Origin of the sequence: Marinobacter sp. bablab_jr008, from assembly GCF_016464145.1 — a bacterium.
Taxonomy (GTDB): Bacteria; Pseudomonadota; Gammaproteobacteria; order Pseudomonadales; family Oleiphilaceae; genus Marinobacter; species Marinobacter nauticus.
Genome location: NZ_JACDWW010000037.1, coordinates 172415 through 228639, shown reverse-complemented (window position 1 = coordinate 228639; position 56225 = coordinate 172415). Strand labels below are relative to the sequence as shown.

At 56.1% G+C, this 56225-nt stretch carries 56 protein-coding genes, 1 tRNA gene and 1 pseudogene (2 of these 58 running past the window's edge); 24 read left to right on the top strand and 34 right to left on the bottom strand.

What is annotated here, in order from left to right; translation table 11 throughout:
* On the top strand, positions 1-317 hold the 3' portion of the coding sequence (locus JIF53_RS03165) for an inositol monophosphatase family protein (RefSeq protein ID WP_041654773.1). The gene continues 484 nt to the left of window position 1, outside the view; 317 of the gene's 801 nt are visible here — the last part of the coding sequence; its start codon lies off the left edge, out of view; it ends in the stop codon at positions 315-317.
* A gap of 76 nt (positions 318-393) precedes the next feature.
* On the opposite strand, the gene secF is transcribed toward JIF53_RS03165, so the two are convergent.
* From secF to JIF53_RS03075, 18 genes are all read right to left on the bottom strand, one after another.
* Positions 394-1344, bottom strand: a complete 951-nt coding sequence (gene secF / locus JIF53_RS03160) for a protein translocase subunit SecF (RefSeq protein ID WP_011784626.1) — start codon at positions 1342-1344, stop codon at positions 394-396.
* Positions 1337-3211, bottom strand: a complete 1875-nt coding sequence (gene secD / locus JIF53_RS03155) for a protein translocase subunit SecD (RefSeq protein WP_014421744.1) — start codon at positions 3209-3211, stop codon at positions 1337-1339. The genes secF and secD overlap by 8 nt, the downstream gene beginning before the upstream one ends.
* A gap of 92 nt (positions 3212-3303) precedes the next feature.
* Positions 3304-3666, bottom strand: a complete 363-nt coding sequence (gene yajC, locus JIF53_RS03150; protein WP_011784624.1) for a preprotein translocase subunit YajC — start codon at positions 3664-3666, stop codon at positions 3304-3306.
* Positions 3667-3707: 41 nt separating this feature from the next.
* The gene (gene tgt / locus JIF53_RS03145) at positions 3708-4829 is read right to left on the bottom strand and encodes a tRNA guanosine(34) transglycosylase Tgt (protein WP_014421745.1); all 1122 of its coding nucleotides are present in this window, start codon (positions 4827-4829) and stop codon (positions 3708-3710) included.
* 14 nt (positions 4830-4843) lie between these two features.
* Entirely contained in the window at positions 4844-5944 is a 1101-nt protein-coding gene (queA, locus tag JIF53_RS03140) for a tRNA preQ1(34) S-adenosylmethionine ribosyltransferase-isomerase QueA (RefSeq protein WP_199451813.1), read from the bottom strand.
* A 41-nt stretch (positions 5945-5985) separates the two neighbouring features.
* Positions 5986-6072, bottom strand: a tRNA-Leu gene (locus JIF53_RS03135).
* Positions 6073-6155: 83 nt separating this feature from the next.
* The gene (gene flgL, locus JIF53_RS03130) at positions 6156-7388 is read right to left on the bottom strand and encodes a flagellar hook-associated protein FlgL (protein WP_183577910.1); all 1233 of its coding nucleotides are present in this window, start codon (positions 7386-7388) and stop codon (positions 6156-6158) included.
* Between the two features lie 16 nt (positions 7389-7404).
* Positions 7405-9471: a flagellar hook-associated protein FlgK gene (flgK, locus tag JIF53_RS03125; protein WP_183577907.1), complete on the bottom strand. Its 2067-nt coding sequence runs from the start codon at positions 9469-9471 to the stop codon at positions 7405-7407.
* 6 nt (positions 9472-9477) lie between these two features.
* Complete coding sequence (flgJ, locus tag JIF53_RS03120; protein WP_114434909.1) at positions 9478-10464, bottom strand: flagellar assembly peptidoglycan hydrolase FlgJ; 987 nt, start codon at positions 10462-10464, stop codon at positions 9478-9480.
* An 8-nt stretch (positions 10465-10472) separates the two neighbouring features.
* Positions 10473-11567: a flagellar basal body P-ring protein FlgI gene (locus JIF53_RS03115; RefSeq protein WP_153741115.1), complete on the bottom strand. Its 1095-nt coding sequence runs from the start codon at positions 11565-11567 to the stop codon at positions 10473-10475.
* On the bottom strand, positions 11564-12265 hold the full coding sequence (flgH, locus tag JIF53_RS03110; protein ID WP_113879653.1) for a flagellar basal body L-ring protein FlgH: 702 nt from the start codon (positions 12263-12265) through the stop codon (positions 11564-11566). The genes JIF53_RS03115 and flgH overlap by 4 nt, the downstream gene beginning before the upstream one ends.
* A 3-nt stretch (positions 12266-12268) precedes the next feature.
* Positions 12269-13057 (bottom strand): flagellar basal-body rod protein FlgG, encoded by a 789-nt coding sequence (flgG, locus tag JIF53_RS03105; RefSeq protein ID WP_023008194.1) that lies wholly within the window; start codon positions 13055-13057, stop codon positions 12269-12271.
* Between the two features lie 81 nt (positions 13058-13138).
* Entirely contained in the window at positions 13139-13891 is a 753-nt protein-coding gene (locus JIF53_RS03100; protein ID WP_022992505.1) for a flagellar basal body rod protein FlgF, read from the bottom strand.
* A 76-nt stretch (positions 13892-13967) separates the two neighbouring features.
* Positions 13968-15893, bottom strand: coding sequence for a flagellar hook protein FlgE (locus JIF53_RS03095; protein WP_023008192.1), 1926 nt, complete (start codon positions 15891-15893; stop codon positions 13968-13970).
* Between the two features lie 28 nt (positions 15894-15921).
* Positions 15922-16599 (bottom strand): flagellar hook assembly protein FlgD, encoded by a 678-nt coding sequence (locus JIF53_RS03090; RefSeq protein ID WP_011784613.1) that lies wholly within the window; start codon positions 16597-16599, stop codon positions 15922-15924.
* A 17-nt stretch (positions 16600-16616) separates the two neighbouring features.
* Positions 16617-17066, bottom strand: a complete 450-nt coding sequence (gene flgC / locus JIF53_RS03085) for a flagellar basal body rod protein FlgC (RefSeq protein WP_022992507.1) — start codon at positions 17064-17066, stop codon at positions 16617-16619.
* A gap of 33 nt (positions 17067-17099) precedes the next feature.
* Positions 17100-17498, bottom strand: coding sequence for a flagellar basal body rod protein FlgB (flgB, locus tag JIF53_RS03080; RefSeq protein WP_011784611.1), 399 nt, complete (start codon positions 17496-17498; stop codon positions 17100-17102).
* Between the two features lie 216 nt (positions 17499-17714).
* The gene (locus JIF53_RS03075) at positions 17715-18296 is read right to left on the bottom strand and encodes a nitroreductase (RefSeq protein WP_023008191.1); all 582 of its coding nucleotides are present in this window, start codon (positions 18294-18296) and stop codon (positions 17715-17717) included.
* Positions 18297-18469: 173 nt separating this feature from the next.
* Here JIF53_RS03075 and JIF53_RS03070 point away from each other — a divergent pair, with 173 nt between their 5' ends.
* Positions 18470-19909, top strand: a complete 1440-nt coding sequence (locus JIF53_RS03070) for an adenylate/guanylate cyclase domain-containing protein (protein ID WP_023011069.1) — start codon at positions 18470-18472, stop codon at positions 19907-19909.
* A 9-nt stretch (positions 19910-19918) separates the two neighbouring features.
* On the opposite strand, the gene queF is transcribed toward JIF53_RS03070, so the two are convergent.
* The 3 genes from queF to JIF53_RS03055 are packed head-to-tail and all read right to left on the bottom strand — an operon-like array spanning position 19919 to position 22476.
* Positions 19919-20737, bottom strand: coding sequence for an NADPH-dependent 7-cyano-7-deazaguanine reductase QueF (queF, locus tag JIF53_RS03065; protein WP_014421759.1), 819 nt, complete (start codon positions 20735-20737; stop codon positions 19919-19921).
* An 18-nt stretch (positions 20738-20755) separates the two neighbouring features.
* Entirely contained in the window at positions 20756-21529 is a 774-nt protein-coding gene (locus JIF53_RS03060; RefSeq protein WP_022992510.1) for an ABC transporter permease, read from the bottom strand.
* Positions 21526-22476, bottom strand: a complete 951-nt coding sequence (locus JIF53_RS03055; protein ID WP_023011070.1) for an ABC transporter ATP-binding protein — start codon at positions 22474-22476, stop codon at positions 21526-21528. Before JIF53_RS03055 ends, JIF53_RS03060 begins: the two co-directional genes overlap by 4 nt.
* 248 nt (positions 22477-22724) lie before the next feature.
* Between JIF53_RS03055 and JIF53_RS03050 the strand changes: the two genes are divergently transcribed.
* Complete coding sequence (locus tag JIF53_RS03050; protein WP_199451812.1) at positions 22725-23840, top strand: organic solvent ABC transporter permease; 1116 nt, start codon at positions 22725-22727, stop codon at positions 23838-23840.
* On the opposite strand, the gene JIF53_RS03045 is transcribed toward JIF53_RS03050, so the two are convergent.
* The 3 genes from JIF53_RS03045 to JIF53_RS03035 form a co-directional block, all read right to left on the bottom strand.
* Positions 23830-25137: an HD-GYP domain-containing protein gene (locus tag JIF53_RS03045; protein ID WP_199451811.1), complete on the bottom strand. Its 1308-nt coding sequence runs from the start codon at positions 25135-25137 to the stop codon at positions 23830-23832. The genes JIF53_RS03050 and JIF53_RS03045 overlap by 11 nt on opposite strands.
* A 177-nt stretch (positions 25138-25314) precedes the next feature.
* Positions 25315-25911: a hypothetical protein gene (locus JIF53_RS03040; protein ID WP_199451810.1), complete on the bottom strand. Its 597-nt coding sequence runs from the start codon at positions 25909-25911 to the stop codon at positions 25315-25317.
* Positions 25912-25973: 62 nt separating this feature from the next.
* The gene (locus JIF53_RS03035) at positions 25974-26252 is read right to left on the bottom strand and encodes a PilZ domain-containing protein (RefSeq protein WP_011784602.1); all 279 of its coding nucleotides are present in this window, start codon (positions 26250-26252) and stop codon (positions 25974-25976) included.
* Between the two features lie 194 nt (positions 26253-26446).
* Here JIF53_RS03035 and JIF53_RS03030 point away from each other — a divergent pair, with 194 nt between their 5' ends.
* Together JIF53_RS03030 and JIF53_RS03025 are read left to right on the top strand one after the other, a co-directional pair.
* A complete protein-coding gene (locus JIF53_RS03030) occupies positions 26447-27460 on the top strand; it encodes a Fe(3+) ABC transporter substrate-binding protein (protein ID WP_014421765.1) in 1014 nt (337 codons plus the stop codon).
* Between the two features lie 150 nt (positions 27461-27610).
* Positions 27611-29299, top strand: a complete 1689-nt coding sequence (locus tag JIF53_RS03025; protein ID WP_113879650.1) for an ABC transporter permease — start codon at positions 27611-27613, stop codon at positions 29297-29299.
* Between the two features lie 84 nt (positions 29300-29383).
* Here JIF53_RS03025 and JIF53_RS03020 read toward each other — a convergent pair whose 3' ends face one another.
* The gene (locus JIF53_RS03020; protein ID WP_199451809.1) at positions 29384-31051 is read right to left on the bottom strand and encodes an AMP-binding protein; all 1668 of its coding nucleotides are present in this window, start codon (positions 31049-31051) and stop codon (positions 29384-29386) included.
* Between the two features lie 268 nt (positions 31052-31319).
* On the opposite strand from JIF53_RS03020, the gene JIF53_RS03015 reads away from it, so the two are divergent.
* From JIF53_RS03015 to JIF53_RS03005, 3 genes are all read left to right on the top strand, one after another.
* Positions 31320-32294, top strand: a complete 975-nt coding sequence (locus JIF53_RS03015) for an ABC transporter substrate-binding protein (RefSeq protein ID WP_014421768.1) — start codon at positions 31320-31322, stop codon at positions 32292-32294.
* A 66-nt stretch (positions 32295-32360) separates the two neighbouring features.
* Positions 32361-33263, top strand: coding sequence for an ABC transporter permease (locus JIF53_RS03010; protein WP_014421769.1), 903 nt, complete (start codon positions 32361-32363; stop codon positions 33261-33263).
* A 9-nt stretch (positions 33264-33272) separates the two neighbouring features.
* Complete coding sequence (locus JIF53_RS03005; protein ID WP_011784596.1) at positions 33273-34067, top strand: ABC transporter ATP-binding protein; 795 nt, start codon at positions 33273-33275, stop codon at positions 34065-34067.
* Positions 34068-34127: 60 nt separating this feature from the next.
* Here JIF53_RS03005 and JIF53_RS03000 read toward each other — a convergent pair whose 3' ends face one another.
* Positions 34128-34946 (bottom strand): DUF6160 family protein, encoded by an 819-nt coding sequence (locus JIF53_RS03000; protein ID WP_199451808.1) that lies wholly within the window; start codon positions 34944-34946, stop codon positions 34128-34130.
* A gap of 64 nt (positions 34947-35010) precedes the next feature.
* Positions 35011-35217: a hypothetical protein gene (locus tag JIF53_RS02995; RefSeq protein ID WP_147232538.1), complete on the bottom strand. Its 207-nt coding sequence runs from the start codon at positions 35215-35217 to the stop codon at positions 35011-35013.
* Positions 35218-35504: 287 nt separating this feature from the next.
* On the opposite strand from JIF53_RS02995, the gene JIF53_RS02990 reads away from it, so the two are divergent.
* From JIF53_RS02990 to JIF53_RS02950, 9 genes are all read left to right on the top strand, one after another.
* Positions 35505-37643: an adenosylcobalamin-dependent ribonucleoside-diphosphate reductase gene (locus JIF53_RS02990; protein ID WP_199451807.1), complete on the top strand. Its 2139-nt coding sequence runs from the start codon at positions 35505-35507 to the stop codon at positions 37641-37643.
* A gap of 30 nt (positions 37644-37673) precedes the next feature.
* Positions 37674-38372: an NrdJb gene (locus JIF53_RS02985; protein ID WP_023008181.1), complete on the top strand. Its 699-nt coding sequence runs from the start codon at positions 37674-37676 to the stop codon at positions 38370-38372.
* 389 nt (positions 38373-38761) lie between these two features.
* Positions 38762-39313: a hypothetical protein gene (locus tag JIF53_RS02980; RefSeq protein ID WP_014421775.1), complete on the top strand. Its 552-nt coding sequence runs from the start codon at positions 38762-38764 to the stop codon at positions 39311-39313.
* Between the two features lie 38 nt (positions 39314-39351).
* Complete coding sequence (locus tag JIF53_RS02975; protein WP_014421776.1) at positions 39352-40260, top strand: glycosyltransferase family 2 protein; 909 nt, start codon at positions 39352-39354, stop codon at positions 40258-40260.
* 4 nt (positions 40261-40264) lie between these two features.
* Positions 40265-40873: a hypothetical protein gene (locus tag JIF53_RS02970; protein ID WP_014421777.1), complete on the top strand. Its 609-nt coding sequence runs from the start codon at positions 40265-40267 to the stop codon at positions 40871-40873.
* Positions 40874-40910: 37 nt separating this feature from the next.
* Positions 40911-41213 carry a hypothetical protein gene (locus JIF53_RS02965; protein ID WP_014421778.1) on the top strand — a complete coding sequence of 101 codons (303 nt, stop codon included), beginning with the start codon at positions 40911-40913 and terminating at the stop codon, positions 41211-41213.
* 83 nt (positions 41214-41296) lie between these two features.
* Positions 41297-41758: a carboxymuconolactone decarboxylase family protein gene (locus JIF53_RS02960; RefSeq protein ID WP_014421779.1), complete on the top strand. Its 462-nt coding sequence runs from the start codon at positions 41297-41299 to the stop codon at positions 41756-41758.
* 202 nt (positions 41759-41960) lie between these two features.
* Positions 41961-42521: a helix-turn-helix domain-containing protein gene (locus JIF53_RS02955; protein ID WP_407635399.1), complete on the top strand. Its 561-nt coding sequence runs from the start codon at positions 41961-41963 to the stop codon at positions 42519-42521.
* Positions 42522-42637: 116 nt separating this feature from the next.
* Complete coding sequence (locus tag JIF53_RS02950; RefSeq protein WP_199451806.1) at positions 42638-43444, top strand: tetratricopeptide repeat protein; 807 nt, start codon at positions 42638-42640, stop codon at positions 43442-43444.
* A 6-nt stretch (positions 43445-43450) separates the two neighbouring features.
* Here the strand turns inward: JIF53_RS02950 and JIF53_RS02945 are convergent, their stop codons facing one another.
* Both JIF53_RS02945 and JIF53_RS02940 read right to left on the bottom strand, forming a co-directional pair.
* On the bottom strand, positions 43451-44077 hold the full coding sequence (locus JIF53_RS02945) for an NAD(P)H-dependent oxidoreductase (RefSeq protein WP_199451805.1): 627 nt from the start codon (positions 44075-44077) through the stop codon (positions 43451-43453).
* A 140-nt stretch (positions 44078-44217) separates the two neighbouring features.
* The gene (locus JIF53_RS02940; RefSeq protein WP_199451804.1) at positions 44218-45114 is read right to left on the bottom strand and encodes a LysR family transcriptional regulator; all 897 of its coding nucleotides are present in this window, start codon (positions 45112-45114) and stop codon (positions 44218-44220) included.
* Positions 45115-45179: 65 nt separating this feature from the next.
* Here JIF53_RS02940 and JIF53_RS02935 point away from each other — a divergent pair, with 65 nt between their 5' ends.
* From JIF53_RS02935 to JIF53_RS02925, 3 genes are all read left to right on the top strand, one after another.
* Positions 45180-46151, top strand: coding sequence for a DMT family transporter (locus tag JIF53_RS02935; protein WP_228285444.1), 972 nt, complete (start codon positions 45180-45182; stop codon positions 46149-46151).
* A gap of 112 nt (positions 46152-46263) precedes the next feature.
* The gene (locus JIF53_RS02930; RefSeq protein WP_199451803.1) at positions 46264-46749 is read left to right on the top strand and encodes a hypothetical protein; all 486 of its coding nucleotides are present in this window, start codon (positions 46264-46266) and stop codon (positions 46747-46749) included.
* 69 nt (positions 46750-46818) lie between these two features.
* Positions 46819-47226, top strand: a complete 408-nt coding sequence (locus JIF53_RS02925) for a hypothetical protein (protein WP_011784573.1) — start codon at positions 46819-46821, stop codon at positions 47224-47226.
* Positions 47227-47264: 38 nt separating this feature from the next.
* Here the strand turns inward: JIF53_RS02925 and JIF53_RS19750 are convergent, their stop codons facing one another.
* A complete protein-coding gene (locus JIF53_RS19750; RefSeq protein ID WP_014421786.1) occupies positions 47265-47426 on the bottom strand; it encodes a CCGSCS motif protein in 162 nt (53 codons plus the stop codon).
* Between the two features lie 252 nt (positions 47427-47678).
* Between JIF53_RS19750 and JIF53_RS02915 the strand changes: the two genes are divergently transcribed.
* The 3 genes from JIF53_RS02915 to JIF53_RS02905 all read left to right on the top strand — a co-directional run bounded on the left by JIF53_RS02915 (position 47679) and on the right by JIF53_RS02905 (position 49265).
* Positions 47679-48368, top strand: coding sequence for an aspartate/glutamate racemase family protein (locus JIF53_RS02915; RefSeq protein WP_014421787.1), 690 nt, complete (start codon positions 47679-47681; stop codon positions 48366-48368).
* Positions 48369-48440: 72 nt separating this feature from the next.
* Complete coding sequence (locus JIF53_RS02910; protein WP_014421788.1) at positions 48441-48773, top strand: SMR family transporter; 333 nt, start codon at positions 48441-48443, stop codon at positions 48771-48773.
* 6 nt (positions 48774-48779) lie between these two features.
* The gene (locus JIF53_RS02905; RefSeq protein WP_014421789.1) at positions 48780-49265 is read left to right on the top strand and encodes a GNAT family N-acetyltransferase; all 486 of its coding nucleotides are present in this window, start codon (positions 48780-48782) and stop codon (positions 49263-49265) included.
* 7 nt (positions 49266-49272) lie between these two features.
* On the opposite strand, the gene JIF53_RS02900 is transcribed toward JIF53_RS02905, so the two are convergent.
* On the bottom strand, positions 49273-51327 hold the full coding sequence (locus tag JIF53_RS02900; protein ID WP_199451802.1) for a dehydrogenase: 2055 nt from the start codon (positions 51325-51327) through the stop codon (positions 49273-49275).
* 152 nt (positions 51328-51479) lie between these two features.
* Between JIF53_RS02900 and JIF53_RS02895 the strand changes: the two are divergent.
* Positions 51480-52442: pseudogene (locus JIF53_RS02895) on the top strand (class I fructose-bisphosphate aldolase).
* 3 nt (positions 52443-52445) lie between these two features.
* On the opposite strand, the gene JIF53_RS02890 reads toward JIF53_RS02895, so the two are convergent.
* The 3 genes from JIF53_RS02890 to JIF53_RS02880 form a co-directional block, all read right to left on the bottom strand.
* Positions 52446-53423 carry a tRNA dihydrouridine synthase gene (locus tag JIF53_RS02890; protein WP_199451801.1) on the bottom strand — a complete coding sequence of 326 codons (978 nt, stop codon included), beginning with the start codon at positions 53421-53423 and terminating at the stop codon, positions 52446-52448.
* Positions 53424-53558: 135 nt separating this feature from the next.
* On the bottom strand, positions 53559-55730 hold the full coding sequence (gene katG / locus JIF53_RS02885; RefSeq protein WP_199451800.1) for a catalase/peroxidase HPI: 2172 nt from the start codon (positions 55728-55730) through the stop codon (positions 53559-53561).
* Positions 55731-56080: 350 nt separating this feature from the next.
* Positions 56081-56225: the 3' portion of a DUF2835 domain-containing protein gene (locus JIF53_RS02880; protein WP_011784565.1), read on the bottom strand. 74 nt of this gene lie beyond the right edge of the window; only the last 145 of its 219 coding nucleotides appear in the window; the start codon falls outside the window, past its right edge; it ends in the stop codon at positions 56081-56083.

The window sequence follows — 56225 nt, the reverse complement described above, 5'->3', positions numbered from 1 at the left end:
GCGATGACCCCATGATCTGGGGCGAGATGGCAGCCGTCCTGGCTCGCGACACCGCCATGTTCCGCACCTCGGGCTGCGTGACACTGGATATCGCGCGAGTGTCTGCTGGCCTGCTGGATGCGGCCGTGATCTTCCGACCACAGGCAGCAGATTTTGATCTGGGCGTAACACTGGCCATGGAGTCTGGCGCCCTGACCGGCGACTTCTCCGGCAACCCCGCGGTTGGAGCCGCCAGACAACTGGTCGTCGCCAATCCAAAGTTGTTCCGGGAACTGCTCAAAACGCTGCACCCCTTCCGGGGTCGACTGCCGCGTTAAGAAAGACAGGGCCACAAAAAAACCGCCACTCCTTACGGATGGCGGTTTTTTTTGTGGCCTGGAAAAGACCCGGAGCTTACATCCGGTTCAACCACTCCGGCGGCTGCTCCTCTTCTTCCTCACCGGTACCCTCTTTCGCGGGAACCATCAGATCTTCGCGGGTCACGCCCATCACCATCAACATATTCGCGGACACGTAGATGGACGAATAGGTACCGACAACAACACCGATAATCAGGGCAAGCGCAAAGTTATTGATCGCTTCGCCACCCAGGAAATACAGCGCCAGCAATACAACCAGCGTGGTACCAGAAGTATTAATGGTTCGGGTAATGGTCTCGTGGATCGACTGGTTGATAATGTCCCAGGCCTCACCTACGCGCATTTTTCTGAAATTCTCCCGAATCCGGTCAGCAACAACGATGGTATCGTTCAGGGAATACCCGATAACCGCCAGCAACGCCGCCAGCACCGTCAGGTCGAAGGTCCACTGAAACAGCGCGAACACCCCCAGCACAATGATGACGTCGTGCGCCAGAGGAATCACCGAGGCGATACCAAACTTGAACTGGAAGCGCATACCCACGTAGATCAGTACCACCGCGAGGGCGATCAGCAGCCCCAGCCCACTGTCTTCTTTGAGCTCTTCGCCCACCTGAGAACCGACAAATTCAGAGCTGACCAACTCAAGGTCAGCTCCGTCCGCCGCCAGCACGCCGGCCACTTCCAGCGCCAGTTCGTCATTCCCGGCCTCTGCCATCCGGATCAGTACCGTAGTATCGGCTCCGAAATTCTGAACCGCAAACTGCTCGTACCCCGCCTCGGTAAGGGTGTTTCTGATTCCGTCCAGGCTAGGAGCTTCAGCGTATTCGAGCTCCACCGAGGTTCCCCCGGTAAAGTCCATACCCAGATTCAGGCCACGCACCCCCAACAGCGCAATGGAGACCACCACCAAAACAATAGAAAGTACGGAAGCTATCTTCCGCAAGCCCATGAAATCAAACGGCTGCTTTTCCATATCAGGCATTTTCAAGCTTCCCCCCGATGGACAATTTCTCGACCCTGCGACCGCCATAAACCAGATTCACTATGCCGCGGCTCACCATCAGGCCCGAGAACATGGAAGTGAGAATACCGATACACAGGGTAACTGCGAAGCCCTTCACCGGTCCGGAGCCCATGGCAAACAGAATGACGGCAACCAGAAGGGTTGTGATATTGGCATCGAAAATCGACACAAAGGCGCGACCATAACCGGCATTAATGGCGCTTTGTGGCGGCACACCCGCCTTCAGCTCTTCCTTGATACGTTCAAAGATCAGAACGTTCGCATCAACGGCCATACCCACCGTAAGAACGATACCCGCGATACCCGGCAACGTCAGCGTGGCAGATAGGATTGACATGCATGCAACCAGCAACATCAGGTTAAGCGTCAGCGCAACATTGGCCACCAATCCGAAGCCGCGGTAGAACACCAGCATGTAAAGCAACACCAGCCCGAAGCCGAGCATCACCGACATCATCCCGGCATCGATATTCTTCTGCCCCAGGCTTGGCCCGATGGTGCGCTCCTGCACAAAGTACATGGGCGCAGCCAGAGCACCGGCCCTCAGCAGCAGTGCGAGCTCAGCCGCTTCGGGGATGGAATCCAGACCAGTAATCCGGAAGCTGCTCCCCAGCGCTGACTGCACTGTCGCCAGGCTGATAATGCCTTTTTCCACGACCCGGTTTTCAGTTTCAACGATTTCTCCGTTAACTTCCCGGGTCTCGGTTTCGGTGCGGTATTCAATGAACAACACTGCCATACGGCGGCCGATGCTATTGCGAGTCGCCCGATTCATCAGGTCACCACCAACGGAGTCCATGGTGATATTGACCTGCGGCTGGCCATTCTCATCGAACGCCTGCTGGGCATTGGCAACGTTGTTACCAGTGGCAATCACATCCCGCTCAAGACGAGCGGTACGCTGTGGATTATCCCGGAAAGGAAACTGTTCGGTCTCGGCGGACGGCGCATCCTGCCGAGCTTCCATCCGGAATTCCAGGTTAGCCGTCGCGCCAAGTACACGCTTGGCCTGAGCGGTATCCTGTACACCTGGCAGCTCTACAATAATGCGGTCTGCCCCCTGACGCTGAACCAGCGGCTCGGCCACGCCCAGTTCATTCACCCGGTTGCGGATGGTGGTCAGGTTCTGTTCAAGAGCGTATTCCTGGATGTTCCGAACTTCTGCTTCGGACAGTGTCAGCGTCAGCAGAAACTCTTCACCTTCTGTTGTCTCATCCAACAGGAACTCGTTGTACTGATCGCGAACCAGCTCAAACGCCTCGCTACGTGCAGCTTCGTCACGGAAGCTCAGTACAATGCGGGCCTGATCCTCAATGTCGCCACCGCGGTAGCGGATGCGCTCTTCCCTCAGCTCTCGCTTGATCTGACCAGACAACGCTTCCAGACGCTGATTCAAAGCCGTTTCCATATCCACCTCCAACAGGAAGTGAACACCACCACGTAAATCTAGCCCCAGTTTCATTGGGCCTGCTCCAAGGCTACGCAGCCAGCCCGGCGTTGACGGCGCCATATTCAGGGCCACCAGGTATTCGTTGCCAAGAGCCGCCTGAACAGCGGGGCGTGCCCGCAGCTGGTCATCGGAGCTGGTGAGGCGGATCAGCGCGTCACGCTCTTCCAGCAGGCTTGATTTTACTTCGATACCTTCCTGCTCAAGCTTGGCAAGGGCGCGATCAAGCACTCGCTGCTCAACTTCAGTGCTGCCACGGGCGCCGGTGATCTGGATAGCGTAATCGTCAGGGAAAAAGTTCGGTAAGGCGTAGATAAAACCAATCACCAGTGCAAACACGATGACCAGGTTTTTCCAGAGAGGATACTTGTTCAGCATGAGAATCCTTCGAGCCGGCAGACGTGCCGGTCTTGGTGTTTCAGCCAGTCAGAAAATGAACAGGCGCATCTTGGATGCGCCTGGAAACCAGCTCAGATGTCCTTGAGAGTGCCTTTCGGCAGAGCCGCAGCAACGGCAACTTTCTGAACCTTCATTTCAACGTTATCTGCAACTTCCAGAACAATGAAGTCGTCGGTCACTTTGGTAATCTTGCCAGCAACGCCGCCAGAGGTAACCACTTCATCACCCTTGTTAAGGCCGGACATCAGCGCCTTGTGCTCTTTTGCACGCTTGGACTGCGGACGCCAGATCAGGAAATAGAAAATCAGGATGAAGCCGGCGAAGAAGATGATCTGACCCATAACGCTCATTCCCTGGGCACCCGCTTCCTGAGCCGAGGCCAGAGCAGGCATCAGAGACAGCAGGCCAGCGATGAGCAATTTGACTGATTTCATTCAGGTTCTCCGTTTATTGACAGATTTAAAGCAAAATTTGTTCAGGAATCGCCCAGAGGCGGAACGGTTTCGCCCCGTAAGGCATAGAATTCGCTTACAAAGTCCGACAATGTACCTGCTTCAATGGCCCCACGCAATCCACTCATCAGGTTCTGATAGAACCTCAGGTTATGAATGGTATTGAGCTGCGAACCGAGCATTTCTCCGCACTTATCAAGATGATGCAGGTAGCTCTTGGAAAAATGCTTACAGGTATAGCAGTCACAACGCTCGTCCAGCGGTCCGGTGTCGTGACGGTTTTTGGCATTGCGGATTTTGACAATACCGGTGGAGGTAAACAGATAGCCATTGCGTGCATTACGGGTTGGCATCACACAGTCGAACATATCGACACCGCGGCGCACCGCCTCAACGATATCCTCAGGGCGACCAACGCCCATCAGGTAGCGTGGCTTGTCTTCCGGCATCTTTGGCGGCAGATGATCCAGGATCCGGATCATGTCTTCTTTCGGCTCGCCCACCGACAGGCCGCCAATGGCATAGCCATCGAAACCAATCTTTTCCAGGCCCTCCAGGGACTGATCCCGGAGCGACTCATACATGCCGCCCTGCACGATGCCAAACAGCGCCGCCGGATTGCCCTCATGGGCCCTCTTACTGCGCTCGGCCCAGCGCAGCGAGAGCTCCATGGACTCTTTCGCCTGCTTTTCCGTTGCCGGGTACGGCGTGCATTCGTCGAAAATCATCACGATGTCAGAGCCCAGATCACGCTGAACCTGAATCGCGATTTCCGGTGACAGCTCGACTTTGGAGCCATCAACCGGAGACCGGAAAGTCACACCCTGCTCGGTAATCTTGCGCATCTCGCCCAGGCTGAAAACCTGGAAACCGCCGGAATCCGTCAGAATTGGCCCCTGCCACTGGGTGAAGTCGTGCAGATCGCCGTGGGCTTTCACCACCTCTGTGCCGGGGCGCAACATCAGGTGAAATGTATTGCCCAGAATAATATGTGCACCGATTTCCTCGATGTCCCGGGGCAGCATTCCCTTAACAGTGCCATAGGTGCCAACCGGCATGAATGCCGGAGTCTCCACCACACCTCGGGGAAAGGTCAGTCGGCCACGACGGGCCTTGCCATCTTCTCCGAGTTTCTCGAAGGACATAAAACAGGATTCACTCACTGTGATTCTCCACGGGATTCGGTTTGATGTGGCTCGGCGGAATCCGTTCCCAGCATCATGCCCCGGCTGGGCTCCTGCGCGGTAAGAAACATGGCGTCGCCGTAGCTGAAAAACCGGTACTTTTGCTCCACCGCCTCGCGATAGGCTGACATGATGTTGTTATAGCCTGCAAACGCGCTGACCAGCATGATCAGTGTGGACTCCGGCAAATGGAAATTAGTGATCATGGCGTCCACGGTCTGGAAACGGTAGCCAGGGTAGATGAATATATCCGTGTCGCCCCGGAACTCCTGCAAACGCCCTGCCCGGCTGGCCGACTCCAGGGAGCGGACGGAAGTGGTACCCACGGCAACGACCCGGCCACCCCGAGCGCGGGCTTCATTAACGGCCTTTACCGTCTCTTCCGGCACATGGGCGATTTCACTGTGCATGACATGATCTTCGATCTTGTCGACCCGTACCGGCTGAAAGGTGCCAGCGCCAACATGCAACGTAACGTATGCAAACTCAATGCCCTTCGCTTTCAGGGCAGAAAGCACGACATCATCAAAATGTAGCCCGGCAGTGGGTGCGGCCACGGCGCCCGCCTCCTTGGCATATACGGTCTGATAGCGCTCACGATCCGACTGCTCATCTTCCCGCTCCATATAAGGCGGCAAAGGCATGTGACCGATACGCTCCAGCACATCCAGAAACGCCTCATCGCCTTCATAGACGAAATGAAAGAGCGCATCTTTCCGCGCCAGCATTCGCAGTGCGGCTCCATCTTCCAGCAATAGTCGCTGGCCTTCCCTGGGAGATTTGGAAGAACGGGTATGGGCGAGCAATTCCTTTTCACCCAGTAAACGCTCAACCAGTATTTCCACTTTGCCACCGGTTTCCTTCTGGCCAAACAGTCGGGCCGGAATAACACGGGTATTGTTGAATACCAGTAGGTCCCCGGGCTGGAGCAGGTCCGGAAGGTCAGTAAACTTCAGATGAGTGGTCTGGCCGGAAAGGCCGTCAAGACTGAGCAGGCGTGAGGCACTGCGTTCTTTAAGCGGATAACGGGCGATAAGCTCGTCCGGCAGATCAAAATGAAAATCGGAGACGTTCATGGGCCGGGCTATTCACGATGCCGCAGGTTGCGGCCTATAAGTGGTAGCGGCGGGCGGACTCGAACCGCCACGGGTTTTACCCCAACGGATTTTGAATCCGTCGTGTCTACCAATTTCACCACGCCGCCATCGGAGAGTGGGAGGGATTATACTGAGCCAGAGCCCGAAAGCAACCAGCCGGCAGGCAAAAATCACCCGCCGGCACAGTGAATTAGAGTCGATCGAACAGGGACAGCTGAGAAACCTGCGCAAACGACTGCTGAGCGGCCTGCAATACGAAGCTCTGGAAACTGAGGTTGCTGATGGCCTCGGCGTAGTCGACATCCTGTAGCTGGGAACGAATCTCTTTGGTGTAGAGTTCCGAATCCTCAAGAAACGCGGTGGTGGACTCCACTGCGTTGAGCCGGCCACCAAGCTCGGTTTGCTTCAGAATGATCGACTCCTGGGCGTTATCGAGATTGACCAGGGTTTCAGCGATCAGCGCATCGTACTCGGCACTGCTCTTGGGCGTTGTTTTGGAAATTCCGTCCAGGCCGGCAATCAGGTTCTCGATGGTGCCGAATACAGACTGTTTATCGTTCACGCCCAATGTAAACGTATCGCCATCCTGCGCATCGTTGATTGTTAATTTCACCCCTGCAACCTGAAACTCGTCACCAACCAGGGCGCCCACTGGCTCAACGGCCAAAGGATAGGTGGTTCCACCTCGGGTATAGGAGGCTGATATTTCCAGGTCGCCCGCTCCATTGGCGGTGACGGCGATATCAAAATCGTCAGGCACCCTGGGGCTGAAAGCGTCTGCCATATCCTTGGGTGCAACAAACTCGAGATCGGATATATATCCATCCACAGAGGTTGATCCTTTAGCGAAAACCCCTTTGGCTACGTCTACGAAGATGCCTTTACCGTGATCGCTGATGGGAACGGTCACACCGTCATCAATTTCCAGAACCCGCTGCCCTTCGTCTCCCTGGTAAACCCATTTGCCATCGTCATTCTGGGCAAAGGCGGGAGTGCTGCCCTGGAAGCCACTGAAGATATACTCTCCTGACGCATCCCGGGTATTGGCAATATTGGCGAGCTGACCCAGACGCTCCTTGAGTTCGGCAGAGATGGACTGCCGATCATTGGCAGACAGAGAACCATTACCGGCCTGAACTGTCAGCTCCCTCACCCTCTGGATAATGTCCACGGCGCTGGCCAGGGTGCTTTCTTCCTGCTTCAGCCGGTTATCGGCAAGATTGGCATTCCGACCATAGGTTTCCGAACGCTGAAGCTCCTGGTCAAGCTTCAGAATGCGAGCGGCCGCCACCGGATCATCCGACGGTTTGTTCACTTTCTTACCGGTCGATAGCTGCTGCTGCGTATCAATCAGGTTGCTGTTGATGTCCTGCAGACGATTAATGCCGCCGGAGAAAATCTGTTGTGATGATATTCTGATCATGTGACATCACCTCGCCTTAACGGAAGCTCTGCAGCAATGTGTTAAAAAGATCCTGCGCCACAGACATAACCTGGGCCGATGCGTTGTACGCAGCCTGGTACTGAATCAGCTTGCCAGCCTCTTCGTCCAGATTGACGCCCGAGACCGATTCTCGCTGATTGGTGGACTGCTCCAGCAGCGTTGCGCCGGCATCTTTATCCAACTGGCTCTGGCGGGTTTTCACCCCGATATCCTCGACCAGGCCGGCATAGCCCTCAGTAAAGTTCTGGGAACCGCCATTAAGGGTATTCTTGGTACCAAGGGCCGCCATCAGCTCGGCGTTCCGGTTATCAGAAACGCCGTTGCGGTTGAAGTCGATGGTGAATACATCACCGTCTGCGGGCTCACCGGTTATCTCGAAAACGAAACCCCGATACTGACCATTGGATTCGTCTTCCGGACGAGTACTGAAAATCTGATTGATCTTCTGGGGATCATAGACATCCGGTGTTCCATCCCCATCGTTGTCCACCGCGGCACTGGTAAACAGTACGCCGCTATCGTTGGCAACGTCATAGGTAATATTGCCCGCACCATCATTACTGAAGGTTACGGTAATCGGACCATCTGCAAACTGACCGGAATTCTGGAAGTCATCCAGCAAAGCACCGGTATTGGGATTACGGACATTAAGCATGTTGCCCTGGTTGATCGTGCCGGTGCCCAGATTGCCATCATCGGAACTCGCACGAACGGGGCTGGCAAAAGCAAGATCCTCCTCCCGCCGAATGTTCAATTGCATGTTTTCGGCAGCATTGCGACTGGGCTGAATCAGGTACTTGTCACCTGCATTGAATTCGCCACCTTCAACACGAATGTTAAAGCCCGGCATGTTGATTTCAGACTGCACCGGGTCTGGAAGCCGGCCCTGTTTGACCGTGTCGCCCGAGATGGTATCGATCAACTCGTAGCTGCGCCCATCACCACTGAACTGCAGCTCCCAGGTACCCGCCGGCAACTGGGAACTGTCGGTAATCTCAACGGCCAGTTGGCCGGTGGTGGTGCGGTCGTTATTGCCGTTCGGCACCACCCGGCTGCGTTGTACGGCGAGGCTGTTCACATCGCTGAAGAAGTTACCGCCGAGATCGCCTTCGAGGTCCATCCCGATCTCATGCTGATGGTTTATGGCCGAGGAGATGGCAATCGCCAGCCGGCCGAGCTCATCGAAGGCGGGCTTCAGGGCCATTTCATCAAAGGCACGCAAGCCACCCAGTTTTCCGCCCTGAATCTGTTCATCCACCAGCAGGGTGCGCCCACCACTGGAGAGCGTAAATTCCAGCCGCGTGGGATCTTCCGCACTGCTTCGGGTCGCAAATTCTGCGGCATTGGCGCCGGTAACCAAAGCCAGACCGTTAGACAGGGACACATTCACCTGGCTGCCTTCAACTTCCGTTACCCGAATGCTCACCAGCTCAGACAACTGGCGCAACTTCTCGTCCCGCTTATCCATCAGCTCCAGGGGCTCCTTGCCCTGGGCCAGGCCCGGAGATTCAGAAATAGCCAGGTTCAGTTCAGCGATACTCTTCAGCAGAGTATTGGCATCTTTCACGCCCTGCTGCATCTGGGTTTTTACCGATTCGCGCTGCTGGATGAACTCCTGGTTCAAGCCCTGAAAGCGATTCACCAGTTGCTGGGCTTCGCTCAGCACCAGCTGGCGTTGTGGTAACGACGTAGGGTCTTCCGCGGCATTCTGCATAGCCGAGAAAAAGTTGTTCAGAGCTTTGTTCAAACCGGTGTCTTCGCCGCCTAACAGGTTATCCAGCCGCGTGAGTTCGGCGTTGAAAGCATTCTGCTCGCCAAACAGTGTGCTGTCCTCACGTAACTGCTGACTCAGATAGGCATCTGCCAGCCGGCGGATATTAGCGACGGATACGCCACTGCCGATGGTCCCTGCACCTGTACGCCGCCCTTCCTGGGTCTCGAACTGGACCTCCTGGCGGCTGTAACCCGGAGTGTTTGCGTTGGTTATGTTATTTGCAGTGGTGTTGAGCGCCGCCTGGTGCCCCAATACCCCACTCAGACCAATACCGATCAAGCCCGCCATGATCTGTTACTCCTTTACTCTGCCACTGCCCATAGACAGTGTCATCAGAGAATCACGATTCATGATCCGACGGATCTTGGCTCCGTATTCCGGATCGGTTGCATAACCCGCTTCCTGCAGTTTCTCGGCAAATACTTCTGGCTGATCTGCCGATGACAGAACATCGCGGTAACGGGGATTGTTTTGCAGGAAGTCAACGTAGTCCCGGAAGCTGGCTTCATAGTCCGGATAGGCCCGGAAATCTGCCCGTTCCTTCATCGCCACGCCACCCCGGAATTCGGTAGTGGTAATGCTCACAGCGTCACCGCTCCAACGACTGTCTGCCTTGATGCCAAACAGGTTGAAACTCGGCTGCGAACCATCGCCTTTGATCATGTGTTTGCCCCAACCGGTTTCGAGCGCCGCCTGGGCAATCATCAGGCGCGGATCAATGCCGGTCTCCTTTCCGATCTGCTCTGCGAACGGCATCAGCTGCTCAACAAAATGCTCTGGCGACTCAAATACCTCCGGCAGCTTGCCGGGTTTCTGCGCTGGCTCTGCTTTTACCTTCGCAGCTACATCCGCCACCTCTGCCATTCGCTCCGGCAACTCTCTGGAAATCGCCGGCATACTGCGGTCGTAGTCGGTAATGGCACCCTTGTGACCCGCCAGTTTCTCTCCATCCTCATCGAGCCCCGGAATCTGTTGACTCAGTTGCCGGACCAGCGCTTCCGCCAGCCCGGTACCGGTACCACCGGCCATACTCAAGCTGATCTGGCTGTCGAACATATCCCGGTACATCTGGCTTTCATTGCTGTTCAGGTAGTTTCCCTCGGCAAATACCTCACCTGCCTTGCGCATGGATTTGAGCATCTCTGACAGGAACAGGCTCTCGAACTGCTTCGCAACCTGCTCCAGTGCAGCCTGCTTGTCAGTTCGAGCCTGGGTCTTCAGCGCATTCAGACCACTGAAATCGGTGTAGACCTGGGCTTGCTGTAATCTTGGATCCTGCATGGCGATACCTAGATCACAATCAATTCGGCACGAAGCGCGCCAGCCTGTTTGAGTGCTTCAAGCACCGCCATCACATCGCCTGGCGCCGCCCCTACCTGGTTTACAGCCTGAACAATTTCGTTAAGCGTGGTTGCCGGGCCGAACTGGAACATCCGTGCCGGGTCTTCCGTCACAGCGATCTGGGTATTCTGCTGAACGGCTGTATCACCCTGAGCCAGAGGATTGGGCTGCACCACCTCGGGGTTTTCCTGAATAGTCACGGTCAGGTTGCCATGGGTAATGGCAGCCGGGCTTACTTTTACATTCTGGCCGACCACGATGGTACCGGTGCGGCTATTGATCACCACTCTTGCGGCTTCCTGAGCCGGATCGACCTCAATGTTCTCCAGAATGGACAGAAAACTGACTCTCTGTGATGGGTCCCTGGGTGCCCGCACCGATATAGAAGTGGCATCGTGTGCATAAGCCATGTCCGGGCCCAGACGACCATTAATCGCCTCAACCACACGGCGGGCCGTGGTAAAGTCGGAACGCAGCAGATTGAAGGTGATGGTATCGCCCCGGTTGAACGGCGATTCCACCTCTCGCTCAATGGTAGCGCCGTTGGGAATTCTGCCGACGCTGGGTACGTTCACGGTAATCCGGGAACCATCCTGGCCCTGGGCGCCAAAACCGCCCACCACCAGGCTGCCCTGCGCCATGGCATAAACCTGACCGTCTGCGCCTTTCAACGGTGTCATCAACAAGGTTCCACCACGCAGGCTATCGGCATTTCCGATGGATGAAACCGTGATGTCCAGCTCCTGCCCGGCCTTGGCAAAGGCCGGCAAAGTCGCGCTTACGGTTACGGCCGCCACATTGGCCAGTTTCGGGTTCACACCATCCGGCAAGGTTATTCCGAACTGGTTCATCATGTTGCGGAAGGTCTGGTTGGTAAACGGCGCTTTGTCGCCGGTACCGTCAAGACCGACCACCAGGCCATAACCAATCAACTGGTTATTGCGCACACCTTTCACCTTGGCCAGGTCTTTCAGGCGGTCAGCCATCACCGGCGCCACACACAGGGCCGTAAGGGCAAAAACAGCAATCAGTTTGCGGATCATAGCGGCCACCACTCACTGTTAAAGAAGCGAGCCAGCCAGCCCATCTGGTTGGCCTGGTCAAAATCACCGGTACCGCCGTAGGCAAACCGGGCATCTGCAACACGATTGGAGGCGACGGTATTATCCGGCTGGATATCCTGTGGCCGAACCAGACCGGTCAACCGGATGTATTCATCCCCATTGGTGAGAGACAACCACTTCTCGCCGCGGACACGAAGCACACCATTAGGCAGAACCTCGGTGACCGTTACGGTAATACTGCCAGCCAGGCTGTTGCTCTGGTCAGCTTCGGCGGAGCCTTCAAAGTCCCGCTCAAAATTGGCAGAAGCGTTCAGGCCGATATTTGTCTTTCCAAAGATGCTCGGTTCCGGAATGCTCAGTTCCTGATCCTTGGTAATGGAGGTTTCAGCGTTCTTGCTGGCGCTGGTGGATTCCTGCAGCAATACCGTGAGCACGTCACCCACGTTGAGTGCCTTGGTATCGCCGTACAGATTGTAATTCCTGGACACCTGATAAATTGCCCCGGAATCCGGGTCGCGCTGCATCATCGATTGAGCACGAACCGGAGCGTAGGCCGGATCGTCCGGCATAGCCCGGGGGCGAGACATGGCGGTGCATCCCTGCAGCACAATCAGCACACCCACCAGTGCCAGGGTGGCCAGCCGTTCAGTGTGTAAACTGCGTTGAATGCGTTTCATGGCTTAACCGATATTGTTGGTGATGAACTGAAGCATCTGGTCTGTGGTCGAAACCACCTTGGAGTTCATTTCATAGGCACGCTGGGTCGTAATCATGTTCACCAGCTCTTCCACCACCTCTACGTTGGAGGATTCAATGGTGCCCTGTTCAATGGACCCGAGACCTGCAAGTCCGGCTTCACCTTCAGCCGGATCACCACTGGCATTGGTCTGCTTGAACAGATTATTACCGATGGCCTGCAAGCCCTGCGGGTTGATGAAGTCCACCAGGGTGATCTGGCCGAGGTTGACGGGCGCAGCCTGGTCATCGGTAATAGCGGTGACCGTCCCATCTTTGCCAATGGTGATATTGGTGGCGTTCTCCGGCACATTGATATTCGGCTGAAGCGGAAAGCCATCCGGTGTGACCACATCGCCGTCAGAGTTCAGCTGAAACTGGCCATCCCGGGTATAGGCGATCTGTCCGTCCGGCATCTGAATCTGAAAGAATCCCCGGCCATTCACCGCCATATCCAGAGGCTGTTCAGTGATCTGCAGGTTGCCCTGGCTGAATTGCTTGGCAGTGCCAACAATCCGGACCCCGGTCCCGAGCTGCAGGCCAGAGGGCAACTGCGTGTTCTCAGTGCTCTGCCCGCCGGGCTGACGGTTTATCTGATACAGCAGATCCTGGAACACCGCCCGATCCCGCTTGAAGCCGGTGGTGTTCACATTGGCCAGGTTGTTGGAAATGGTGGACATGTTGGTGTCCTGCGCGCTCAACCCGGTTTTACTGACCCAAAGTGCTGGATGCATGGTTTTACTCCTTGCCCGTCGGTGGCCGATGCGGCGATCTTTTGCCGCTCTCCGCCAACCGATGGCGTTTGATCATCGTTATCAGAGGTTCTGCAACAGTCGTGCCGTAGCCTCGGAATTTTCATTGGCGGTCGACATCACCTTTACCTGCATCTCGTATTGGCGAGATAACTGCAGATTGGAGATCATTTCCTCCACCGCATTCACGTTTGAACTTTCGAGAAAACCGGTGGCGACACGCATGGCTGCATCCGGTGGCTCTGGACCATCCAGAGCCTGATCCGGCTTGCGTCGAATGAACCCATCCAGACCTTTCTCAAGTGCATCTACCGGTGGGTTGACAAGCTTCAGTCGGTCAACTTCCACTAGCTGATCCGGCGGCCCACCTACCGGCACAATGGAGATGGTGCCGTCCGAGCCAACCTGAAGATTGTCAAAAGGAGGAAGAGCCACCGGCCCACCGTTCCCCAGAACCAGCTCGCCACTCGCCAGCCGCACAAGTCCGTTCACGTCGACCTGTAAGCTACCGGTACGGGTGAATACCTCTTCGCCCAGATTGTTTTGAACGGCGAGCCAACCACCGCCGTCTACCGCCACATCCAGCTTACGGCCGGTCTCCATTAAAGCGCCGGGCGAGAGATCAGTGCCGGGCCGCTCGGTCATGGCGTAGGCGCGGGTGGGATGGTGCTCACCGAACACGGGCATACTGCGGGCCTGGGCAAAATCCTTCTTGAACCCGGTGGTATTGACGTTAGCCAGGTTGTTGGCATGGGCACGCTGGGCCAGCATGTTCTGCTTGGCGCCAGACATTCCAATATAGAGGGCTTTGTCCATGGGCAAACTCCTGCCGGAATTTTGACTGTTTCCGGTCTTCCTGCAGGAGTCATGCCATGTTCGCTAGGGCGCGAAATTATCGGAGGTTGATGATGGTCTGGGTGACCGCATCGGAGGTTTCAATGGTTTTGGCGTTAGCCTGGTAGTTGCGCTGGGCAATGATCAGGTTCACCAGCTCTGCCGAGAGATCCACGTTGGAGTCCTCTACGGAGCTGGCCTTGATGGAACCGAGCGTACCGGTATCCGGAGCACCAATTATCGCCTGGCCAGATTCGAAAGTCTCCACCCAGGTCGTGTCACCTACCGGCGACAGCCCATCAGTATTGTTGAACGCAGCTAGAGCAACCTGCCCCAATGACTTGGACTGGCCATTGGTGTAGCGCGCGAAGATCACGCCCTGATCAGACACATCCAAGCCGGACAGCCGTCCTGTAGTATAGCCATTTTGCTGTTGATCATTCACACCGAATGCCGCGCCGTACTGAGTCGCATCACCCAGGCTAAGGACAAAAGCAGACGAGGTCGCAGGCTCAGGAATTGGACTAACGACACTGGTGGGGTCTGAAGGAGGACCGTCGGCCCCATTTGGATCACCATTGGAGTCCTTGGGCACCCAATCTGTAACAATGATCTCACCATTCGGATCACCGTTTACAGATTGCAGAACACCGTCCTGATCAAACAATGCTGTATATGGCTGTTGATCCGTGCCCGCTACAAGCTCACCATCAATCTGGATATAAATCGACCACTGGCTCTGACCGACCCCATTTCCCGGAGAAGGGTCTTTGACGTAAAACTGTGTCATCTCGTGAGGGTTGCCAAGACTATCGTAAATAGTAGTCGATGTGGCGTGATTGTACGTGCGCTGATCGATAGGATTGAAAGAGTTCGTGGTTTCCAGGGTTCGATCCAACCAAGTGTTGGCATAAAGCGCATCACCTCCGGGAACCACATTGGCAACTGTGCGATCCGCCTGCGGCCTGACGGTCCCCAACTCCGTATTAGGCCCAACAGACGTAGAATTATTACTGTATGCATACGTTAGTGTATTGCCGCTATTGTCAACAACCTGCAACTCTCCGTTGTCATCAAGAGAGGCGAATAAGCTCCTGGCGCTGGGGCTAGCGTTAATTGCATTAATCAATCCGTCTACATCGTTAACGCCACCGAGATCCACGAACACCTCTGAACCATCGATCTGCAGTGTGAAATCGAAGTTACCACTTTGAATAAAGGCATCGTCTATCTGACCCAAATTTAACTCTGTAGTAGCAGAGGCACTTAACCCGGTCTCATCATTAATGGCTGCAGCTACATCTTTTGCAGACAGTCCAGAGGGAATATTGATTGTGCGGTCGGCAGAACCATCATTATAGGAGACCGTAAATGTACCCGTAGGGAATGCTGTAACTGGTGGATTATTAGGGTCGAGGTTAAAGCCATTATTGGTGTAGGCTGGACCCGCTATCTCACCCATAACCGACACTTGTCGCTCTAAAACCGACTCTCGTGAATCTAAATTGACATCTGTCTCCAGCAAGGTGGTTCGCTTGGGAGCCAGATTATCAGTTTCAATTTGTAGGTCACCACGGATACCAGACAAGTTGCCATCACCGTCAGCGACGTAGCCCTGAACCCGCATATTCTGGTTATTAACAACATAACCTTCTTTATCAATCCCGAACTGGCCAGCCCGGGAATAGCGGATTTCACCGCCGTTATTCAGAATAAAGAAGCCATCACCACTGATAGCCATATCCAGGCCGTTATCGGTGAAGCTGATATTGCCCTGACCGAATGACTGCTTTACGTCCTGCACCCGCACGCCGTCGCCAATCGGATTGGTACCGGCACTCAGGAAACCACTGGCGTACAAATCACCGAACTGTACCTTGCTACTTTTGAAGCCGACGGTACTGGCGTTGGCGATGTTGTTACCGGTGACATCCAGATCCACCGAAGCGGCGCGCAGACCACTCAAACCTGTGTTAAATGCCATGACTTATACCTCCTGGTCTGACACCGGATCAGTTGATTTGTTTGACTTCAGACAGCGGAATGGAGCCCATTCCGGCCAGATTCAGAGTAATGGAACCACCCTGCCCCAACGACACACTGTCGACATTGGCGCTCACCATGGTCGCCAACTGCTCCGATCCGGAGGGATAGGAGCCCTGCGCCACAATCGAGTAGGGGCCGGGCGGCAAAGGATTGCCGTTGCCGTCTTGCCCATCCCACTGGAACGACACCACACCAGCCTGGCTGCTGCCCATATCAATCTGGCGAACTAACTCACCGCTTTGATTCATGACCGACAGTCGCAGCCCACCCGTGGAAGCCGGCACCTGAATGGTGCCAGTTATCTCGCCTTCGCTACCCAGAATGCCCACACTGGAGGGTGCCAGAACGGTTTTGCCTACCATCGCCGAGGCCTGCAAGGCCTGGCTGGACCGGAACTGACCAACCACATCGTCGACACTGCCCGACAGATTCTGCATTTCTTCCAGTGAACTGAACTGGGCCAACTGGGCGATAAAATCGCCGTTGTCCTGCGGCTCCAGTGGGTTCTGATTCTTGAGCTGCGCCAGCATCAGCTCCATAAACGCGTCTTTACCCAGCTCGTTGCCACCAGGGGTCTTGCCCTCCTGGTTCAGTTGGTACTGGCTCAGCACGTCTGAGGCGGCTGCGGAATTCACTGCACTCATGGCTTAATCCTCACTTGTTACTGCTGACCCAGTGTCAGAATTCGCTGCATCATGGATTTGGCGGTGTTCATGACATCCACATTCATCTGAAAACTGCGGGACGACGACATCATGTCCGCCATTTCCTCAACCACGTTCACGTTGGGGTAATAAACGTACCCTTCCTCGTTCGCGGCAGGGTGATTCGGCTCATAGCGCATCTGCAGTTCTGCATCGCTCTCGACAATCCCCTCAACGCGAACACCTGCCCCGGCCCCCTCTTCGGAACCAATACCAAATCCCTGCTGATCAGGGTTCAGCATGGCCTGCTGAATAGCGGCAAACACCGGTTTGCGGGCACGGTACGTTGTATCCGTGCTCGAACTGGCGGTTTCTGCGTTGGCAATGTTAGACGCGGTGGTGTTGAGCCGCAGTGACTGTGCGGTCATGCCGGAACCGGCGATGTCGAAAATGTTACCCAGTGACATGACAATCTCCTTCAATCTCGTACGGACTGCGGCTTATTCGCCCTTCAGCGCCTTGGTCAGGCCGGAAAACCGACTACTCAGGAACTGGAAGCTGGCCTGGTAATCCATGGCGTTGCGCATGAAACGGGTCTGCTCGGCCTGCGCATCCACGGTATTGCCATCAATTGATGGCTGGTGCGGGGTACGGTACAGCAGCTCGCCGTCAGCGCCAGGGCTGGAGGTGTCCATATGGCCACTGTGGGTCGTGGTCATACCAAAGCCCGTCATGGAATCCTGCGCCTTCTGCATCATCGCCTGGAAATCCACGTCGCGGGCTTTGTAGCCCGGGGTGTCGGCATTTGCCAAGTTGTTCGCCAGCACTTCGGCCCGCTTGACCCGCGCCTGCAGCGCGTGCTCATGAATACCAAGCGCTTTGTCGAATGTAATAGCCATTACTGCCTCCAGATCTTTGCACCGACCAGGCTGAACCTGTGAACTTGCCGGTTTTGCGTTCTGAAGTGATTAAAGCAAGCAGAGTGCCAGAATTGAAAAAGCCCGCTGTAATGCGGGCTTCGAAGAGGGCTGTCTAATAAATGAGCGGCAAATTCCGGTTAAACGCAACGAGGGCGGCAACGGGTTTCCCCAGGCGGACTTGCCGCTGATCGAGGCTCAGACTTGCCAGGGGGAAGTGCGCCCTGGCGCGGCCCACCTTGAGACATACTCTTTGGTATCGGGCCGGGGCACCGATGGTTTCTCACTGGCAACGGTACCGGTATAGAGGAAACCGATAATGGACTCGCCCGGCAGCAGCCTAAGACCGTCATGCAGCGACGGATGATAAGCCACAGGCCCGGTTCGCCACATGGCGCCGTAGCCGGCATCATTCAGCGCCAGGGAGATAAAACTCATACCGGCCGCTGCCGACATTACCTGCTCCACCTCCGGCACCTTCGGATGATGACGGGGCGACGCAATACCGACAATAATCATGGGTGCACGAGCCGGAGCATTCCGGGCCTTCTCACGCTCCTTATCAGAAGCGTCCGGCGGGCAGCATTCAGCAAACAGGTCGCCCAGAGCTGCCAGGCCTTCCCCCTCTATCACGAGATAACGCCAGGGCCTCAACAACGCATGATCCGGGGCCCGGGCCGCGCACCGGAAGGCCTGATCAACCACAGACACCGGTGGTGCCGGTGCCTGCAAACGGGGCTCCGAAGCACGATCCAGAATAAAACGGGTTATCGAACTCATACAGTCTCGCTGTTGATTGGTTGCATGATTTTCGGTTGGGCCGGAAGCGGCCCCGATGAATTGTGAGTTCTACGTAATGCTGTTAATCTTTAGTCGTAGTTCAAACCAACAATTATAAAGAATCGGCAGCATACAATGAGCGACATACTTATCGGAAGGATCCGGTTCTGAAAATGATGAGCGCACCCGCTGAATTACGCAGCATAACCGGCAATACCGGCAAGCTGGGGCAAGGCGACATCTACGACCACACGGTGGCGATTCCACCGATGCCCGATTACAACGGTCGGATACTGGCCTACACCGCCACTGCCGCCATTATTGTCACGGGTGTCCTTCAGGATGTGTTTCCCCAATTGCTTCTCTGGATGGTGGCTGGCGCTCTGATCTGGCCACACCTCGCGCACGTGCTTACACGGCGAACCTTCCTGCGACGTTCAGCCCGGATTCGGCAAAAAATGCTGTTCCTCGACTGCATAATCGGAGGCAGCTTTATTGGCTTGATCGGATTGATCGCCATTCCGTCGGTATCGGTTGTCCTGATGCTGATGTTCAGCTGTCTGATCGTGGGCGGCGTCAGGCAATGGTTGTTCGGCACAGCGCTCATGTCTGCCGCCATGGCCGCCACAGTGGCGGCAACCGGCACCGCCGCCAATCTGGAAGCCCCCCTGCTCACCAGCATCGTCGCCATTTTGGCCACAGGCACGTACATCTGCGTTACCGCCTATTACTCACACCAGCAGGCCCGGGCCCTGCTGCTGGCAAAGACCCAGATTCAGAACCAGCGGGAACAGTCCATCGCCCTGTCCCACAAGCTCTCGAAATACCTGTCGCCTCAGGTCTGGCAGTCCATCTTTACCGGGGAACGGGATGTTCGGCTTGAAACCCAGCGCAAGAAACTGGCAGTGTTTTTCTCAGACATAAAAGGCTTTACTGAACTGTCGGAGGAGATGGAGCCGGAAGCCCTTACCGAGCTTCTGAATCACTACTTCAACGAAATGTCAGAGGTCGCCCTGAAATACGGCGGCACCATCGACAAGTTTGTCGGCGATTCCATCATGGTGTTCTTTGGCGATCCGACCAGTCGCGGCCAGAAAGAAGATGCGTTCTCGTGTGTGTCCATGGCCATCGAGATGCGCAAACACATGAAGATCATGCGCCAGAAATGGCGCAGCCTGGGCATCAAGACGCCCCTGGAAATCCGCATGGGCATCAGTACCGGCTACACCACGGTTGGTAACTTCGGCGCCGAAAACCGGATGGATTACACCATTATCGGCAAGGAAGTGAACCTCGCCAGCCGACTGGAGTCCCTGGCGGAACCAGGCGAGATTCTGGTGTCGTATGAGACCTTCTCGCTGATCAAAGACCGCATTATGTGCCGGGACAAGGGCGAGATTACCGTAAAAGGCTTTGGCAAGCCGGTGCCCATCTACGAGGTGGTGGATTTCCGGCGCGACATGGGGCCTCACCGTAGCTTCCTGGAACACGAACACAGCGGCTTTGCCATGTACCTGGATTCCGATAAGGTCACCGAACGGGAGCGCAAAGCCATACTCAGCGCCCTCGAAGACGCAGCCGACCGACTGCGTCAGGAAGACGATACCGAATAGCCGAGCCTGCTACTGCCTAACCAGCCGCGGCCCCGGACCATCTTCAGCACATGTGCTGCGCCAGGGGTTGATATCCAGGCCACCACGCCGGGTGTAACGGGCGCACACCATCAAGGATTCCGGCTGACACCTCGCCATCAAGTCAGTAAAGATGGTTTCAACACAATGTTCGTGAAAATCCTGTTTCTGACGGAAGCTCACGATATAGCGCAGCAACCCTGCCCGATCAATCTTCCTCCCGGAATAGCGAATCAGTACCGTGGCCCAGTCGGGTTGGCCGGTCACTGGACAGTTGCTTTTCAGAAGATGTGAACACAAGCCTTCACTGACCACCGGCTCGCTGGTTGTCAGCGACTCAGGCGCATAGTCGTAGGCCACCTGCTCTAGCGTTTCATCATCGATCAACTCGTATCCTTCGGGCCGGCCGATTGCAGGCGCTGAGTCATCCACACTCAGAAGCGTCACATCCACCGCCGCACCACAGGCACTCGAAAGATCCTGGGTAATGGTCTCGGCCACTTGATCCGGAGACGAGAACACCGCCTGATTCAGAGAGTTCAGGTACAACTTCAGGGATTTGCTCTCAATAATGGCAGGCGATGCCGCAGGAAACCGGATTTCTCCCCAGGCCACGGCCGGTACACCGCCGGGCTTCAGCCAGGAGATTTCCCACGCCTGCCACATGTCCTCGCCAAACCAGGGCCAGCGACCATCGTCCAGGCCGATTCGCCGGCGGTTTTCTTCCCGGGCCACCGGGAACAGCAGAGACGGATCATACTGATCAGGGTATTCACTGGACTTGCCCAGTGGCGCGTTATCAAGAGCCATATCAGTTCCGGAATTAAATCAGTGTCGAATGCCCTTGCCACGGGCAAGCATGCGCAAGGCAACCGCCGCCAGCAAGACGATGAAAACCAGAATCATACCAAGAGACACGAACGGATTAACGTCCGAAACACCCAGTATGCCGAAGCGAAAACCGTTAACCATATACAGGATCGGATTCGCCATGGACACGCCCTGCCAGAACGACGGCAGCATGTCGATGCTGTAGAACACACCCCCAAGGTAAGTCAGCGGCGTCAGCACAAAGGTCGGGACAATGGAAATGTCATCAAACTTGGTCGCCAGCATGGCGTTGATGAAGCCACCCAGAGAGAACAGCGCCGACGTGAGAATCACCGTGATGATCACCATCAGCAGGTTATGAATACTCAACTGGGTGAATGCCAGCGACAGCAATGTCACGATCAGGCCAATACTCAGCCCCCTGGCCATGCCCCCGGCCACATAGCCCGCCAGGATGGTCCAGTTCGGCACCGGCGACACGAGCAATTCCTCAATACTGCGCTGGAACTTCATAGAGAAAAAGGACGACACCACATTGGAGTAGGAATTGGTGATCACCGCCATCATAATCAGGCCCGGCACAATGAACTGCATATAGTCGTAGCCGCCCATTTCACCGATGCGGGAACCAATCAGGTTGCCAAAAATAATAAAATACAGCGTCATCGTGACGGCCGGCGGCAACAGCGTCTGCGGCCAGATCCGGGTAAAGCGCCGAACCTCGCGGGTAACGATGGTTGTAAAGGCTGTCCACAGTGCTTGCGGTGTCATGCTGTCACCTCGCTGGCTTTCTCTGCCTCCCGGGCGTTCTCCTCAACCATGCGAACGAACAGCTCTTCCAGCCGGTTGGCCTTGGTTCGCATGCTCAGCACCCGAATACCAAGATTCTCCAGTTCGATAAACAGAGCGTTCAAACCCTGTCCCTTGGCAACTTCCACTTCAAGCGCACCATCGTCATCCAGGCTGGCGTTGAACCCACTCAGTTCAGGGGCCTTCTCTAACGGCTGCTCGGTATCCAGTACAAAGGTTTCTACACTGAGCTGTTGCAGCAGTTCCCGCTTGCTGGTGTGCCTGATGATTTCCCCGTGATCAATAATGGCAATGTTGCGGCAAAGCGCTTCCGCCTCCTCCAGATAGTGGGTGGTCAGAATGATAGTGGTGCCCTGGCGGTTCATCTCTTCCAGGAATTGCCACATGGAACGGCGCAACTCGATATCCACACCGGCCGTCGGCTCATCAAGAATCAGCAATCTGGGCTCATGTACCAGTGCCCGGGCGATCATCAGGCGGCGTTTCATACCACCCGACAACATCCTGGCCGGTGTGTTGCGCTTGTCCCAGAGCCCGAGCTTCTTCAGATACTTTTCCGCAGACACCCGTGCGGTTTTCAGGGGTATGCCGTAATAACCAGCCTGCGTGGTGACGATATCTTCCACCTTCTCGAACTGGTTAAAATTGAATTCCTGTGGAACCACACCCAGGGAGAGCTTGGCGCTTGAGAGGTCTGTATCGATATCATGGCCGAACACTCTGACCTTGCCGCCCGACTTGTTTACCAGAGAGGAAACAATCCCAAGAGTGGTCGACTTGCCGGCCCCGTTTGGGCCCAGCAAGGCGAAAAAATCGCCTTCCCGAACGTGCAGATCAATGCCTTTGAGGGCCTGAAAACCATCGCTGTAGTTCTTGGTCAGCCCTTCAATGTCCAGTGCGTAGGTCATACACCCCACCGTTGTTCAGAAACCGGGCTCCAGAGGAGCTAAAAAGATAGAGAGCTATTTGATTGAGGCAACGCCGGAAAATTCAAGGGACGAAGCCAATTAAAGCCAGGTGCCCCAAACCCTCAAACTGCGACAGGATTCCCGATATAGCCGAAGTGCCATCCCTATAATGCGGTTACAACAACTTACAAATCGGACACCGGCCACCGGATGCTCCAGGTCAACGCGAAGGGATTGTACGAAACGCCATGAAACTCGTTCACCTCACCCGCTTTATTCTGCCACTCTCTGCAGCCATCGCCCTGACCGGCTGCTTCGATAGTGGCAGCAGCTCCGGATCCGACGATACCCGCACCGGGCGAATTCATTTCCAGGGCGTTGGTGGGCTGACCTACCAGACTGCCAGTCAGTCCGGAAAGACCAACACCCGTGGCGAGTTCCGTTACTACCCCGGCGAAACACTCTCGGTCAAAGTCGGCAACCTCCCCATCGCGGAGGGTATTCCAGCCAGGGAATACGTTACCTTCCTGGAATTTCAGGAAGACACACGCACCGCGCTGCAAACGCCGGGCGTAGACGATGAGGGGCTGAGCAGCCACCAGGTTCGTGAACAGCTGCTGTTTGAGAACAGCACACTGATGAACCTGTCCCGTTTCCTTCTGGCCCTGAACTGGACCGAGAACGTAGACGACGACGAGGGCATCGACATCCGCGAGCGAGTCATCAACCAGCTCAACCAGGCGCTTGATGATCCTAACCTGCCGAACACCATAGATTTCAATGTCAGCATCGGCGAGTTTACCGCCGAGAATTCGCCGGCCAACCAGATCCTGGCGGAGATCTGCTTCCACCCGAAAGACGACCCACTGTGCGGTGAGCCGCCAACCCAGGAGGAAATCGACAACGCCGATGACCGCCCTGTAGATGGTGAGCTGGATCCTGATATCGACTACAAGGAAGATCTGGAGGCGCTCCGGGAACGAATTCTCCAGTCTGTGCGCAACATGGATGAATTCGACAACGAACAGGCCCGCAATTACCTTCGCAGAGAGCTCGCCGCTATAACCCGGAAGTTATCAAGGCAGTACTACCTGTCACCGGAAGACGCCACACACGCCGCCGGCGACACCAGCATCAAGTCCGTGAAAGTCAAAAAGATCAGGGGGGACGCTCAACTGGCCCAGCTGCAGGCCCAAAGCACACGCCCAACCGACGTTTATGTTAACGCCGAAAGCTGGCAAGAGGCAGAAGTGGAGTACGTGGTCGACGGCCCCACAGGCGGTGAATCAGAAATTCTGGTGAACTTCCGGCCGGAGGGCACCTATCGCTGGGTGCGCAAGCAGATACGCGTACTTATCGATTAATCAGTTTACCCAGCGACCAGCGGGACTCGGCACCGGTTACATCGTAGCCGGCCGGGTCCAGGCCCTCGGTGCCGTGGGGCAAACACTCGCGCACGGTCAGCAACTCCGAAGCGCCTCGGGACTCATTGTGCCGGGCCAGATCAACAATCTTTGCGGATTTCAGCGGCCGATGCTCGGCGTCCTGCATGACCATCACACTGGGCCACAACCGCCTTCCCGGAGAGTGAGATACTACAATCCCACGCTGGCCATCGGAAAGTTCCACCAAGGTGCCGGTCGGGTAAACACCCACACCCTGAATAAAGGCCTCTACAAGATCTTCCTGGAACTCGATGTTGCGCATGTCGTAGAGCAGCGATACCGCTTTTGCCGGTGTCATGGGATCCTGATCATCCCTGGGCGCAATCAAAGACTCGAAGAATTCAGCGATACCTGCAACCTTTGCCAACAGCGGGATACGGTCGCCACGAATACCCTGGGGAAAGCCCGAACCATTGTGCCGCTCGCGGTGCCCCTGAACCACGCTCATAACGGCTCTGGAGAGACCCGCGCCTTCCAGCATCTGACAACCACGTTCCACATAGGTGCGATAAGTCGCGTATTCTTCAGTGGATAGACGGTGCTCTCGGGCCAGCATCTCTTTAGGCAATGCGGTCTTACCCACCTGCGACAAGAGACACCCTGCCCCCAGATGGTTCAGGAGCCCTTCGTTCAATCCTAGCTGCCGGCCACACACCAGAGCCCATACTGCGGTATTCAAGGCATGCCGATACACAAAGTCATCGTACTGGCGGGTGCGGCTCAACCACAAAAGCGCGTTCGGCTGGCGAACAACGCTCTCTACCATGCGACGGGTGACGTCCGCAGCCGGGCGCAGATCCGGCACCTGATCGTCCTGAACGGTCTCGAACATACGGCTTAATGCCAATTCCGCATCGTTAAGGAGCTTGCGGGATGCTTTGAGTTCTTTACGAAGGGGGGCATCATTCTTGTAAACAACTGGTTCACGAATGCTCAGTGGCGCCAGTTGCATTTCCTCACGACCACCCGCACGGGTGTTAGAACGTCGGGCAAAGGGGCGAACCTTGTCGGGCCCGAGGGTGATTTCCTCGCGGGTTTCCGCCACATCGACCATCACCCACTTACAGTGGGAGACAACGGCCTTCAGATCGTTTTCGGAACGAAGGTAAAAGCCCTGGATGGGAAACGGTGTTTGATGCCAGGGGCGATCAAGATCAGACACGAACATGCCGATCTCAAGATCATGTGCCGCAATTTTTTTCTGACGAACGCCCACTAGACACCTCAGGAACAGGGATTCTTTGACAGTTCCCAGTTTGCCACGCTAACGGCAAGACACCATTACTATTTGGTAGCGAACCGTCACCAAAGCGCAACCAGTCGTAACTCAGATTTTCACTCGGCAACGAAATGTATCACCGTGACCAAGCTCACAGGAAAAAGCAGACAGACTTCAATATTCCAGGCACTGAGTCTCGTCAAAATCCGGCAGACGCGCATTCAAAGAGCCCCGGGGCACCTTCCTAGCATAAACCGTATAGGCGACTGCAGACGGACGAATGTAATCAACATTCACCTCTTCGCCACCCTTCATCAGGGTTGCCCTCGCAGGGTGGCAGGAAACCAGAAGCTCAAAGCGGCTGCCGACATCGGCCACCCGGCCTTCTCCCTGCTGCGTTTTTACCGTGAGACAGGAAGACTGCCCTGTGGCTGGCGAACCTGTTGCCGCCAAGACATCCAGCGAGGGGTCTCCACAAGCACGAATGCCATCACCACAATCACCAGCACTGTCATGACTGCTGTCGGCAATACGCCAGACCCGTTCACTACACTGGGTTTCCAGTTTCATGGTGGTGGCCTGATTACGGCCCGGCCACCACTCTGGATACTCCTCGCTTTGCCAGTTCACCCGCACCTGCCGGGTTTCACCCGCGGAATTCTCCGCGGGGAACATGGCATAGTGGGTATAGTAGCTGGCGCATCCTGATAGCATTGCCATCGGCACAACAAACACCGAGGCCATCAATCTCAAGTACGCGGGTGCACTCATCAGGCAAGACCTTTTCTTTTAACTGCGTCCATTATCGCCATCATGGAATCCACTTCCGCCAACTATTCGGCAGTATCGGCAAACTGCAACCCAAAGCCATCAATAGTACGGCGCACCACCACCATATCCAGAATGGGTGCCGGCACAGGAAGCCCCTGCACCTGAACGGTCACGCAATCGCCTATGGAGGGCTCAAACACCTGTTCTCCCAACACAATGAACACACCGCCATCTGAGATGTCACGGGTAGAGAAAACGAATTCTCCCAGCTGCTCATGGACCAACTTCACTTTTGCACTCATTGCCGTGCGGCTATGCTCTCTGCGATCACTACCGACCATGCTCGGAAACCCTGCCATTTGCTGCCTTCTTATAGTGTTCTGAAGCATAACACTATTTTCTGAAAAATATCCCCGAAGGGTTATTGACTCATTCGCGGTTAGCAATGAGAATAGTTGTCGTTTTTAACTGCCTGTCAAATTCGATTACAGGCGAACGTTCACCTTTTAGCAACGCGACAGAAAGGATCACCACTATGCGAATGAAACTTGCCGCAACTGCCGCCATCGCTCTGGCCGCCATGCCACTGTCTGCCTCTGCCGACGGCGAGGTCAACATCTACTCCTACCGTCAGGCTTACCTGCTGGAACCGCTGCTCAACGCCTTCACCGAAGAAACCGGCATTGAAGCGAACGTTGTCTTTGCCAAGCAAGGTCTGGCCGAGCGCCTGGAGCGTGAAGGCCGCAACAGCCCGGCAGACGTGGTGATGACGGTCGACATTTCCCGCATCAACGAACTGGTTGAGAAAGACCTCGTTGCCGGCGTTGAGACCGACACGCTGCAGGAGAACATTCCGGAGAACCTGCGCCACCCGGAAGGTAAGTGGTACGCCCTGACCACTCGTGGTCGCCTGATCTTCGCATCCAAGGATCGCGTTGAAGAGGGTGAGATCACCACATACGAGCAACTGGCTGATGACAAGTGGGAAGGCCGCATCTGTACCCGCAGCGGCAAGCACCCGTACAACATCGCCCTGATCTCCTCCATGATCGCCCACCACGGTGAAGAGAAGACCGAAGAGTGGCTGCAAGGCGTCAAAGAAAACCTGGCACGCAAACCCCAGGGTGGCGATCGCGACCAGATCAAAGCCATCGCTGAAGGCGTCTGCGACATTTCCATTGGCAACAGCTACTACTACGGCAACATGCTGATGGACGAAAACCAGCGCCCGATCGCCGAACAGGTTAACCTGGTATTCCCGAATGCCGAAGGTCGTGGCACTCACGTAAACATCAGTGGCATTTCCCTCACCAAGAGCGCGCCGAACAAGGACAATGCCATCAAGCTGATGGAATTCCTGTCCTCACCGGAAGCCCAGCGCATCTACGCGGAAGCCAACACCGAGTACCCGGCGAACCCGGAAGTGAAGCCTTCTGGCCTGGTAGCCGAGTGGGGTGAGATCAACCCGGACGATCTGTCACTGCAGGAAATCGCCAACAACCGCGAAGCGGCTGTGAAGCTGGTTGACCGCGTTGACTATGACGGCTGATCAGCCTCACACCAACCGGTAAACCGAAGGGTGTCCTGTCCAGGGCACCCTTTTTTGTTGGCCACAAACATGACCGCAGTCATTGCAGGGAAGCAACGCACTATCTAAAATCGCAACACTTCTCATCACCACTACGCTAACAGGATCACCATGACCGAGGTCGTTTCCAGTGCAAACCCGGGGCTCTCGCAACCGCTACTGGCAAAACGCACCTCAAAACGGTGGCTGATCAGCGCCGTCCTTACCACCGCTATTGTCGCGCTTCCAGTGCTGTCGGTGATCTTCCTGGCCCTGTTCCCGGACGAGAACATCTGGCCTCATCTGATTGAAACCACCCTGCCCCGCTACCTGACCACCACCATCAAGTTGATGGTCGGTGTGGGCGCGCTAACCCTGCTCATCGGACTGGCCACCGCCTGGGCCGTGACCATGTGCGAGTTCCCGGGCCGGAAATTCTTTGAATGGGCCCTGCTGCTGCCTTTTGCCGTACCGGCCTACGTGATTGCCTATGTCTACACCAGCCTGCTGGATTACGCCGGTCCCGTGCAGCGAGGCCTGCGTGAGTGGTTTGGCTGGCAGAACGCCAGCGATTACTGGTTTCCGGAAATCCGCAGCCTGGAAGGCGCCATCCTGATGATCGGCCTGGTACTCTACCCCTATGTGTACCTGCTGGGGCGAGCTGCCTTTCTTGAACAATCACCCTCACTGTTTGCCGTCAGCCGCAGCCTGGGTCATTCGGCACTGAGCACTTTCTTTCGGGTAGTTCTGCCCATTGCCCGGCCAGCCATTGCCGTGGGCCTTTCTCTGGTGCTGATGGAAACCCTGAACGATTTCGGTACCGTCGATTTCTTTGCCGTGCAAACCCTCACTCGCGGCCTGTTCGATACCTGGATGAACCTGGGTAATCTGGGCGGCGCGGCCCAGATCGCGACCACCATGCTCATTTTCGTGGTGATCCTGGTAACCCTGGAACGTTATTCACGGCGCCGCCAGCAACAATACGCGGCCCGCGACAACCGTGATCCGATTCATCGCTTCACCATGTCTTTCCCGCGCCAGATGATCTGTGTCGTCGTCTGCGCCGTGCCACTGATATTTGGCTTCATAATCCCCGGAGCCACCCTGGGCTATTACGCCTGGGAATACTTTGATGTCAGCTGGAACCCGGATTTTATTCAAAACACTTTTAACAGCCTGTTCCTGTCCAGCGCGGCAGCGCTCACCACCCTGATCATCGGCGTTACGCTGGCCTATAGCCGCCGTCTGCACAACACCCGTGGCATGCAGATCCTGATGCGCCTATCCAGTCTCGGTTACGCCATGCCCGGCGCAGTGCTGGCCGTGGGCGTCATCGTGCCACTGGCCGGCTTCGATAACTGGCTGGATTCCCTGATGCGGGATTATCTTGGCGTGAGCACCGGCCTGCTGCTGAGTGGAACGGCCTTTGCCCTGATTTTTGCCTACACCGTGCGTTTTCTGGCGGTGTCTGCCGGCAGTGTGGAGAGCGCCCTCCAGAAAATCACCCCCAGCATGGACATGGCCTCCCGTTCTCTTGGCCATACACCGGGCAAAACCCTGATCAACGTGCACCTGCCGATGCTGCGCGGAACCCTGGTCACCGCCGCTCTGGTAGTGTTTGTCGACTGCATGAAGGAACTGCCGGCCACCCTGATTCTTCGGCCCTTTAATTACGAGACCCTGGCCACCTACGTGTACCAGTTTGCCTCAGACGAACAGCTCTATCACAGCGCCCTTCCCGCCCTGATTATTGTGGTCGCCGGTATCATCCCCATCATTCTGATGAACCGGTCCATCTCCAATTCCAGAACCATGGCCTGACGGCCAGAAATATCGGAACGCCAGAAACAAGAAGGCCCGGCAGTTTGCCGGGCCTTCTTGCACTTACCTTGTAAGCCGTCGCCTTTACTGCCAGATAACCGGCTGCTTCTTGGCGTACCAGCTGTCCACTTTCGCCTGATAGGCGTCTTCCACCACGTTACGCTTAAGCTTGAGCGTCGGCGTCAGAAAGCTGTTCTCGATGGACCACTCATCGCTGACCACCGTAATGAAAGCCAACTGTTCGTGGGGATCTACAGTTTTGTTTACGTCCTGAATCAGCTGCCTGAAGCTTTCTTCCAACTCCTTGCGGAAGCTGTCGTCAGCAGCTTTCGGGCGAATCTCCTCACCCAGAACCACCAACGCGTGGGGCTGGGTCTGGTTGGCACCCGACACACACACCATTTCGATGGCATCGTGAGACATCAGGCGGTTCTCGATCGGCGCCGGCGCAATGTACTTGCCCTTGCTGGTCTTGAAGATCTCCTTGATGCGGCCGGTCAGCTTGAGACGGCCCATCTCGTCGATCTCGCCCTTGTCACCGGTACGCAGGAAGCCGTCCTCGGTGAAGGCTTCGGCGGTTTTCTCCTCGTCCTTGTAATAACCCATCATGGTGGCCGGGCTCTTGACCAGCACCTCGCCCTGCTCGCTGATCTTCACCTCAACGCCAGGCAGGGCTTCACCGACATAACCGGTACGGGTACGGCCCGGCTTGTTCATGTGAGAGTAGGCAAAGTTTTCGGACATGCCATAGCCTTCCAGCAGTTCCAGACCGAGATTGCGGTACCAGTCCAAAACATCGTTGGACAACGGCGCGGAACCGGAACCGGCCAGCTTCACCTTGTCCAGGCCCAGGCCTTTCAGCACCTTCTTCTTGATCAGCTTGTTCACTACCGGAATCTTCAGCAGGCGATCCAGCTTCTGCTTGGGCACTTTCTGTAAGACACCATGCTGGAACTTCACCCACAGGCGCGGAACCGAGAGGAAGAGCGTTGGCCGTGCCCGCTGAAGATCCTGAACGAAGGTGTCCAGAGACTCTGCAAAATAAAGCTGGAAGCCGGAATACAAAGAGCCCAGCTCCACAAAGGTGCGCTCAAATACATGAGCCAGCGGCAGGTAGGACAACATGCGCTCACCGGGCCCTACGCCCAGAGTCTCGATACCGCCAGCAGCGGCGAACGCCATGTTATTGAAGCTGAGCATAACGCCTTTCGGGCGACCGGTACTGCCAGAGGTGTACACGATGGTGGCCAACTCTTCCTGATCACGCCTGGTTTTGCCTTCCAGTGGCGGGTACTTGGCAACAATGTCATCCCAGGTCTCGAAATCGTTGGGCGGGCTCAGCGGATAGGAAATGCAGCGAACCGATTCCGGCACACCGGATTTCATGCTGTCCCAGTCATCCAGTTTACCCACGAACAACACGTCGCACTCGGCGTGGTTGAGGATGTAGTTCACGGTATCGGCGTTCAGGGTGGGATACAGCGGCACGGAAATGTGCCCGGCCATCCAGATGGCCCAGTCTGTCATCACCCACTGGGCGCAGTTCTTGGAAATCAGACCAATCCGGCTTTTCTCCGGCAGGTTCAGGGATTTCAGGTAAGCCGCCATCCGGCGTGCCTCATCAACAGCGCGGCCCCAGGTGTACTCAACCACCTTACCGTCGCCAATGGGCTGCGTCATATAAAGGGAATTAGGGCTGGTGGCCTCCCAATGGTAGACCATATCCAGGGGGAGCTTTTTCGTTGTGTCCATGGACCTTCCTGATTTGTCGTTATAGTTTCGGATTCGCTTTGTCGCGTTCTCGTATTATTAGACTTTAGTAGCCTATTTCAACACACCAGAGCCCGTCAAAACGTGATCCGTGCAAAATAATTTGCATCTGCAACCACTCAAACGCTCGTCGCAACAAACTGCGCCTTCCCCTACACCGATTGCCGCATGGCTGTGTTAAACTTGCGCACCTTGAATTTTTGCCCCCGGTTTCACGGGAAAAAACAGTAACTGACTCGGAGATGGGCATATGGCCAAGAAATCCCTGCGCACGCTGATCGGCGCCTCGCTGCTTGCCGCAGCAAGCCTGGTTCAAGCGGACGACCCCCGTGTTGTTGCCATCACACAGATTGTTGAACACCCGGCACTGGATGCCGTACATGAGGGCGTTAAGGACGAACTGGCCGAGCGAGGCTATCGCGAAGGCGAAAACCTGCGCCTGATGCACGAAAGTGCCCAGGGCAACTCAGCCATTGCCTCACAGATTGCCCGCAAGTTTGTGGGTGAAAACCCGGATGTAATCGTGGCCATTGCCACACCGTCTGCACAAACCGTTGCCGCTGCAGCGCGTAACGTGCCCGTGGTCTTCTCTGCCGTGACCGATCCGGTTGCCGCCAAACTGGTACAAAGCTGGGAAGCCCCTGGTGCCAACATCACCGGGGTAAGCGATATGCTGCCCATCGAGAAGCACCTGGACATGCTGCAGCGTGCAATGCCCGACGCCAAGCGCATCGGTACCGTTTACAACCCTGGCGAAGCCAACGCCGCCGCGCTGATTGAACTGCTGGAAGAACGCCTGCAGGCCCGCGGTCTGGAGCTGGTTAAAGGTGCGGCCACCAAGACTTCTGAAGTGCTGGGCGCAGCCCGCTCCCTGGTAGGCAAGGCCGACGCTATCTACCTGACCACCGATAACACCGTGATCAGTGCCGCCGAAGCGGTTATTTCCGTTGGCGAACGGGCCAAGATCCCGGTTTTTGCTGCCGACACTGCCACCGTTGAGCGTGGCGCGGTAGCCGCTTTGGGCTTCAACTATTACAACCACGGCCGCCAGACTGGCGCCATGGTCGCACGCGTACTGGAAGGTGCCGGCACAGCCGACATGCCGGTTGAAACCATGGAAGAACTGGATCTGTACGTGAACCCCGAGGCCGCCGAGCGCATGGGCGTCACTCTGCCCGAAGACCTCATCCAGGAAGCCGTCAAAGTCGTCAAAAACGACAAATAACGCCTGACCAACACGGGCGGACCCCAAAAGGGCCCGCCCGTTTTCTTTCACGGTGAAAAACTACCCATGCTCAGTGAAATCGCATTCTACGGTGCTCTCGAAACCGGCCTGATCTACGGCCTGGTTGCCTTTGGTATCTATCTCTCTTTCCGTGTTCTCGACTTCCCCGACCTGACGGTGGATGGCAGCTTCCCCCTGGGCGCCGCCGTTGCCGCCATGTTGATTATTGAAGGCTGGAATCCCTGGCTGGCAACTGGCTGTGCGGTACTGGCCGGCATGGCCGCCGGTGCCGTAACCGCCATCCTGAATGTCAAACTCAACATTCTGAACCTGCTGGCCTCCATCCTTACCATGATTGCGCTCTACTCCGTTAACCTGCGCATCATGGGCCGGCCGAACGTGGCCTTACTCACAGAAGAAACCGTACTGACTCCCTGGTACGACCTGGGCCTGGCTTTCCATCAGGTGCCGGTGTTGCTGTTTACGCTGGTCGCTATTGTGTCCCTGATTCTGTTGTGGCGTTTCATGAAATCCGAGACTGGCCTGGCCATGCGCGCCACTGGCGCCAACGCCCGCATGGCTCGCGCCCAGGGCATTGCGACCGGCGGCATGATCATACTCGGAGTTGCTCTGTCCAACGGTCTGGTGGGTCTGGCCGGTGCTCTGTTTGCCCAGAGCCAGGGCGCAGCAGACGTCACCATGGGTGTAGGCGTAATCGTGATCGGCCTCGCCTCACTGATTGGCGGTGAAGCCGTCATTACCCCCTCCACCGTGGTACGCGCCCTGCTGGCGTGTGTGGTGGGCGCCATCATCTACCGACTGGCCATTGCCTTTGCCCTGAATGCCGATGTCCTCGGCCTGCAGGCACAGGATCTGAATCTGATTACCGCGGTTCTGGTTACCCTGGCCATCGTACTGCCTGGCGTTCGCACCAAGATTGCCAGTCGTTTCACCAGCAAAAAGGCCTGAGGAGGCACTATGATCAGCGCAACCGATCTGCGGCTTACCTTTGGCAAAGGCACCCCGCTGGAAAATCCGGCCCTTCGGGGCATGAGCCTGACGGTAAACCAGGGCGAATTCGTGACGGTCATCGGCAGCAACGGCGCCGGAAAATCCACCTTCCTGAACGCCCTCGCCGGCGAAGTCATGGTGGACAGCGGCCAGATTATCGTCGACAACCTGGACGTTACCCGGCTGCCCACCCATAAACGGGCGGCGCGGGTTGCCCGGGTGTTCCAGGACCCCCTGGCCGGCACCTGCGAAAACCTGTCCATTGAAGAAAACCTGGCACTGGCCATCAAACGCGGCCAAAGCCGGGGCCTGACCAGCGCGGTGAAAAAGCAGTACCTGGGCCAGTTCCGGGAAAGCCTTGCCACCTTGAAACTGGGCCTGGAAAACCGCCTGGGCGACAAAATGGGCCTGCTTTCGGGTGGCCAACGCCAGGCCGTCAGCCTGCTGATGGCCAGCCTGACGCCCTCCAGCATACTGCTGCTGGATGAGCACACCGCTGCGCTGGACCCGAAAACTGCCAACTTCGTGCTGGAACTCACCCAGCAGATCATCGAGGAGCAGAAGCTCACCGCCCTGATGGTCACTCACAGCATGAAACAGGCACTGGAAGTCGGCAGCCGCACCGTGATGCTGCACCAGGGCCAGGTGGTATTCGATATTGCCGGTAAGGACCGGGACGGACTGGAAGTGAAAGACCTGCTGGGCCTGTTCGAGAAACAGCGCGGCCTGGAGGTGGACGACGACAGTCTGCTGTTGGGTTGAAACACCCGACAGACAAAAACGGGGCCTACGCGGCCCCGTTTTTGTTTCTACTTAGCCGTTTTAGTGGCCGTAGATCACCATCTGGGTATTGGTAATGGCCAGGTCGTCCATAAAGATGCTGCCAATGGACGTACCACCCACCAGCACACCGCCAATGGTCATGTCAGCGCGGAACGAATCCATATCGACCGCAAGGCTGTCGACACCCAGGCTGTTAGAGCCCTTGTAGATATCGAGGTCCACCTTGGCGAACAGGTCCGGAATGTTCTTGTTGCGAACCGGATCATAGGTATCACCGGTCAGGCGCAGATCCCGGATGCCCACCGCCAGGAACGGTGCATCGAACTCCAGGTTATCAATCGCTATATCGGCGCGCAGGTTCATCACGTCGGTATCGGCATCAATCTCGATGTTGGCACCGCCCATCAAAATATCGGCAGTAAAGTTATCGAGGATGGTGGTGGAATCTGTAGTGCCAACCAGGTTCCACTGGTCCGTGGATACCCGCACATCAACCGCACCAAAAACCTGCGGCAGCACGTTGATGATGGCATCACCGTCGCTGAGCACATCGATTTCAATACGGATGTTATCCAGCAAGTCGGTTTCCTGGGCGGCACCGCCCATCAGGTTAACACCCAGTTCCGGGAACAGATCGCTACGGTTGGTACCGCCGACGAAGATGTTGTTGATCTCAAGTGAACCTTCATCGGTATAGATAAACCGATCTATGTTCAGTTTGGTCTCCAACTCAATGGTCACACCCGCCTGGCCGGTGATGTTTCCCATCGTGGTTTCATCCAACGGTTGAAACGCCAGGGCCGCAGGGGGCGCCCCGGCAATACACAGCGCAAGAACGGTAGGTTTCAGGCCTTTCATTGTTCTTTTCCTTTTATAGTCGTTATCACTTCCTGTGGGCCACTGCAGTATTACGACGCCACTGTCATACTCTACCGACACGTCGTTTTTGGATACGTGCAGAAGTCACAAAAACCTGCATTCCAGAACTTTTCAGGCGCACACTTTTTAACCACAAGATGTAGTGACATGCAGAGAATCCGTTAATGGCGCGGCTTCCCGCAGATTCAAGAACTTTTCCATTGATTTTCTTTGCCCACAGGCGCCAATCAATAGTTGCTCTCTTATTCACAGAACACTATATCCTGTTATACTTCCCATAAAATAAGCCCATATATAGGGCCAGCTACGCCAACACCTACTGATTGTCAAGCAGTAGAAATGCCAGCAGACACAAGGCTGGCTGCAGTGATCAACACAGAATTCCGGTTATGGAAGGCAGTCTTCCCGGCCAGGCACGAACACCATATATAGTGATTCTGCTGGTCTGATAACCCACGAAGTACCAGAAACATACAGGGGTAAGGCGCTGAGGACGGCGTCTTCAAAAAAGAGACATACTGAAAACCGAGGGTGGCAATGAACGCTAAGGCACAGGCAGTGATCACAACGATTCCCATGCAGGAAGCTTCGCTGGATATCTGGAGCAGCAAGTACCAGCTCAAGACCAAGACCGGCGAGCCTGTCGACAAAGACATCAACGCAACCTACGAGCGCGTGGCCAAGGCCCTGGCCGAGGTTGAGAAAAAGAATGTACGCGACAAGTACATGAAGGAATTCCTGTGGGCCCTGCAGAACGGCGCCATCCCCGCCGGCCGCATTACTTCCAACGCCGGTGCCGAAGCCCACAAGCCGGCCACCTCCACCATTAACTGCACCGTATCCGGCACCATCCAGGATTCCATGAACGATATCCTGGAGAAAAACCACGAAGCGGGCCTCACCCTCAAGGCCGGCTGTGGTATCGGTTACGAATTCTCGACCCTGCGCCCACGCGGTGCCTATGTCGCCGGCGCGGGTGCCACCACCTCCGGCCCGCTGTCGTTCATGGATATCTTCGACCGCATGTGCTTCACCGTGTCTTCTGCTGGTGGCCGCCGCGGTGCCCAGATGGCCACCTTCGACGTACACCACCCGGACGTGATCGAATTTATCCAGGCCAAGCGTGAAGACGGCCGCCTGCGCCAGTTCAACCTGTCCCTGCTGATCACCGAAGACTTCATCGAAGCCGTGCGCAACGGCGACGACTGGCACCTGTCCTTCCCGGTTACCCAGAAAGAAGCCGACGACGAAGGCCTGGACCTGACCGACGCCAGCCAATTCGTATACCGTGACTTCCCGGTACAGGAAGGCTACGTGGTGAACAACGAAGGCAAAGTTGCCTGCCGTATCTACAAAACGGTGAAAGCCCAGTTCATCTGGGACACCATCATGACCAGCACCTACGACTACGCCGAGCCAGGTTTCATCCTGATCGACAAGGTCAACCAGATGAACAACAACTGGTTCTGCGAAGACATCCGCGCCACCAATCCCTGTGGCGAGCAGCCCCTGCCCCCGTACGGCAGCTGCCTGCTGGGCTCCGTGAACCTCACCAAATTCGTTGAGTACCCGTTTACCGAGAAAGCCAGCTTCAACTACGAGAAGTACCGCAAAGTGGTGGGCACCTTCACCCGCATGCTGGACAACGTAGTCGAAATCAACGGCCTGCCCCTGGGCGAACAGCGCCACGAAATCACCTACAAGCGCCGCCACGGCATGGGCATCCTGGGCCTGGGCTCCACCCTCGCCATGCTGCGCATGCCATACGGCTCTGACGAATCCGTGAAGTTCACCGAAGAAGTGGTTCGTGAAATGGCGGTAGAAGGCTGGCGCCAGTCCCTGGCCCTGGCCGAAGAGAAAGGCCCGGCGCCAATCATGGACGACGAGTTTGAAGTAACGCCGAAGATGATGACCAAGTGCCCGAAACTGGCCGAAGACGGCATCAAGGTGGGCGACAAGGTCAAAGGCAAGGTACTGCACGCCAGGTACAGTGCCTACATGGGCCGTATTGCCGAAGTAGAGCCGGAGCTGGTAGCCAAACTGGCCGAGAAAGGTGGCCGCTTCACCCACCACACCTCCATTGCCCCGACCGGCACCATCAGCCTGTCCCTGGCCAACAACGCCAGTAACGGCATTGAACCGAGCTTTTCTCACCACTACGCCCGGAACATCATTCGTGAAGGCCGTAAAACCAAAGAGAAGGTAGACGTATTCAGCTTCGAACTGCTGGCCTACCGCCACCTGGTAAACCCGGGCGCTATGCCGTTCTCTGATGAAGAAGACAAGAAGCTGCCCAGCTACTTCACTACCTCCGACGACGTAACGCCCACGCAACACGTCGACATCCAGGCTGCGGCACAGAAATGGGTAGATTCCTCCATTTCCAAAACCGCTAACGTTCCGACAGAATTCCCGTACCAGGATTTCAAGGACATCTACCTGTACGCCTACGACAAGGGTCTGAAAGGCTGCACCACCTTCCGCTTCAACCCGGAAGCGTTCCAGGGCGTACTGGTTAAAGAGAAAGACCTTGAGAACACAATGTATGAGTTCACCCTGGACGACGGCAGCAAAGTGACCCTGCGCGGCAACGAACAGGTAGAGTACGACGGCGAAATTCACACCGCCGCCAACCTCTTCGACGCGCTGAAAGAAGGCACTTACGGCAAGTATTAATCCGGGAACCGACAGACAGGAATTACGAACATGACAGTGAAAATCAGCAACAAGATCGTCGGCTACCGGGTAAAGAAAGCCGACGCCGAGACGACGGGTGAGCACCAGGCGCCGGTGAAAGCCGACACCAAGCCGGTGGAGATGAACGAGAACATCGAACGCCCGGATTTCCTCCTGGGCACCACCTACAAGATCAAGCCGCCGGTGGCCGAGCACGCGATGTACATTACCATCAATGACATCCTGCTGAACGAAGACACCGATCACGAAAGCCGGCAGCCGTATGAAGTGTTCATCAACTCCAAATCGATGGAACACTTCCAGTGGGTTATCGCCCTCACCCGCGTTATCTCAGCGGTGTTCCGCAAAGGTGGTGACGTCACCTTCCTGGTGGAAGAGCTGCGCAGCGTTTACGACCCCAACGGCGGTTACTTCAAGAAGGGCGGTGTGTTCATGCCTTCACTCGTAGCCGAAATTGGCGCCGTGATCGAGAAGCACCTGAAGGCCATCGGCCTGCTGGAAAGCGACGAGCTGAGCGAGACCACCAAGCGCATCCTCGCTGAAAAGCGCGCAGAGTTTGAGGCCAGCCAGAACAAGGCCACCAACGACGACAGCGGCAGCGACTACCCCGCCAACGCCACCATGTGCGGCAAATGCAGCACCAAAGCGGTGATTGTGATGGACGGCTGCGCTACCTGCCTGTCTTGCGGCGACAGCAAGTGCGGTTAAGGTGATTGACCGCTGAGTGATGAAAAGGCCCGGTTGCGGAAGCTTCCGGGCCTTGCTGTTTAAAGGCAGCACACACAAGGAATGTTCATTTATCATGGCAAGGAATCAAGGCCAAGGTGGGCCGATTGAATCACGGCTAATCAGCTTATTGGCATCGTTGTTTTTCTCTATCCCAACAGCAGCCCTCATTTGGCTCTGGTTCAATTTGGAGTTAGCCATTTACTGGGATTCCTTTCTCAGTAGTGGTTACCTTGTCGCCTGTATTATTGTCTTCGCTGTGTTGGCCATACTGCTCCCGCAATTGTTTCCATCCATTCTCGCGTCCATTTGGCGGGGTTACATGTTTGATGCAGTCAGCGCACGCTTTGATCAGTTTTAATAGTGGCGTTATGAAGGAAATTCTTGTTGTTGGTTGTGTCTTGTTTTTGGCGGCTTGTAAATCAAGCAATTCCGATAATGACCAGCCAGATGTTGGCGCCGAAACAATCGCTCCTGAGGTAGGAAGCTGGATCAGGGCCTGCTCCCCAATTGATGATGTGATCACAGCAGAAATATTTTATGACGGCGAGTTATCCGCTCGGTGGGTAGAGCGACTCGACATCACAGAAAACGCTATAGTGGTCTCTCGATCCGTTTATGTTGATGAGATGTGCGAGACGCCTCTGTCCTTCGAGGACGGGCCGGGAATTGTACTTCAGTGTTTCGGGGAAACTCGTCAAAGAGTGCTGGTACAAGGCGTATACGAGGTGCTGAGCTTCCCCTACATTGATGACCGGTACAATCCCCAGGTTCCCGGAAGTTGTGATTTGCCAGCTGAGCCGGGCATGAACGTTTATCCGGTGGGTGATGTGCTCTACAGGGCTTACTATACGGACGCGATGAGCAGTGAACCCTCGGAACTGGTGGTCGATTTCAATCAGGTTTTTGAAAGGGTCCAGTGATCTGAATCGACCATTTTTCACCGGAAAGGGAACAATCTTTGGAAAGGAAAACCGTGCCTGCGTCAGCCCCTCTGGTCAGCATCATCACCCCCACCTTCAACCGTGAGCGCACCATCACGCAAGCGGTCGAGTCTGTCCTGGCCCAATCCTATCCCCACTGGGAGCTGATCATCGTTGATGATGGCTCCCGGGATAGCACCCGCGAGAAGCTGGCCAGTTACCTGGACGATGAACGCATCCACTACCATTTTCAGGAGAACCAGGGCCAGAGCATTGCCCGGAACCTGGCGCTTCAATATGCCCGAGGCGAATTGCTGTGTTTTCTGGATTCCGATGACCTGTGGGTGCCTGAAAAGCTGGAGAAGCAAGTGGCGCTTATGGAGGCTCACCCGGAGGTGGATGTCCTTCACAGTGATGAAATCATGATCGACGAGCAGGGCACGGAGTTGTCCCGCAAGAATATGCGCCGGTACTCGGGCCGGATTGCCCGCCAGATGCTGGTGGACAACAGCGTGAGCATCAACACGGTAATGGCGCGGCGGAAATGCTTCGATGCCATGGGCGGGTTTTCCGGTCGCTACGGCGTTGCCGACGATTACGACATCTGGCTGCGTTTTTCAGCCCGTTTCACCTTCCTGTATGTGCCCGAGTACTGGGGTTATTACCGGGTGATGGCAGACCAGATTTCCAGCGACAAGAAACGCCGATTTGCCGCCAACGAAGCGATCATTCGTGATTTTATCGAGGAATACGGAAGTACACTCCAACCCGGTGACATCCGCTGGGGCCTGGCCCGCTTCTACTGCCGGAAAGCCCGTCATTTTGCATCAGCAGGAGACTCGGCGACGGCCTGGGGCGCGGTTGCTCAGGCGTTGCGGTATGCTCCGCTGGATTCCGTGGTATGGCGCGCCGTTTATCGGGTGATCTTTCCGGGCAAAGGTGGCTAGAGCAATGAACCAAACACGATGGCAAACCCTGATGAGCGCTCTGGGGCTCCCGCCTTCAGAAGAGTGTTATCACGCACTCCATGCCGCCTACTCAGAGAAGCACCGGTTCTACCATACCGTCGATCACATTGATGCCATGCTTACCCACTTTGACGGCGTAAAGGAAATCGCTGAAAAACCGGAAGAGCTGGAGCTGGCCATCTGGTTCCACGATGCCGTCTACAAGCCCCTGTCGAAGACTAACGAGCTGGACAGCGCAAACTGGGCACAGACGTTCCTGGCTGCTCACAGTTACGGTAAGGCAGGCATCGAGCGCGTGCACAACCTCATCATGGCCACCCTGCACAATGGCAACATCAAGACTCCGGACGAGCAGCTGATTGTGGATATCGACCTTGCTATTCTGGGCGCCCCGCCTGACGTGCACGATCAGTTTGAGCGTAACGTACGCAAGGAATACAGGCTGGTGCCCGGGTTTATCTACCGCAAGAAGCGTAAGGAGCTGCTTCGGTCCTTTCTGAGTAGTGGCAGCATTTATAACCTTGAGCTGTTTAACGAAAGATACGAAGATCAAGCAAAACAGAACCTCCACAGGGCCATTAGCACGTTATAAACTGCCCTGCGTAATCAGCGGATAAAAAGGACTTTCCATGACTCTCGGATGGGTAATTGCCGGCACAATCGGCCAGGTGCTTCTGGCCTACATGCTGTTTATTCTGGGCGTATTCGGTTTCAGCGCCGTGGGTAACACCCACCGCCCCACTCCGTTCGATTTCTCGGTACTCAACTCGGCCCTGTATACAGCGCCTGCAAGCTGTCTGATCAGTGCGGTGGTTGTTATTGGTCTCTACCGCTCTGGCGCGGGTGAAATGTCCTATCTCTGGTACGCGGCGCCGGTTCTGTTGTTTGCAAGCTACTGCCTGTACGTCAAGCTGTGTATCAAACGCCAGTGAGTGGCGTTATGTCGAAAATCTTCAATACCCGCTCGCCCGCAGTGATTATCGTGAAACTCCAACACCATTGGAGGACATGAACGATGACTGCACGCGCGAACTATATCGGCCTGGCACCCAAAGCCATGCAGATCCTGTTGAATCAGGAAGCCTATCTGAAAGAGCAGTTCAGCGACTCCAGCATCCTGAGCACGGCGTTGTGGGAGCTGCTAAAGCTGCGGGTTTCACAGATTAACCAGTGCGCCTTTTGCGTGGACATGCACAGTAAAGATGCCCTGGCCCAGGGCGAGACAGTGGAGCGTTTGATTGGCTTGAGCGCTTGGCGGGATATGCCGATGTACTCAGCCACAGAGCGCGCGGCTCTTGAGTGGGCGGAGCATCTTACCCAAAGCAAGCCGGTGGACGACCACTACTATGACAAACTGGCAACGGCCCTTGGCGAAAAAGGGCTGGTTGATGTAACCATCGCGGTGAACGCAATCAACAGCTGGAACCGGATCGTCAAAACCTTCAAGCCAGAGGTAGGCAACTATAAACCCCAGTAGCCTTGGCAAACCTGCATTCGACTTTCAGTTGTCCTGTCCATCGGGCCCGCTTTCGGCCTTTGTTCAGGGGGTTTGGTCTGCAGCTGTCTCAGAATCGGTAGCGGAACCTGTGGTAAAGCTGTTGCATTCTGAGGCGTGCAGCAGCATCTGGTTCAGTCTTGCGGGGGACGTACGAATCGGGGATATAGCAATTCCTGAAGGGGTGGTTGTTTTGCCGGTAGAGAAGGTGGCCGCCCAGGTATCACTGGCGCCGGGATCAGAGCTCGCGGGGATTCGCTTTCAGCCTGCCATCGGCTATGGCCTGATCCGCCAGCACTTTGGCCGGCCCACGGTACTGAACCGTGACCCGAGGCAATTGCCCGGTCTCATTCCGCTCTTTTCCCGCCTTAAAACCTGTTGCAACAACGTAAGCCGCGTGAGCACGATGCAGAGCTGGGCTGAGAACAACTTCCGGCTAACCCGGCTCATTCCCGGCGCTCTGCAGCAGGCTCTGGACTGTATAAGAGACGATGCGGAACCGGGCTCGCTCGCGCAACACCTGGAAATCAGTCAGCGCCATGTGGAACGCCTTTTCAAACACTGGATGGAAATGACGCCCAAACAGTACCAGCGCATTCTTCGGGTGAAACGGGCCATCAATTACATTCGTGAGCATGGCCAGGTTAACCTGGCCGAAGTCGCTCACCAGTTCGGCTTCAGTGACCAGGCCCATATGACCCGGGAGTTTCGTACGATTGCGCGCATCACGCCGGGCCAGGTGTAATCACTGAAAATGAGGCATGAGGACTGGAATCTCCCCGCTTATTTTTCGTAGCCTGTTATCAGGTTCATTGGCAGCCTCCCGACCAGGTCAGATCAGCAAATCAGGAGTTGTATCTCATGAAGGGAATCAGAAGCGCCTGCGCGCTTATTATCCTCACGTGTCTCTCGGCACTGACTCAAGCCGCCACCGCCGTCGAAATGGCCAGGCAAGCGTATTTCCTGATCGAGCGTGACCCTCTCGATCTTGATCAACGCAATGAAGCGAGTTACCTGATTCAGCGAGCCAACTTGTTGGACGGCGACGAACCATGGGTAGCGGTTGCCCAATCACGCCTGACTCTGGTGAGCGGCTACAAGGTTGGGCAACGACACGATCGCCGGGCCTACGAAGAAAGCGCCGTCAGCACCGCAAGGCAACAGGCAGAACGCGCAGTTCGTAATGGGCCGAACCTGGCCATGGCACACGTTCAGTTGGCCATGGTGCTCATTATTCAAGGCGAACTGCGTACGGCCTGGGATCATTTGAATACCGCAGACTCACTGGATGAACAGAGCTTCTACCCCTGGTACCTGCGGACGGTTATCGCGATACACCATAAAGACGAAAAATTCGCCGCAGAGGGTTTCAAAGAAATCGAGAGCAGAGCATCACAGAAGTATCAGAAACGGCTGTTGCTTCAGGAGCGCATGCGGTTGGCCAAGGCTACTAAAAACCTTGAGGAGCGGGATAGGCTGTATCGGGAAATGATCGATCTGGACCCGGACTATGCCTACGCCTGGGGCAATTACGGTTCATTTCTATTGGGCCAGAAGCGTTACCGGGAAGCCGTGCATAACCTGGAGCGAGCCGTAGAGTTGAAACCCTACGGGCTCGCGGTGAGCCAGTTAGCGGAGGCACGCAGGAAGCTGAATCAGGCGTTCTGATTTGCTTCAAACAGTCCAAACAACATCCTCATAATCAAATCGCACCTTCGGTAACTGCGCCGTGGTGTCCCAGACACTGCGATACCCCAGCGCCACGATGGCGGTGCTCTCCAGGCCAAGTTCCGGCAGTCCCAGCACTTCGTCGTAGGCTTTATGGTCGAAACCGGTCATGGGGCAGCTGTCGATCTGCATAGTGGCGGCAGCCGTCAGAAGGGTGCCCAGGGCAATGTAGGCTTGCTGATGTGCCCAGACTTGTTTCTCGGCCGCTGTTTTGCCCGAAAGCGCCTGTTTCATATGTTCCACATACCCGGCAATGTCGCTGGCCGGGACACCGCGGGTCTTCACGAACTGGTCTACGTAGCGATCAACGGTGTGGTCGCCAATCTCTGTCTGAGCCGCGAAAACGATCAGGTGGGAGCAGTCCAGCACCTTTTGCTGGCCGAATGAGTGAGCCAGCAATGCCTGCCTCACCGCCCTGCTCTCCACTACTAGGAGCTTGTAGGGCTGCAGACCGTATGACGAGGCACTTTTCCGTACCGCGTCCAATAGAGTTTCGACAGCACGGGTATAGAGCTTTTCCGGTGAAAATTCGCGAACGGCGTAGCGCCAGTCCAGGGCTTGATGGATATTCATGGTGATGACTCCCTTAGCAGTGACGTGTTGCTGGCTACTCTAGGGCACGGTTATCTATCGAAAAACAGAGAATCCTGAAGAACACTTTTTCCAATATGGAAACAGTTTTCCAACAACGGTCACCGGGTAATCGTGACCGCTCATTCCCAATACGGCTTGTCGCCGAGGTGTTGATCAATATGCTCCAGCAACAACCGCACTTTGGTGGGCTGTTTTCGCCCCGGGGGAAACAGCGCGAACACGGTATAGGGCTGGGGTGGGTATTCGGGAAGTAAGGCCACCAGCGCCCCATTATCCAGGTCCTGTTGCACCAGGAAGCGCGGCACCAACCCCACCCCCGCGCCGTTCAGCAGGCTTTGCCGTATGGCCAGACTGCTGTCGGTACGGTAGTTGCCGCTCACGACGACTTCTTCATCGCCCAATGCCCATATCCGGGGCCGGTAATGAAGATTGAACATCAGGCAATTCTGTTCGGCCAGGTCGGCGGGTGCATGAATGGCGGGCGAATGCTCCAGGTAGCCCGGCGCAGCACAGACAATATTCCGGGACTGCCTTAGCGGTTTGGCCAGCAGGCTTGAATCCGCCAGAGTGCTCCGAATGCGAATAGCCATGTCCACACCCTGCTCCACCAGGTCCACCATGCGGTCGCTGAGCTGAAGGTCGATCTCGATCTCCGGATACCGTGCCAGAAAGCTGTCGATGGCCCCGGTGATGTGGGTAAGCCCGAAAGACATGGGAACGTTCAGACGGATCAGGCCACGGGGTTCCGCCTGAAATCCGCGAGCCTCGAGCTCGGCATCTTCAAGTTCATCCAGCAATGCCTGGGTACGCTTCAGAAAAGCCAGACCAGCATCCGTCAGGCTCATGCGGCGGGTGGTACGGTTGATCAGGCGAGTATCAAGATCTCTCTCCAGAAACGCGATGTGTTTGCTAACGGTGGCTGCGGTGATATCCAGGTCGTCGGCGGCCCGGGTGAAACTGCCCAGTTCTGCCACGCGCCTGAAGATGTTCATCGCGACCAGTTTGTCCGTAGCCATGGCTCGATCCTCATTATTTCCAATTTGGAAGGAGTATTATTCGAATTAGACTGATTATCAAATCAATGCGAAAGCGCACACTGGTGGTCACCAGACATTTTTCAGACATCGGAGTGCCAGCCATGCTTGCCACCACATCAAGATTCAGCCTTCCCCTCCAGGCCGTACTCTGGGGTTTACTGCTAATCAACGGCTTTCTGATTGCCCTAATGCTGGCGCTGGCCAAGGCCGCAACGTCTCTCGGCCTGCCGGCCGTTGCTTACGCCTTCTGGCAAACACTCGTTGCGGGCCTGGTGCTGCTGTTATGCACGGGGGAGCGCCGGGCGATTCATCAAGCAAGATTCGCCCGCTATTTTCTGGTCAGCGGCCTGACCGGCATTGCCGTGCCCAACGCCATCGGTTTCTTTCTGGTGACAAAGCTGGGGGCCGGCTACACCGGGATTATGTATGCCCTTCCCCCTATTTTTACCTTCCTGTTAGCGTGGGGCCTGGGGCTGGAGAACCGCAACTGGCTCAAGCTCGCCGGGTTGTCCATCGCGGTGATGGCCTGCGGCTGGATTGTGGTTCAACGCCATGCTGAAATGAGCAACGCCAGTCCACTCTTGTTCGTTCTTGGGCTGGCCATCCCTGTGATGTTGTCTGTGGGGAACGTATATCGCTCTGTGGCCTGGCCAGCAAAAGCCAAACCGATGATCCTTGCGGCCGGTACCCTGCTGGCGTCTGCCCTGGCGCTGGCTCTGTTCGCCGCTATGACAAACACCGAACTGCTTCCATCAGGCACATCGCCTCAGTTGATTGGCATTCTGCTGCTGCAGGGGCTACTCACGGCCCTTACCTATCTGGTCGCCTTTGAACTGCAACGGCGCGCAGGCCCGGTATTCTACAGCCAGCTAGGCGCTGTCGCCGCCGTATTCGGGCTGTTGATCGGCGTCGTCTGGTTCAGGGAGGAGTATTCTGTAGCCATCTGGCTTGGGGTATTTCTGGTGGTTCTCGGTTTACGAATCAGCAACCGTGCGACGGCACCGAGCCAGTCCTGAACGGCGGGTTTTCAGGCATTCGGGATTGCCCGATCGGTTGGCGTAACTTGCGAAGGAAGTTAAAACAGCATAGCTTGAACACCTCTGGTTAAACCTCGGATGGAGCTCAATCATGCAAAGGATCGCATCACTCAAATTCGGTTTGCTTGGCCTTACAACCCTGTCTTTGCTTCCCGGCATGACCCAGGCCGGCGGCCCGTCTCCCGAACACTTCCTCAATGACCGCTCAATGGTCCTGGAGATTCGCTATTGCGAATGCCAGGCCACAGAACCGGGCAACGCGCCGACCGAATTACGCCCGGCGTTTCTGGAACAATCGCGCCTTCTGAAAGTTGACGTAGACCCTGAAGGCACGGGATTTGTATCGTCACCGGAAATAACATTGGGTTTTGAGCTCAAGGCGCGGCCGGAATCCCCCAGCGACTTCACCTTCAAGTTCGCCGGCCATTACGATCCCGTAAGCCAGAACGTTACCGGCACTGGAGAGGTATTGCTAACGAAGGATCAGTGGCTGAATCTGTTCAGCTCCAGGCATGAGAGAGAAAACAACACGGAATACCGGGATGTTGCGGTAAGGCTAGTTTCCGGAGACTTGTAAGCCAGTTAGTAGTGTTACACTTGCAACCCGCCATTAAGACCAACTTTAAACGGGTTCCAAGAGACACTCATGGTTAAATCGATCGCTTTGGCGGGGCTTCTTGTCCTGCTCCTGGGGCTGATTATCTTTCAGTACATCATAACCTCGGTGCCCAGCCTGGAACCGCCCATCACGGTAAGTGACGCCCGGCGCGTAGATGACAACAACTCCTTGCTGGTGTCGCTCACCGGAAGCGAAGGCCGGCGTTTCACCCTGGGGCTGCGTGGCGATATAGAAGAGAAACCGGAGGAAGCCGCGCTGTTTTTCATCAGCCGCCCGACCCTGGTGCCCTACGTGTACTGGCCAGGGTTCCGCAGTAATGACGAAAAACGGGTTCTGAATTTGCTGACGTCTTGGGAAAAAAACCGAAAGGCGCCTTCTGAAGAGTCAGAACACGCGGCGTATCAGATTTATTCAGTGTTAAAGGATCGAAACTAACCCCGGACTCCAGCCCGGGGTTAACTTCAAGCTCCGGTTTACGAACAGGACCCGCAGCAGGTACCGCCCTCGCCGTGCCCACCCTTTTTTGGCTCGTCGTTCTGCGTCTCTGCAATACCACTTGCCTCGATGTGTTCAACGCCATTGCTTTCAGTTTCTGCGTCTTCTTTCTTGAAAATATTCACGAATGACAGGGCCATCTGGATACCTCGGTTTGCTACTGGATTTAACATTCATTTTCTATGTATGTTATTGGGTAGACATCCGTCCGGTCAAGCAGTTTACATCTCAGGTAACCTCAAATCTGATTCCCTTGCCGGAGCCTCTGTACAGAGTCATGCGGAAGACAATACCATCGGGGTTTCCCCAAGACTCAGAGAACTCGACGGAAGCCGCGCAGATTGCAGGCAGTCTTACCTCATTCAATTTGCTCAAAGGACGAAGCCACTACTATGAAAACCATAGGTCTCATCGGTGGAATGAGCTGGGAATCCACCCAAACCTACTATCAGTTGATCAACCAGAAAGTGCGAGACGGGCTGGGCGGGCTGCACTCAGCGCGACTGGTTCTCTACAGTGTGGATTTTGCCGAGATCGAAGCCCTGCAACATCAGGGGGACTGGGCGGCGACCGGGGAAATTCTTGGTGCGGTCGGAAAGGCGTTGGCCGCGGCAGGGGCCGATTTCATTGTGTTGTGCACGAACACCATGCACAAAGTGGCAGATAGTATTGATAAGGCTTCTGGCCTGCCGATGCTTCACATCGCCGATGCGACAGCTGAGGCGCTTCATCGCGATGGGATCGATTGTGTCGGCCTTCTCGGCACAAAATTCACCATGGAACAGTCGTTCTACAAGGAGCGTCTGGAGAACCGCGGCATCCGGGTTTTAGTGCCGGGTGACGCGCAGAGGGAATTCGTGCATACCGTCATTTATGACGAGCTATGCCGTGGTATTATCGGCCAGCCTTCTAAACAGGGCTATCTGCAGGTGCTGGACTCACTGGCCGCACGAGGAGCGCAAGGCGTAATACTGGGTTGTACCGAAATTGGCTTATTGGTGCAGCAGGCTGATACTGCCATTTCGCTTTACGACACCACCCGCATCCACGCGGAGCAAGCCGTGGCGCACGCCTTAGCGTGACCAGCACAGCCGTTTCAGCCACCACAGTTTATTTAGCTCCTCATTCACTTGGTGATGGTTTTAACACGTTCTATGAAAAGCTGGCTGCTTCTTGGTCTGGCCATTGTGGCCGAAGTGATTGCTACCTCGGCACTGAAATCCAGCGAAGGATTCACCCGGTTGATGCCGAGCGTTGTGGTCGTGATCGGTTACAGTGTGGCCTTCTATTTTCTGGCGCTGGCTATCAAGGTGATCCCTGTGGGGATAGCCTATGCCGTCTGGGCCGGGCTGGGCATTGTATTAATTTCGCTCATTGGTTGGTTACTGCTCGGGCAAAAGCTGGATTTTCCTGCGGTTGTCGGTATGCTGCTGATTGTAGCCGGCGTTTTGGTTATCAACCTGCTTTCCAACACAGGTGCACACTGAACCGACATGAGTACCGTAACTTCGATCACTATTCGTAAATACCGGATTCAGGATCTGAGCCCGGTGGTTCGCCTGTTCACCGATTCCGTGCACGAGCTCACGGCAGGTGCCTACGACGAAACCCAGCGTTATGCCTGGGCTTCACGGACGCCACATCTGGATACCTGGCGCGAACGGCTGGAGTCTCTGGAAACCCTGGTGGCAGAAGAAGGCTCGGATCTCGCCGGTTTCATTTCCTATGAAAAAGACGGCCACATCGACCTCGTGTTTACTGCCCCGAATTATGCTCGTCGCGGCATTGCTTCTGCCCTTTATCACGAGGCAGAGCAGCAGCTCAAAGAGCTGGGCGTCACAGAACTCAAGACCGAGGCCAGCGTGGTCGCTCGACCCTTCTTCGAGCGCCACGGTTTTGAGGTGGTGGATGAACAGCGTGTCACGGTCCGTGGCGCCCAGTTTCTGCGTTATCTGATGCGCAAAAAACTCGACGCCTGACCTGGATTCAAGCGGGCTCTTCAGCCTCTTCGGCCAGAGTCCGCACCCGCTCAAAGTCCTCCTCGGTAAACACACCATTCACGCCAGATATGGCGGCAAGCTCCATGCCGTGCTTGAGCCCGAGCTTGTAGATCTCCCGCACCTTCTCCCATTCAATATTTCGGCCGAGAGTGAAGTTCTCGAATCTTGCTTCCAGCGCCAGCACAATCGTCTCCGCCAGACAGGCGTAAGCGATGCCCCGGGGCAAGCCGATGTCCTTCATGCGCACGTCTCCCGGTAGCTGGATTTCCCCGGATTCGATTACCAGCACATCCGGCCGCTTCGCCACATCTTCCGCCGGGATATCCAATGGCCGGGCCACATCGGTGATCACGCAGCCGGGTTTCACCTGCATGATATCCAGAATGCGTTTACCGGCCCCGGACGTAGCGGTGACCACCATATCCATTCCTGAAAGATCCCGATCCGTGGTGGCAGAGACGTGAACGATGGCCCCAGGAGTTTCCAGTTCGATACTCTCCTTCAGCGCCAGCAACTTGGCTGCCTCCGGGGCCACCATGTAGATTTCATCCACGGCTTTTGCCAGCAGGCGCGCGCACACGGAACCAATGGCGCCTGTGGCCCCGACCACCATCGCCTTACCCGCCATTTTGCCGCTCTTGCCAATACTCACGCGGCCGACTTTTTTGGCGGCGTCGTGGGCGGCCCAGAGCGCGCCGGAGGCACTGTAGCTGTTACCCGTGGTGATTGGTAACGGTGCTCGTTTGGCCACGGTGATGCCGGCGTCACCCACCACTTTGGTGAACGCACCCAGTCCCATAATCTGGGCCCCAAGTTTCTTGGCCAGTTTTGCCGCTGCCAACAACCGGCTGTAGGTAAACTCCGGGCCGTGGGCCATGATTTCCCTGGGTGTGCCACCTACGGTGATCAACCAACCCTCGGCTTCGTCTCCGGTGGGGGATTTCATGCCGCTTACCTTGGAGTAAATGAAAGGCGGTGTGTAAGCCACAGCCTTTTCCACCAGGTTCATCACGGTGGGTGGAGAGACATTGGCAATCCAGTCCAGCGGTGGGGTTTTGGTCAGGTACTGCTGAGACAGCGGATGAATCACGAAGGCGAAGCGGTTTACCCGCCGATAGCCGTTGGGATATAGAATCCGCGGCTCAATTCCCAGGGTCTGAATAACATCCAGGAAGTCGTCTGCGCCCAGCTGCTCCGGCGTGCGGGACATCGCCGCGCTGATCATCGCCTCCATCACATTCACGCCCACGGGTCGACCTTCCAACCAGGGGCTGTAGTCCACCACCATGGCCACCTTGCGGGAGCGAAACCAGTCCAGGGCGGATTCGGTGACCCGGGAGGTGATCACGGTTTTACCGTCCAGCTCTTTCTCCGAGAAGGCCTCCAGATCGCCCATGGCTCCCACAATCACATGGGAGTCCTTTACCGACTCATGCAACGAGCCACGAATGAGCTTCTCGCCCATGCGGTAAATCGGTGTTTTGTGAAGCGCTTCAATGAGCTTGACCGCTGCCGGGCGGAAGGTCACCGGGGCTGTTAACGAGGTATAGGTTTCCAGCTGGCGCAGGGAGGTAAGCAATCTCGGTACGCCGAAATCCAGATAGGGATCGGCAAAAAACAGGTTGTCGGTGTGTTCAGACAACGCCTTGGCAATTCGGTAGCCGGCCTGGCCGTTCAGAAACAGTACCCGGGCGTTGTCAAAAAAGTGCCCCAGCTCAGTCTGCGTATGGCGTACCGCCCATTCCTGTAAGATACCCCGGAGGCCGGCACCGGTCGTCACCGGTTTGTCCGGAATACAGGCCTCAAGGCGAGCCGTATCGGGATGTTCCAGCTGTTCACGGCCCACCTGGTAGTGATCATGAATCATGCTCAGGCCAATGGCATCGGCCTCCCCGCAAACGGAATCCAGCACCGCCTCAGCACGCTCCAGGTTGCCATCCGTGCCTACCCGAATAATCCGGAAAGGCTGTTCCAGGAATGTGGTTTCCAGTTCGTAATCGTATTCCGATGATCCCTGGCTGACACTAACGACCGTTTTCATGGCGCGGGCATCCTTGTTGTTTTGTTATGCAATCAGTTTAGAAGATGGAGCGCTCAGCTGCTTTAGCTCAGATCAAATAGCAGGCACAAAATAACCGGCTAAACTCATGCTGTGTCGAATCCTCAAACCCCAGTCCGATTCAGGGAGGCTCCATGACCATTCAGGAAGAACTCAACGCCACCATTGCCGATCTGGTGCAACCGGGCAAAGGTATTCTGGCCGCAGACGAAAGCTCACCGACCATTGCCAAACGCTTCAAAGCCGTAGGCGTTGAATCCACGGAAGCCACGCGGCGCGAATACCGAAGCATTATTTCTCCACGCCCGGACTTGGCGACCACATCAGTGGCGTGATTCTTTACGAAGAGACCCTGGAACAACTGAGCCTGGAAGACGTTGCTATTCCCAAGCTCCTTGCCAGCCAGGGCATGGTGCCGGGTATCAAGGTCGATCAGGGCAAGGGGCCTCTGGTGAATGCTCCTGGTGACGAGATTACCTACGGGCTGGATGGCCTGGCTGCCCGGCTTGAGCACTACAAGGCCATGGGTGCCCGCTTCGCCAAGTGGCGGGATGTGTTCCATATCTCGGATACCCTGCCCTCGATCCAATGCCGAGGTGCTGGCCCGCTATGCCGCCGTGTGCCAGTCGATGGGTATTGTGCCGATTGTTGAGCCGGAGGTACTGATTGACGGAAATCACACCATTGAGCGGGCTGCAGAAGTTAGCGAAGACGTATTGCTGGAAGTGTTCAAGGCCCTGCATCGGCACCGGGTGAACCTGGAATGCATGGTGCTGAAGCCCAGCATGGTGATACCGGGCAAGGAATCCGGCAAAGCCACACCTGAACAGGTTGCCGAAGCGACGCTCAGCGTTTTCCGGCGAGTGGTGCCGCCGGCTGTGCCGGGGATTTTCTTCCTTTCCGGAGGCCAAACGCCGGAAGAATCCACCGAAAACCTCAATGCTTTGAACAGCATGGGCTACCATCCCTGGGAGCTGAGTTTCTCCTATGGCCGGGCTCTGCAGGAACCTGCCCAGAAAGCCTGGGCCGGAAAGCTGGAGAATGCAGGGGCAGCACAGGCGGCCATGAAAAAACGGGCCAGGCTCAATGGAAGCTGATAATTAGGCTGCGTTGGTGTGGCGCTGCGGCAGATCTAACGTCTGATCCAGACAGGCCAGCATCGGCGCTACTCCCCGGATTTTACGGGCCTGGGGCCAAAGCGCCTCGGCTTCGGCAAAGCCCTGGCGCAGGTAATTGAGCCATTGCTTGATCCGGCCGGTCACATATTTGTCTTCCAGGCGGGTTTGCAGGGCGGCCGCGTATTCCCGCACCAGCACGACAGCCTCTGCCCAGCTCATGGGGTCCCGTGTTTCACCGCTCTGGGAGGCCTTGATCTGGGCCGCCAGGTCTGGCCTGGCGATCAGGCCACGGCCGATCATTACATCGTCGCAGCCGGAGACTTTCCGGCAGCGCCAGTAGTCTTCCACGGTCCAGATTTCGCCATTGGCAATCACATGGCTGTTCACGGCTTCGCGTACCCTGGCGATTTCTTCCCAGTAGGCGGGCGGCTTGTAGCCATCTACTTTGCTGCGGGCGTGAATCACGATTTCCGAGGCCCCGGCGGCTTCCAACGCCTGGCCACAGGCCACACCCATGGAACGGTCGTCATAGCCCAGGCGCATCTTGGCGGTTACCGGAATATCCGCAGGCACGGCTTTGCGAACGGCCGCAGTGATTTCATACATCAGCTCCGGTTCGCGCATTAGCACGCAACCACCTTTGTGTTTGTTCACGGTCTTGGCCGGGCAGCCGAAATTGATGTCCACCTGCCCTGCTCCAAGCTCGGCAGCCTTGGCACCGTGACGGCCCATCATGTCGGCGTTGGAGCCCAGCAGTTGAACGGCCACGGGTGTACCTACTTCTGTGAGCGCACCGTTGTGCAGCTCCGGAGCGTACTTGTAGAAAATCCGGGGCGGCAACATGCCGTGGGTCACGCGAATAAATTCCGTCACGCACCGGTCAATCCCACCGACCTTGGTCAGGGTTTCACGAATGGGTGCGTCGACCAGCCCTTCCATCGGGGCAAGGATGATTCGCATGAAGGCTCCAGAAACTGAGAGAAGTGAATCAGAGTGCGGCTGATCAAAAATCAGGCGGAGCGGATTGTAAGGAATTCGGGGGGAAATAGGTAGCCGGGCATCCCGAAACAGGATGCCCGGCTTATCACTACAGATTTACTTCTTCACGTCGAAGCGGTCATTGTTCATGACCTTGGCCCAGGCGGCAACGAAGTCGTTCACGAACTTCTCCTGGTTGTCGTCCTGAGCGTACACCTCGGCGTAGGAACGCAGGATGGAGTTGGAGCCAAACACCAAGTCTACACGGCTAGCCGTCCACTTGGTGCTACCACTTTTGCGATCCACGATGTCGTAGACATTGTTGCCCTTCGGCACCCAACGGTACGACATGTCGGTCAGGTTCACGAAGAAGTCGTTGGTGAGCTGGCCCTCGCGATCGGTGAAAACACCGTGCTTGGTGCCACCGTGGTTGGTACCAAGTACTCGCATACCACCGACCAGTACAGTCATTTCCGGTGCGGTCAGGCCCATCAGCTGCGCCCGATCCAGCAGCATTTCTTCCGGTTTGACCACGTACTCCTTTTTCTGCCAGTTTCGGAAGCCATCCGCCAACGGCTCCAGCGGCTCAAAAGATTCCGCATCCGTCATCTCATCGGTGGCATCGCCACGACCTTTCAGGAAAGGCACGTGTACCGGATAACCTGCCGCTCTGGCAGCCTTTTCAATACCCAGATTACCGCCAAGCACAATGACATCGGCAATGCTGGCACCGGTATCAGCGGAGATCTTTTCGTAAACCTTCAGCACCTTGGCCAGACGCTGGGGTTCGTTGCCTTCCCAGTCCTTCTGGGGGGCCAGGCGAATACGGGCACCATTGGCACCGCCGCGCATGTCGGAGCCGCGGAAGGTACGGGCGCTGTCCCAGGCCGTTGTGATCAGCTCGTTAAGGGTCAGTCCGGCTTCGTCGATCTTCTCTTTGACCACTTCCTCGATATAGTTGGTCTCGCCCTGGGGAATCGGATCCTGCCAGATCAGATCTTCGGCCGGCACATCCGGGCCGATGTAGCGGGATTTCGGCCCCATATCCCGGTGGGTCAGCTTGAACCAGGCGCGGGCGAAGCAGTCCTTGAAGTACTCCGGGTCCTTCATGAACTTTTCACAGATCGGCCGGAAAGTCGGGTGCATCTTCATGGCCATATCCGCATCGGTCATGATCGGATTGTGGCGTTTGGAAGGATCCGTGGCGTCTACCGGCTTGTGCTCTTCCTTGATATCAATCGGTTCCCACTGGTTGGCACCGGCTGGGCTCTTTTTCAGCTCCCACTCGTAGCCAAACAGCAACTCGAAGTAACCCATGTCAAACTGGGTCGGGTTAGTAGTCCAGGCACCTTCAATACCGGAAGTGATGGCGTTAGCCGCTTTTCCACACATATTCGGGTTGTGCCAGCCCAGGCCCTGCTCGTGCACATCGGCACCTTCAGGCTCGGGGCCAAGGGCGCCGGCATCACCATTACCGTGGGTCTTGCCAACGGTATGCCCACCGGCTGTCAGTGCAGCAGTTTCTTCCGCATTCATCGCCATACGGGCGAAGGTTTCCAGCACCTGGTCACCGGACTTGATCGGATCGGATACGCCGTTAACGCCCTCAGGGTTTACGTAAATCAGACCCATCTGTACCGCTGCCAGCGGATTTTCCATGGTGTCTGGCTTCTCTACGTTCTCATAACGTTCGTCGGAAGGTGCCAGCCACTCCTTCTCAGCACCCCAGTAGATATCTTTCTCCGGATGCCAGATGTCTGCCCGGCCGTACGAGAAACCGAAAGTCTTGAAGCCCATGGATTCATAGGCAATGTTGCCGGCCAGGATAAACAGATCGGCCCAGCTCACCTTGTTGCCATACTTCTTCTTCAAGGGCCAAAGAAGTCTGCGGGCCTTGTCGAGGTTGCCGTTATCAGGCCAGGAATTCAGAGGAGCGAAGCGCTGGTTACCGGTACCACCGCCGCCACGCCCATCGGCCAGTCGGTATGTGCCTGCTGCGTGCCAGGCAAGCCGGATCATCAAACCACCGTAATGCCCCCAGTCAGCCGGCCACCAGTCCTGGCTGTTAGTCATCAAGTCGTGCATGTCCTTTTCGAGGGCTTCGTAGTCGAGTTTCCTGACCTCTTCGCGATAATCGAAGTCTTCCCCCATGGGGTTGGTCTTTTGGTCGTGCTGGTGCAGGATGTCCAGGTTCAGGGCCTCAGGCCACCAGTTGGTATTGTCCTGGGCGTGGGCGGTACTACCGCCGTGCATAACCGGGCACTTACCACCAGAATTCGTCTCACTCATCGTACTCTCCTGCTTCTGCGTCATTGGCAAAAAGGCGTCTATTATTCAAGAGCAACTATCAATATAGATCATTCACAGTTGGCTGCTTGAATGTTTCCTACCGCCAGAATAGTGAAGGACTATCGACTCTCCCGCTTCACTGGCAAATCTGTAACTCACTGGGCAATCGCATAATTCCCGCAGTAATCCGCCAGAATTCCCAGAGAGTCACTCCATGCTACCGATGTGAGATAGGACAACGCTGACATAGGGCAACTCCTGTGTTAACGAGAACACCGTTACCTTACCGCCGACGCCTTCAAGAGGAACAATTAATTAAAAATAAATTTACGAGAGCTTTTATTTATCGATTAAAGGCGCTCGATAGAGGTGAACTTTCCGGCATCGTCAAACAGGATGCGGAAGCTGCCACGTACGCCGTCGTTGAGGAAGAAACGGGAGAGGATACGGGCCGGGAAGCGGACAGAACGTCCGTCCCGGGCCGTGGTGTGAACA

What these genes read in the sequence shown, in the direction of transcription:
- secF (WP_011784626.1), bottom strand. Translation starts at nt 1,344, where the DNA reads ATGCCTGATATGGAAAAGCAGCCGTTTGATTTCATGGGCTTGCGGAAG.
- secD (WP_014421744.1), bottom strand. Translation starts at nt 3,211, where the DNA reads ATGCTGAACAAGTATCCTCTCTGGAAAAACCTGGTCATCGTGTTTGCA.
- yajC (WP_011784624.1), bottom strand. Translation starts at nt 3,666, where the DNA reads ATGAAATCAGTCAAATTGCTCATCGCTGGCCTGCTGTCTCTGATGCCT.
- tgt (WP_014421745.1), bottom strand. Translation starts at nt 4,829, where the DNA reads ATGTCCTTCGAGAAACTCGGAGAAGATGGCAAGGCCCGTCGTGGCCGA.
- queA (WP_199451813.1), bottom strand. Translation starts at nt 5,944, where the DNA reads ATGAACGTCTCCGATTTTCATTTTGATCTGCCGGACGAGCTTATCGCC.
- flgL (WP_183577910.1), bottom strand. Translation starts at nt 7,388, where the DNA reads ATGATCAGAATATCATCACAACAGATTTTCTCCGGCGGCATTAATCGT.
- flgK (WP_183577907.1), bottom strand. Translation starts at nt 9,471, where the DNA reads ATGGCGGGCTTGATCGGTATTGGTCTGAGTGGGGTATTGGGGCACCAG.
- flgJ (WP_114434909.1), bottom strand. Translation starts at nt 10,464, where the DNA reads ATGCAGGATCCAAGATTACAGCAAGCCCAGGTCTACACCGATTTCAGT.
- JIF53_RS03115 (WP_153741115.1), bottom strand. Translation starts at nt 11,567, where the DNA reads ATGATCCGCAAACTGATTGCTGTTTTTGCCCTTACGGCCCTGTGTGTG.
- flgH (WP_113879653.1), bottom strand. Translation starts at nt 12,265, where the DNA reads ATGAAACGCATTCAACGCAGTTTACACACTGAACGGCTGGCCACCCTG.
- flgG (WP_023008194.1), bottom strand. Translation starts at nt 13,057, where the DNA reads ATGCATCCAGCACTTTGGGTCAGTAAAACCGGGTTGAGCGCGCAGGAC.
- JIF53_RS03100 (WP_022992505.1), bottom strand. Translation starts at nt 13,891, where the DNA reads ATGGACAAAGCCCTCTATATTGGAATGTCTGGCGCCAAGCAGAACATG.
- JIF53_RS03095 (WP_023008192.1), bottom strand. Translation starts at nt 15,893, where the DNA reads ATGGCATTTAACACAGGTTTGAGTGGTCTGCGCGCCGCTTCGGTGGAT.
- JIF53_RS03090 (WP_011784613.1), bottom strand. Translation starts at nt 16,599, where the DNA reads ATGAGTGCAGTGAATTCCGCAGCCGCCTCAGACGTGCTGAGCCAGTAC.
- flgC (WP_022992507.1), bottom strand. Translation starts at nt 17,066, where the DNA reads ATGTCACTGGGTAACATTTTCGACATCGCCGGTTCCGGCATGACCGCA.
- flgB (WP_011784611.1), bottom strand. Translation starts at nt 17,498, where the DNA reads ATGGCTATTACATTCGACAAAGCGCTTGGTATTCATGAGCACGCGCTG.
- JIF53_RS03075 (WP_023008191.1), bottom strand. Translation starts at nt 18,296, where the DNA reads ATGAGTTCGATAACCCGTTTTATTCTGGATCGTGCTTCGGAGCCCCGT.
- JIF53_RS03070 (WP_023011069.1), top strand. Translation starts at nt 18,470, where the DNA reads ATGATGAGCGCACCCGCTGAATTACGCAGCATAACCGGCAATACCGGC.
- queF (WP_014421759.1), bottom strand. Translation starts at nt 20,737, where the DNA reads ATGGCTCTTGATAACGCGCCACTGGGCAAGTCCAGTGAATACCCTGAT.
- JIF53_RS03060 (WP_022992510.1), bottom strand. Translation starts at nt 21,529, where the DNA reads ATGACACCGCAAGCACTGTGGACAGCCTTTACAACCATCGTTACCCGC.
- JIF53_RS03055 (WP_023011070.1), bottom strand. Translation starts at nt 22,476, where the DNA reads ATGACCTACGCACTGGACATTGAAGGGCTGACCAAGAACTACAGCGAT.
- JIF53_RS03050 (WP_199451812.1), top strand. Translation starts at nt 22,725, where the DNA reads ATGAAACTCGTTCACCTCACCCGCTTTATTCTGCCACTCTCTGCAGCC.
- JIF53_RS03040 (WP_199451810.1), bottom strand. Translation starts at nt 25,911, where the DNA reads ATGAGTGCACCCGCGTACTTGAGATTGATGGCCTCGGTGTTTGTTGTG.
- JIF53_RS03035 (WP_011784602.1), bottom strand. Translation starts at nt 26,252, where the DNA reads ATGGTCGGTAGTGATCGCAGAGAGCATAGCCGCACGGCAATGAGTGCA.
- JIF53_RS03030 (WP_014421765.1), top strand. Translation starts at nt 26,447, where the DNA reads ATGCGAATGAAACTTGCCGCAACTGCCGCCATCGCTCTGGCCGCCATG.
- JIF53_RS03025 (WP_113879650.1), top strand. Translation starts at nt 27,611, where the DNA reads ATGACCGAGGTCGTTTCCAGTGCAAACCCGGGGCTCTCGCAACCGCTA.
- JIF53_RS03020 (WP_199451809.1), bottom strand. Translation starts at nt 31,051, where the DNA reads ATGGACACAACGAAAAAGCTCCCCCTGGATATGGTCTACCATTGGGAG.
- JIF53_RS03015 (WP_014421768.1), top strand. Translation starts at nt 31,320, where the DNA reads ATGGCCAAGAAATCCCTGCGCACGCTGATCGGCGCCTCGCTGCTTGCC.
- JIF53_RS03010 (WP_014421769.1), top strand. Translation starts at nt 32,361, where the DNA reads ATGCTCAGTGAAATCGCATTCTACGGTGCTCTCGAAACCGGCCTGATC.
- JIF53_RS03005 (WP_011784596.1), top strand. Translation starts at nt 33,273, where the DNA reads ATGATCAGCGCAACCGATCTGCGGCTTACCTTTGGCAAAGGCACCCCG.
- JIF53_RS03000 (WP_199451808.1), bottom strand. Translation starts at nt 34,946, where the DNA reads ATGAAAGGCCTGAAACCTACCGTTCTTGCGCTGTGTATTGCCGGGGCG.
- JIF53_RS02990 (WP_199451807.1), top strand. Translation starts at nt 35,505, where the DNA reads ATGAACGCTAAGGCACAGGCAGTGATCACAACGATTCCCATGCAGGAA.
- JIF53_RS02985 (WP_023008181.1), top strand. Translation starts at nt 37,674, where the DNA reads ATGACAGTGAAAATCAGCAACAAGATCGTCGGCTACCGGGTAAAGAAA.
- JIF53_RS02980 (WP_014421775.1), top strand. Translation starts at nt 38,762, where the DNA reads ATGAAGGAAATTCTTGTTGTTGGTTGTGTCTTGTTTTTGGCGGCTTGT.
- JIF53_RS02970 (WP_014421777.1), top strand. Translation starts at nt 40,265, where the DNA reads ATGAACCAAACACGATGGCAAACCCTGATGAGCGCTCTGGGGCTCCCG.
- JIF53_RS02965 (WP_014421778.1), top strand. Translation starts at nt 40,911, where the DNA reads ATGACTCTCGGATGGGTAATTGCCGGCACAATCGGCCAGGTGCTTCTG.
- JIF53_RS02960 (WP_014421779.1), top strand. Translation starts at nt 41,297, where the DNA reads ATGACTGCACGCGCGAACTATATCGGCCTGGCACCCAAAGCCATGCAG.
- JIF53_RS02950 (WP_199451806.1), top strand. Translation starts at nt 42,638, where the DNA reads ATGAAGGGAATCAGAAGCGCCTGCGCGCTTATTATCCTCACGTGTCTC.
- JIF53_RS02945 (WP_199451805.1), bottom strand. Translation starts at nt 44,077, where the DNA reads ATGAATATCCATCAAGCCCTGGACTGGCGCTACGCCGTTCGCGAATTT.
- JIF53_RS02940 (WP_199451804.1), bottom strand. Translation starts at nt 45,114, where the DNA reads ATGGCTACGGACAAACTGGTCGCGATGAACATCTTCAGGCGCGTGGCA.
- JIF53_RS02935 (WP_228285444.1), top strand. Translation starts at nt 45,180, where the DNA reads ATGCGAAAGCGCACACTGGTGGTCACCAGACATTTTTCAGACATCGGA.
- JIF53_RS02930 (WP_199451803.1), top strand. Translation starts at nt 46,264, where the DNA reads ATGCAAAGGATCGCATCACTCAAATTCGGTTTGCTTGGCCTTACAACC.
- JIF53_RS02925 (WP_011784573.1), top strand. Translation starts at nt 46,819, where the DNA reads ATGGTTAAATCGATCGCTTTGGCGGGGCTTCTTGTCCTGCTCCTGGGG.
- JIF53_RS19750 (WP_014421786.1), bottom strand. Translation starts at nt 47,426, where the DNA reads ATGGCCCTGTCATTCGTGAATATTTTCAAGAAAGAAGACGCAGAAACT.
- JIF53_RS02915 (WP_014421787.1), top strand. Translation starts at nt 47,679, where the DNA reads ATGAAAACCATAGGTCTCATCGGTGGAATGAGCTGGGAATCCACCCAA.
- JIF53_RS02910 (WP_014421788.1), top strand. Translation starts at nt 48,441, where the DNA reads ATGAAAAGCTGGCTGCTTCTTGGTCTGGCCATTGTGGCCGAAGTGATT.
- JIF53_RS02905 (WP_014421789.1), top strand. Translation starts at nt 48,780, where the DNA reads ATGAGTACCGTAACTTCGATCACTATTCGTAAATACCGGATTCAGGAT.
- JIF53_RS02900 (WP_199451802.1), bottom strand. Translation starts at nt 51,327, where the DNA reads ATGAAAACGGTCGTTAGTGTCAGCCAGGGATCATCGGAATACGATTAC.
- JIF53_RS02890 (WP_199451801.1), bottom strand. Translation starts at nt 53,423, where the DNA reads ATGCGAATCATCCTTGCCCCGATGGAAGGGCTGGTCGACGCACCCATT.
- katG (WP_199451800.1), bottom strand. Translation starts at nt 55,730, where the DNA reads ATGAGTGAGACGAATTCTGGTGGTAAGTGCCCGGTTATGCACGGCGGT.